53 protein-coding genes (2 of these 53 cut by a window edge) are annotated in these 57,253 nt (G+C 60.1%); 19 read left to right on the top strand and 34 right to left on the bottom strand.

Features of this window, described 5'->3' with window-relative positions:
* From rnhB to rpsB, 15 genes are all read right to left on the bottom strand, one after another.
* On the bottom strand, positions 1–332 hold the 5' portion of the coding sequence (gene rnhB, locus AB4N53_RS25310; RefSeq protein ID WP_016771466.1) for a ribonuclease HII. It extends 295 nt beyond the left edge of the window; the window shows 332 of its 627 coding nt (coding positions 1–332); its start codon is at positions 330–332; the stop codon falls past the left edge of the window.
* An 11-nt stretch (positions 333–343) separates the two neighbouring features.
* A complete protein-coding gene (lpxB, locus tag AB4N53_RS25305; protein ID WP_460124473.1) occupies positions 344–1,474 on the bottom strand; it encodes a lipid-A-disaccharide synthase in 1,131 nt (376 codons plus the stop codon).
* 2 nt (positions 1,475–1,476) lie between these two features.
* On the bottom strand, positions 1,477–2,253 hold the full coding sequence (gene lpxA / locus AB4N53_RS25300; protein WP_016771468.1) for an acyl-ACP--UDP-N-acetylglucosamine O-acyltransferase: 777 nt from the start codon (positions 2,251–2,253) through the stop codon (positions 1,477–1,479).
* Complete coding sequence (gene fabZ / locus AB4N53_RS25295) at positions 2,250–2,690, bottom strand: 3-hydroxyacyl-ACP dehydratase FabZ (protein WP_016771469.1); 441 nt, start codon at positions 2,688–2,690, stop codon at positions 2,250–2,252. The genes lpxA and fabZ overlap by 4 nt, the downstream gene beginning before the upstream one ends.
* A 105-nt stretch (positions 2,691–2,795) precedes the next feature.
* Complete coding sequence (lpxD, locus tag AB4N53_RS25290) at positions 2,796–3,851, bottom strand: UDP-3-O-(3-hydroxymyristoyl)glucosamine N-acyltransferase (RefSeq protein ID WP_460124470.1); 1,056 nt, start codon at positions 3,849–3,851, stop codon at positions 2,796–2,798.
* A gap of 3 nt (positions 3,852–3,854) precedes the next feature.
* Positions 3,855–4,358 carry an OmpH/Skp family outer membrane protein gene (locus tag AB4N53_RS25285; RefSeq protein WP_003222140.1) on the bottom strand — a complete coding sequence of 168 codons (504 nt, stop codon included), beginning with the start codon at positions 4,356–4,358 and terminating at the stop codon, positions 3,855–3,857.
* A 45-nt stretch (positions 4,359–4,403) separates the two neighbouring features.
* On the bottom strand, positions 4,404–6,794 hold the full coding sequence (gene bamA, locus AB4N53_RS25280; RefSeq protein WP_460124467.1) for an outer membrane protein assembly factor BamA: 2,391 nt from the start codon (positions 6,792–6,794) through the stop codon (positions 4,404–4,406).
* Between the two features lie 74 nt (positions 6,795–6,868).
* Positions 6,869–8,221, bottom strand: coding sequence for a sigma E protease regulator RseP (gene rseP, locus AB4N53_RS25275; protein WP_434767867.1), 1,353 nt, complete (start codon positions 8,219–8,221; stop codon positions 6,869–6,871).
* Positions 8,222–8,276: 55 nt separating this feature from the next.
* A complete protein-coding gene (ispC, locus tag AB4N53_RS25270; protein ID WP_460124464.1) occupies positions 8,277–9,467 on the bottom strand; it encodes a 1-deoxy-D-xylulose-5-phosphate reductoisomerase in 1,191 nt (396 codons plus the stop codon).
* The gene (locus tag AB4N53_RS25265; RefSeq protein WP_460124461.1) at positions 9,464–10,270 is read right to left on the bottom strand and encodes a phosphatidate cytidylyltransferase; all 807 of its coding nucleotides are present in this window, start codon (positions 10,268–10,270) and stop codon (positions 9,464–9,466) included. The genes ispC and AB4N53_RS25265 overlap by 4 nt, the downstream gene beginning before the upstream one ends.
* Entirely contained in the window at positions 10,270–11,025 is a 756-nt protein-coding gene (gene uppS / locus AB4N53_RS25260; RefSeq protein ID WP_016771475.1) for a polyprenyl diphosphate synthase, read from the bottom strand. Before uppS ends, AB4N53_RS25265 begins: the two co-directional genes overlap by 1 nt.
* Before the next feature lie 14 nt (positions 11,026–11,039).
* Complete coding sequence (gene frr / locus AB4N53_RS25255; RefSeq protein WP_007954771.1) at positions 11,040–11,597, bottom strand: ribosome recycling factor; 558 nt, start codon at positions 11,595–11,597, stop codon at positions 11,040–11,042.
* Positions 11,594–12,337: a UMP kinase gene (gene pyrH / locus AB4N53_RS25250; protein WP_003222124.1), complete on the bottom strand. Its 744-nt coding sequence runs from the start codon at positions 12,335–12,337 to the stop codon at positions 11,594–11,596. The genes frr and pyrH overlap by 4 nt, the downstream gene beginning before the upstream one ends.
* 209 nt (positions 12,338–12,546) lie before the next feature.
* Positions 12,547–13,410 (bottom strand): translation elongation factor Ts, encoded by an 864-nt coding sequence (gene tsf / locus AB4N53_RS25245; RefSeq protein ID WP_460124458.1) that lies wholly within the window; start codon positions 13,408–13,410, stop codon positions 12,547–12,549.
* A 191-nt stretch (positions 13,411–13,601) separates the two neighbouring features.
* Complete coding sequence (rpsB, locus tag AB4N53_RS25240; RefSeq protein ID WP_003222119.1) at positions 13,602–14,339, bottom strand: 30S ribosomal protein S2; 738 nt, start codon at positions 14,337–14,339, stop codon at positions 13,602–13,604.
* 373 nt (positions 14,340–14,712) lie between these two features.
* Between rpsB and map the strand changes: the two genes are divergently transcribed.
* The 3 genes from map to dapC all read left to right on the top strand — a co-directional run bounded on the left by map (position 14,713) and on the right by dapC (position 19,641).
* Positions 14,713–15,495, top strand: coding sequence for a type I methionyl aminopeptidase (gene map, locus AB4N53_RS25235; protein ID WP_056783207.1), 783 nt, complete (start codon positions 14,713–14,715; stop codon positions 15,493–15,495).
* 40 nt (positions 15,496–15,535) lie between these two features.
* Entirely contained in the window at positions 15,536–18,238 is a 2,703-nt protein-coding gene (locus AB4N53_RS25230; RefSeq protein WP_460124455.1) for a [protein-PII] uridylyltransferase, read from the top strand.
* A 203-nt stretch (positions 18,239–18,441) separates the two neighbouring features.
* A complete protein-coding gene (dapC, locus tag AB4N53_RS25225; protein WP_460124452.1) occupies positions 18,442–19,641 on the top strand; it encodes a succinyldiaminopimelate transaminase in 1,200 nt (399 codons plus the stop codon).
* A 46-nt stretch (positions 19,642–19,687) separates the two neighbouring features.
* Here dapC and AB4N53_RS25220 read toward each other — a convergent pair whose 3' ends face one another.
* Positions 19,688–21,319, bottom strand: coding sequence for a Na+/H+ antiporter (locus tag AB4N53_RS25220; protein WP_460124449.1), 1,632 nt, complete (start codon positions 21,317–21,319; stop codon positions 19,688–19,690).
* A gap of 338 nt (positions 21,320–21,657) precedes the next feature.
* Between AB4N53_RS25220 and AB4N53_RS25215 the strand changes: the two genes are divergently transcribed.
* The 4 genes from AB4N53_RS25215 to AB4N53_RS25200 all read left to right on the top strand — a co-directional run bounded on the left by AB4N53_RS25215 (position 21,658) and on the right by AB4N53_RS25200 (position 24,764).
* Entirely contained in the window at positions 21,658–21,966 is a 309-nt protein-coding gene (locus AB4N53_RS25215) for an arsenate reductase (protein WP_460145142.1), read from the top strand.
* Between the two features lie 31 nt (positions 21,967–21,997).
* Complete coding sequence (gene dapD / locus AB4N53_RS25210) at positions 21,998–23,032, top strand: 2,3,4,5-tetrahydropyridine-2,6-dicarboxylate N-succinyltransferase (protein WP_460124443.1); 1,035 nt, start codon at positions 21,998–22,000, stop codon at positions 23,030–23,032.
* 125 nt (positions 23,033–23,157) lie between these two features.
* On the top strand, positions 23,158–24,363 hold the full coding sequence (locus tag AB4N53_RS25205) for an aminotransferase class V-fold PLP-dependent enzyme (RefSeq protein WP_460124440.1): 1,206 nt from the start codon (positions 23,158–23,160) through the stop codon (positions 24,361–24,363).
* Entirely contained in the window at positions 24,360–24,764 is a 405-nt protein-coding gene (locus AB4N53_RS25200; RefSeq protein WP_460124437.1) for a SufE family protein, read from the top strand. Before AB4N53_RS25205 ends, AB4N53_RS25200 begins: the two co-directional genes overlap by 4 nt.
* 89 nt (positions 24,765–24,853) lie before the next feature.
* Here AB4N53_RS25200 and tcdA read toward each other — a convergent pair whose 3' ends face one another.
* Entirely contained in the window at positions 24,854–25,672 is an 819-nt protein-coding gene (gene tcdA, locus AB4N53_RS25195) for a tRNA cyclic N6-threonylcarbamoyladenosine(37) synthase TcdA (protein ID WP_460124434.1), read from the bottom strand.
* 213 nt (positions 25,673–25,885) lie between these two features.
* Between tcdA and AB4N53_RS25190 the strand changes: the two genes are divergently transcribed.
* The 4 genes from AB4N53_RS25190 (at position 25,886) to AB4N53_RS25175 (ending at position 31,092) form a co-directional block, all read left to right on the top strand.
* On the top strand, positions 25,886–28,474 hold the full coding sequence (locus AB4N53_RS25190) for a glycosyltransferase (RefSeq protein ID WP_400557060.1): 2,589 nt from the start codon (positions 25,886–25,888) through the stop codon (positions 28,472–28,474).
* A 204-nt stretch (positions 28,475–28,678) separates the two neighbouring features.
* Positions 28,679–29,830 (top strand): succinyl-diaminopimelate desuccinylase, encoded by a 1,152-nt coding sequence (gene dapE, locus AB4N53_RS25185; RefSeq protein ID WP_258707662.1) that lies wholly within the window; start codon positions 28,679–28,681, stop codon positions 29,828–29,830.
* Positions 29,830–30,639 (top strand): putative RNA methyltransferase, encoded by an 810-nt coding sequence (locus AB4N53_RS25180; RefSeq protein WP_460124429.1) that lies wholly within the window; start codon positions 29,830–29,832, stop codon positions 30,637–30,639. Before dapE ends, AB4N53_RS25180 begins: the two co-directional genes overlap by 1 nt.
* 75 nt (positions 30,640–30,714) lie before the next feature.
* Positions 30,715–31,092, top strand: a complete 378-nt coding sequence (locus AB4N53_RS25175) for a hypothetical protein (RefSeq protein WP_115146380.1) — start codon at positions 30,715–30,717, stop codon at positions 31,090–31,092.
* A gap of 139 nt (positions 31,093–31,231) precedes the next feature.
* On the opposite strand, the gene AB4N53_RS25170 is transcribed toward AB4N53_RS25175, so the two are convergent.
* Entirely contained in the window at positions 31,232–31,441 is a 210-nt protein-coding gene (locus tag AB4N53_RS25170) for a cold-shock protein (protein WP_007908870.1), read from the bottom strand.
* A gap of 238 nt (positions 31,442–31,679) precedes the next feature.
* Between AB4N53_RS25170 and plsB the strand changes: the two genes are divergently transcribed.
* The 3 genes from plsB to AB4N53_RS25155 all read left to right on the top strand — a co-directional run bounded on the left by plsB (position 31,680) and on the right by AB4N53_RS25155 (position 35,416).
* Entirely contained in the window at positions 31,680–34,181 is a 2,502-nt protein-coding gene (gene plsB / locus AB4N53_RS25165) for a glycerol-3-phosphate 1-O-acyltransferase PlsB (RefSeq protein WP_460124424.1), read from the top strand.
* 119 nt (positions 34,182–34,300) lie between these two features.
* Entirely contained in the window at positions 34,301–34,699 is a 399-nt protein-coding gene (locus tag AB4N53_RS25160) for a YbaY family lipoprotein (RefSeq protein ID WP_460124421.1), read from the top strand.
* Between the two features lie 27 nt (positions 34,700–34,726).
* On the top strand, positions 34,727–35,416 hold the full coding sequence (locus tag AB4N53_RS25155) for a DUF4197 domain-containing protein (RefSeq protein ID WP_460124418.1): 690 nt from the start codon (positions 34,727–34,729) through the stop codon (positions 35,414–35,416).
* On the opposite strand, the gene AB4N53_RS25150 is transcribed toward AB4N53_RS25155, so the two are convergent.
* From AB4N53_RS25150 to AB4N53_RS25140, 3 genes are all read right to left on the bottom strand, one after another.
* Positions 35,413–36,804 (bottom strand): Fic family protein, encoded by a 1,392-nt coding sequence (locus AB4N53_RS25150; RefSeq protein WP_460124415.1) that lies wholly within the window; start codon positions 36,802–36,804, stop codon positions 35,413–35,415. The genes AB4N53_RS25155 and AB4N53_RS25150 overlap by 4 nt on opposite strands.
* Positions 36,805–37,369: 565 nt before the next feature.
* Complete coding sequence (locus AB4N53_RS25145) at positions 37,370–40,438, bottom strand: efflux RND transporter permease subunit (RefSeq protein ID WP_460124412.1); 3,069 nt, start codon at positions 40,436–40,438, stop codon at positions 37,370–37,372.
* Between the two features lie 6 nt (positions 40,439–40,444).
* The gene (locus AB4N53_RS25140) at positions 40,445–41,545 is read right to left on the bottom strand and encodes an efflux RND transporter periplasmic adaptor subunit (RefSeq protein ID WP_460124409.1); all 1,101 of its coding nucleotides are present in this window, start codon (positions 41,543–41,545) and stop codon (positions 40,445–40,447) included.
* 94 nt (positions 41,546–41,639) lie between these two features.
* Between AB4N53_RS25140 and AB4N53_RS25135 the strand changes: the two genes are divergently transcribed.
* Positions 41,640–42,275 carry a TetR/AcrR family transcriptional regulator gene (locus tag AB4N53_RS25135; RefSeq protein ID WP_024011757.1) on the top strand — a complete coding sequence of 212 codons (636 nt, stop codon included), beginning with the start codon at positions 41,640–41,642 and terminating at the stop codon, positions 42,273–42,275.
* Between the two features lie 107 nt (positions 42,276–42,382).
* On the opposite strand, the gene AB4N53_RS25130 is transcribed toward AB4N53_RS25135, so the two are convergent.
* Positions 42,383–43,165 (bottom strand): class I SAM-dependent methyltransferase, encoded by a 783-nt coding sequence (locus AB4N53_RS25130; RefSeq protein WP_064364290.1) that lies wholly within the window; start codon positions 43,163–43,165, stop codon positions 42,383–42,385.
* A gap of 92 nt (positions 43,166–43,257) precedes the next feature.
* Between AB4N53_RS25130 and AB4N53_RS25125 the strand changes: the two genes are divergently transcribed.
* The gene (locus tag AB4N53_RS25125; RefSeq protein WP_016770666.1) at positions 43,258–43,878 is read left to right on the top strand and encodes a hypothetical protein; all 621 of its coding nucleotides are present in this window, start codon (positions 43,258–43,260) and stop codon (positions 43,876–43,878) included.
* A gap of 3 nt (positions 43,879–43,881) precedes the next feature.
* Here the strand turns inward: AB4N53_RS25125 and AB4N53_RS25120 are convergent, their stop codons facing one another.
* The 7 genes from AB4N53_RS25120 to ppc all read right to left on the bottom strand — a co-directional run bounded on the left by AB4N53_RS25120 (position 43,882) and on the right by ppc (position 51,223).
* Positions 43,882–44,574, bottom strand: coding sequence for an extensin-like domain-containing protein (locus tag AB4N53_RS25120; protein WP_460124404.1), 693 nt, complete (start codon positions 44,572–44,574; stop codon positions 43,882–43,884).
* Positions 44,575–44,576: 2 nt separating this feature from the next.
* Positions 44,577–45,413 (bottom strand): isocitrate lyase/PEP mutase family protein, encoded by an 837-nt coding sequence (locus AB4N53_RS25115; RefSeq protein WP_460124401.1) that lies wholly within the window; start codon positions 45,411–45,413, stop codon positions 44,577–44,579.
* A 30-nt stretch (positions 45,414–45,443) separates the two neighbouring features.
* Positions 45,444–46,304, bottom strand: coding sequence for a DUF72 domain-containing protein (locus AB4N53_RS25110; RefSeq protein WP_460124398.1), 861 nt, complete (start codon positions 46,302–46,304; stop codon positions 45,444–45,446).
* The gene (locus tag AB4N53_RS25105) at positions 46,304–46,612 is read right to left on the bottom strand and encodes a hypothetical protein (RefSeq protein ID WP_042606956.1); all 309 of its coding nucleotides are present in this window, start codon (positions 46,610–46,612) and stop codon (positions 46,304–46,306) included. The genes AB4N53_RS25110 and AB4N53_RS25105 overlap by 1 nt, the downstream gene beginning before the upstream one ends.
* 258 nt (positions 46,613–46,870) lie before the next feature.
* On the bottom strand, positions 46,871–47,545 hold the full coding sequence (gene tsaB, locus AB4N53_RS25100) for a tRNA (adenosine(37)-N6)-threonylcarbamoyltransferase complex dimerization subunit type 1 TsaB (protein ID WP_460124393.1): 675 nt from the start codon (positions 47,543–47,545) through the stop codon (positions 46,871–46,873).
* 95 nt (positions 47,546–47,640) lie between these two features.
* Positions 47,641–48,291, bottom strand: a complete 651-nt coding sequence (gene adk, locus AB4N53_RS25095; protein ID WP_217864255.1) for an adenylate kinase — start codon at positions 48,289–48,291, stop codon at positions 47,641–47,643.
* A 301-nt stretch (positions 48,292–48,592) separates the two neighbouring features.
* Positions 48,593–51,223, bottom strand: a complete 2,631-nt coding sequence (ppc, locus tag AB4N53_RS25090; RefSeq protein ID WP_460124390.1) for a phosphoenolpyruvate carboxylase — start codon at positions 51,221–51,223, stop codon at positions 48,593–48,595.
* A gap of 212 nt (positions 51,224–51,435) precedes the next feature.
* Here ppc and AB4N53_RS25085 point away from each other — a divergent pair, with 212 nt between their 5' ends.
* The 3 genes from AB4N53_RS25085 (at position 51,436) to AB4N53_RS25075 (ending at position 53,408) form a co-directional block, all read left to right on the top strand.
* Positions 51,436–51,780 carry a hypothetical protein gene (locus AB4N53_RS25085; RefSeq protein WP_016771500.1) on the top strand — a complete coding sequence of 115 codons (345 nt, stop codon included), beginning with the start codon at positions 51,436–51,438 and terminating at the stop codon, positions 51,778–51,780.
* A gap of 379 nt (positions 51,781–52,159) precedes the next feature.
* Entirely contained in the window at positions 52,160–52,564 is a 405-nt protein-coding gene (locus AB4N53_RS25080; RefSeq protein WP_024011747.1) for a DUF4398 domain-containing protein, read from the top strand.
* A 55-nt stretch (positions 52,565–52,619) separates the two neighbouring features.
* On the top strand, positions 52,620–53,408 hold the full coding sequence (locus AB4N53_RS25075; protein WP_024011746.1) for an OmpA family protein: 789 nt from the start codon (positions 52,620–52,622) through the stop codon (positions 53,406–53,408).
* Positions 53,409–53,581: 173 nt separating this feature from the next.
* Here the strand turns inward: AB4N53_RS25075 and AB4N53_RS25070 are convergent, their stop codons facing one another.
* From AB4N53_RS25070 to lysS, 5 genes are all read right to left on the bottom strand, one after another.
* Positions 53,582–53,911, bottom strand: coding sequence for a hypothetical protein (locus AB4N53_RS25070; RefSeq protein WP_460124387.1), 330 nt, complete (start codon positions 53,909–53,911; stop codon positions 53,582–53,584).
* A complete protein-coding gene (locus tag AB4N53_RS25065) occupies positions 53,908–54,813 on the bottom strand; it encodes an alpha/beta hydrolase (protein ID WP_460124384.1) in 906 nt (301 codons plus the stop codon). The genes AB4N53_RS25070 and AB4N53_RS25065 overlap by 4 nt, the downstream gene beginning before the upstream one ends.
* 152 nt (positions 54,814–54,965) lie before the next feature.
* Positions 54,966–56,216: a flavohemoglobin expression-modulating QEGLA motif protein gene (locus AB4N53_RS25060; RefSeq protein ID WP_166554750.1), complete on the bottom strand. Its 1,251-nt coding sequence runs from the start codon at positions 56,214–56,216 to the stop codon at positions 54,966–54,968.
* A gap of 195 nt (positions 56,217–56,411) precedes the next feature.
* Entirely contained in the window at positions 56,412–57,125 is a 714-nt protein-coding gene (locus tag AB4N53_RS25055; RefSeq protein ID WP_016771505.1) for a TetR/AcrR family transcriptional regulator, read from the bottom strand.
* A gap of 105 nt (positions 57,126–57,230) precedes the next feature.
* Positions 57,231–57,253 carry the final stretch of a lysine--tRNA ligase gene (gene lysS / locus AB4N53_RS25050; protein WP_076566067.1) on the bottom strand. Its footprint extends 1,480 nt past the window's final position, so 23 of the gene's 1,503 nt are visible here — the last part of the coding sequence; its start codon lies beyond the right edge, outside the window; the stop codon is at positions 57,231–57,233.

The raw sequence follows: 57,253 nt of genomic DNA, 5'->3' as shown, positions 1-57,253 counted from the left end.
ATCGCCAGTTTCGGCTGGATGTGCAGACCGGCGACCGCGCGCTGCATGGCCAGCATGGTCGCGTGGAGGATATTCAGATCGTCGATTTCTTCGACTTCGGCGCGGGCGATGCACCAGCTCAGGGCCTTTTCGCAGATCTCGTCATAGAGCTTTTCGCGCTTGGCTTCGGTGAGCTTTTTCGAATCGTCGAGGCCGAGGATCGGCCGGTTCGGATCGAGAATTACCGCAGCTGTCACCACCGCACCGCACAACGGGCCACGACCGACTTCATCGACACCGGCAACCAGTTCTTCGACTTCGGCAACCAGAGTGAAATCCAGGCCCATTTGCATGCTTGTCTTGCTCATTGTGGTTTGCCGATCAGGTCAAGGACGGCTTGCGCCGCCTGATTGGAAGCATCGCGCCGCAGCGTGCGGTGGATCTCGTCGAAGCCGCGGGTCTGTTCCTCGCCGCCATCGATCAATGGCGACAGTGTCTGCGCCAAGGCCTCGACAGTCGCATCATCCTGCAACAACTCCGGCACCAGCAAGCGCTGGGCGAGCAAGTTGGGCAGCGACACGTACGGGCTCTTGACCATGCGTTTGAGAATCCAGAACGTCAGCGGCGCCAACCGATACGCTACCACCATCGGTCGTTTGTACAGCAGCGCTTCCAGGGTTGCAGTGCCGGAGGCGATCAACACGGCATCGCACGCGGCGAGGGCCAGATGCGATTTACCATCGAGTAGTGTCACCGGCAAATCCCGGCCGACCAGCAGCGCTTCGAGTTGCACGCGGCGTTCAGGATTGGCACAGGGAATGACAAAGCGCACGCCCGGACGCATGTCGCGCAGACGTTCGGCAGTGTCGAGGAACAGCGCGCCGAGGCGACTGACTTCACCGCCACGACTGCCCGGCATCAACGCCACCAGCGGACCGTCGGGCAAACCCAGCTCGGCGCGGGCGGCGGCGCGATCAGCTTGCAGCGGAATGGTATCGGCCAAGGTGTGGCCGACGAAACGCACCGGAACGCCTTTCTCTTCGTAGAATTTCGCTTCGAACGGCAGCAGGGTCAGCATCAGATCGCAGCCTTCGCGGATCTTCAACACCCGTTTCTGACGCCACGCCCATACCGACGGGCTGACGTAATGCACGGTCTTGATCCCGGCCTGACGCAGCTGGAGTTCGATATTGAGGTTGAAATCCGGCGCATCGATACCGATGAACACGTCCGGTCTGGCGGCGATCAGCGTGGCAATCAAGTCTTTGCGGCGCTTGAGCAACTCACGCAGACGACCAAGAACTTCGACCAGGCCCATGACTGACAAGCGCTCCATGGGAAAGTACGAAGTCAGGCCTTCGGCCTGCATCAACGGACCGCCGACGCCAATGAACTCGACTGCCGGGTTCTGAGCCTTGAGCGCACGCATGAGGCCAGCGCCGAGAATGTCACCGGAAGCCTCACCCGCCACCAGCGCAATACGCAGACTGGCCATGATCAGCGGGTGATGCCGCGAGTCGACGCTTGGATCGAATCGCGGAACACGGCGACTTCAGGGAACTGCGCAGACGGCTCGGCCAGTTCGGCCAGCGCCTGCTCGACCGTCAGGCCCTGGCGGTAGACAGTTTTGTAGGCGCGGCGCAGCGCATGAATCGCGTCTTCGCTGAAACCGCGACGGCGCATGCCTTCGAAGTTCATGCTGCGCGCTTCGGCCGGGTTGCCGAATACGGTGACGAACGCCGGAACATCCTTGCCGATCGCCGTGCCCATGCCCGAAAAGCTGTGGGCGCCGATGTGGCAGTACTGATGCACCAGGGTGAAACCGGAGAGGATCGCCCAGTCGTCAACGTGTACATGCCCGGCCAACGCAGTGTTGTTGACCAGAATGCAGTGGTTGCCGATGACACTGTCATGGCCGATGTGGGCATAGGCCATGATCAGGTTGTGATCACCCAGAGTGGTTTCCGAACGGTCCTGAACGGTGCCACGGTGGATGGTCACGCCTTCCCGGATGACGTTATGGTCGCCGATCACCAGGCGGGTTTCCTCGCCCTTGTACTTCAGATCCGGGGTGTCTTCGCCTACCGAAGAAAACTGGTAGATGCGATTGTGCTTACCAATGCGGGTCGGCCCCTTGAGGATCACGTGCGGCCCGATCACGGTACCCTCGCCGATTTCCACACCTGCGCCGATGATCGACCACGGGCCGACCTCGACGCCGTCAGCCAGAACGGCGGACGGATCGATGATTGCGCGAGGGTCAATCAAACTCATACTTTCTGTTCCGCACAGATGATTTCTGCCGAGCAGACCGGCTTGCCGTCTACCGAAGCCTGGCACTCGAACTTCCAGATCTTGCGCTTGCAGCTGATGAAGGTCGCTTCAAGGATCAACTGATCGCCCGGCTTGACTGGCTGGCGGAAGCGCAGCTTGTCGGAACCGACGAAGTAATACAGGGTGCCGTCGGCCGGTTTGACGTCGAGCATCTTGAAACCGAGGATCCCGGCAGCCTGAGCCATCGCTTCGATGATCAGCACGCCCGGCATGATCGGATGCGCTGGGAAGTGACCATTGAAGAACGGTTCATTGATGCTGACATTCTTGTAGGCGCGAATTCGCTTGCCTTCAGTGTCCAGTTCCACCACCCGGTCCACCAGCAGGAACGGGTAACGGTGAGGCAGGTATTCGCGAATCTCGTTGATGTCCATCATTCAGGGGAAAGCCTATGTAAAGATTGGGAGCGCGACTGACGCGCACTCCTCTAGCAAATCAAGGAGGCAGTCTAGAGGCTGTGCACACTTGATATGGAAATGGTATCAGCCATCAGATGAAGCATTGCCGTCAGGGGTCACTTCCCCTACGCGCTTTTCCAGCTGTTTCAACCGCCGCGCGATGTCATCGAGCTGACGGATACGGGCCGCGCTTTTGCGCCATTCGGCCGCCGGTTGCATGGCTGTACCGGAAGAATAGGCGCCCGGCTCGGTAATCGAGTGGGTCACCATGGTCATTCCGGTCAGGAAAACGTTGTCGCAGATATCAATGTGGCCGACCAGACCGACACCACCGGCGAGCATGCAGTGCTTGCCGATTTTGGTGCTGCCGGAAATGCCGACGCACGCGGCCATGGCGGTGTGGTCACCGACCTGGACGTTGTGTGCGATCTGAATCTGGTTGTCGAGCTTGACGCCATTGCCAATCACGGTATCGGCCAGAGCGCCGCGGTCGATGGCGGTGTTCACGCCGATCTCGACATCATCGCCGATGGTCACACCACCGATCTGGGCGATTTTCTGCCATACGCCTTTTTCGTTGGCGAAGCCGAAGCCCTCACCGCCGATCACTGCGCCGGACTGAATAACCACACGCTTGCCGATGCGCACATCGTGATACAGCGTCACGCGCGGAGCCAGCCAGCCGCCTTCACCGATTTCGCTGCGCGCGCCGACCACGCAATGCGCGCCCAGCGTGACCTGTGCAGCGATGCGTGCACCGGCTTCGATCACCACGAACGGACCGATGCTGGCACTCGGGTCAACCACCGCGTCCGCCGCGATCACCGCTGTCGGATGAATCCCGCCAGCCGCTTTTGGCTTTGGATCGAACAGATGCGAGATGCGCGCATAGGCCAGGTAAGGGTCCGGCACCACCAAGGCATTACCTGCGAAACCTTCGGCGTCGGCTTCCTTGAGCAGCAGTGCAGTTGCTTGAGAACCGGCCAGGTATTTGCGGTATTGGGGATTTGCCAGAAAGCTCAACTGAGCTGGGCCAGCCTCTTGCAAAGTGGCTAGCCCAGTAATTTGCGTCTCGGGGTCGCCACGCAGGGTGGCGCCGAGGTGCTCGGCCAACTGGCCGAGCCTGATAGTCACGGTCATGGGTTACTTCAGCTGATTCATGCGCTCGATAACCTGGCGCGTGATGTCGTACTGAGGTTTGACATCGATGACTGCGCCACGCTCGAATACCAAGTCAAAACCACCTTTCTTGATGACTTCTTCCACGGCGCTGTCCAGCTTCGGCTTCAGCTGCTTGAGCATCTCGCGGTCAGCCACGGCTTTGGCTTCGTTCAGTTCCTTGGACTGGAACTGGAAGTCACGGGCCTTTTGCTTGAATTCCAGCTCCAGACGCTCACGCTCGCCCTGCTGCATCTTGTCGCCACCGGCCATCAGACGATCCTGAATGCCTTTGGCGCTGCTTTCCAGGGTTTTCAGCTTGGTCAGCTGCGGGCCGAACTTCTTCTCGGCATCCACGGCGTACTTCTTCGCCGCGTCGGATTCCAGCAGTGCCATCTGATAGTTCAGCACGGCAATTTTCATGTCGGCGAACGCCGGGCCTGCCACCAGTACGGAGGCCAGGAGAACCAATTGAGTCAACTTACGCACGATGCACTCCTACAAAATCCATTGTCGTTATCTTGGGTCAGACGCTTAGAACGTCTGGCCGAGGGAGAATTGGAACACTTGAGTTTCAGCGTCATCCGGTTTCTTGACCGGCATCGCCAGGGCGAAGCTCAAAGGCCCCAGTGCGGTGACCCAGGTCACGCCGACACCTACGGAACTGGCCATGTTGCTCAGGCTGATGTCGTTGCACTGAGTGCTGGACGTCGAACCCGCGCTCGCGTTGGTCGTCTTGTCGCACTTGGAATCAAATACGTTACCCACGTCCCAGAACACCGAGGTCCGCAGAGAACGCTGATCTTTCACGAACGGCAGCGGGAACAACACTTCAACGCCACCTTGAATCAACACGTTACCACCGAATGGCAGCGGATCCTGATCCGGATCGGCAAGTGTACCCGAGTTACCCGTTACAGCTGCACCGCGGCTCGGTGTACTGCGTGGACCCAGCGTGCTGTCCTTGAAGCCACGTACGGAGTTAAAGCCACCCGCATAGTAGTTTTCATAGAACGGCAAGCCGTCGGTCGAACCGTAACCGTCGCCATAACCCAGTTCGGTGTGCAGGCGCATGGTGTAGTTTTCAGTGATCGGCTGGAACAGCTGGCCACGGTAATCAAGCTTGAAGAAGGACAGGTCGCTACCCGGGATGGTGGTTTCCAGAGTCAGGCTCTGGGACCGGCCACGGGTCGGCAGCACGCCTTTGTTCAAGGTGGATTCGGACCAGCCGGCAGACGCCTTGAAGTTCAGGTATTTGTCGCCTTCCTTGTTAACGAAGTCGAAAATCTCGTCGACGGTGTAGCTACCGGTACTGATTTCGTCCTGCTGAACGGAAGCACCGAAGGTCAGACGCGAAGTCTCACTGATCGGGTAGCCGACGTTGACACCGGCGCCCAGGCTGTCTACCGCGTAGCTCGAAAGATCGGTGTCGAGTTCGTCGTAGTCAGTGGTGCGATAGAACGCGTTGTAACCCAGGCTCACGCCATCGGCGGTCCAGTACGGGTCCACGTAGCCGAAGTTGTAGCGGCTCTGGTATTCGCTGCGCGTCAGGCCGATGCTGACGCGGTTACCGGTGCCGAGGAAGTTGTTTTGGGTGATCGAACCACCGAGGATCAGACCGGCACTCTGCGCGAAACCAACGCTGGCGGTAATCGAACCGGAAGCCTGTTCTTCAACGGCGTAGTTGACGTCAACCTGGTCATCGACACCTGGCACGGCCGGCGTTTCAACGTTGACTTCCTTGAAGAAGCCCAGACGCTCCAGACGGGTCTTGGACTGGTCGATCAGGTAGGTCGAAGCCCAGCCGCCTTCCATCTGACGCATTTCCCGACGCAGCACTTCGTCCTCGGACTTGGTGTTGCCACGGAAGTTGATGCGGTTGACGTAGGCACGCTTGCCCGGATCGACAGCGAAGAGGATGTCCACAGTGTGGTCATCATCGTGCGGCTGAGGCACGCCGTTGACGTTGGCGAAGGTATAGCCCTCGTTGCCCAGACGACGGGTGATCAATTCAGAGGTGGTGGTCATCAGCTTGCGCGAGAACACCTGGCCTTTCTGCACGAGCAACAGCGACTTGACCTGATCTTCAGGGACTTTCAGGTCACCGCTGAGCTTGACATCACGAACGGTGTACTTCTCGCCTTCGGTGACGTTGACGGTGATATAGACGTGCTTTTTGTCCGGGGTAATCGATACCTGGGTCGAAGCGATGTCCATGTTGATATAGCCGCGGTCCAGATAGTAGGAACGCAGACGCTCCAGGTCACCGGAGAGTTTTTCGCGGGCATATTTGTCATCGTTCTTGAAGAACGACAGCCAGTTGGTGGTTTTCAGCTCGAACAGGTCGGTCAGGTCTTCCTCAGGAAAAACCGTGTTGCCTACCACGTTGATGTGCTGGATGGCGGCGACGGTACCTTCGTTGATCTTCACCTTCAGACCCACGCGGTTACGCGGCTGCGAAACCACTTCGGTGTCGACAGTAGCCGAATAGCGCCCCTGGGCGACGTACTGACGTTGCAGTTCGTTACGCACACCCTCGAGGGTGGCGCGCTGGAAGATCTCGCCTTCGGCCAGACCGGATTGCTTGAGGCCCTTCATCAGGTCTTCAGTAGAGATGGCCTTGTTGCCTTCGATCTCGATACTGGCGACCGATGGACGCTCGACCACGGTGATGACCAGAACGTTGCCTTCGCGGCCCAGCTGGATATCTTGAAAGAAACCGGTTTTGAACAACGCACGAGTGGATTCCACCAGGCGACGATCATCCGCCTGCTCGCCGACGTTCAACGGCAAGGCACCAAAGACGCTACCCGCGGAGACCCGCTGGAGGCCATTGACGCGAATATCAGAGATAGTGAAGGACTCGGCGTGAACTTCGGCGATCATCAATACGGTGAGAACCGCAGTTAGCAGCAGACGTTTCATGAAGTCCTTTCTTATTCCAACTGGCAATAAACAAACTGCCGCAAAATGCGGCAGATTCGCAATTCAGCGAAGCGTTACAGTCGACCCAGATCGTTGACCAGAGCAAGCAACATCACCCCGACCACCAAACTGATACCGATCTGTATCCCCCAACCTTGCACCCGATCCGACAAGGGGCGACCACGCACCCACTCGATCAGATAAAACAACAAATGCCCCCCATCCAGTACAGGAATGGGCAGCAAATTCAGAACGCCCAGGCTAATACTCAGATAAGCAAGGAAATTCAGGAAATCAGCGACGCCCGACTGGGCAGAAGCGCCCGCCACTTTAGCAATGGTTATCGGTCCACTCAAGTTTTTTACCGAGAGCTCGCCGAACAGCATTTTCTTCAGTGAATCCAGCGTCAGAATGCTCATGGTCCAAGTGCGACGGGCGCCCTCGCCAATCGCGGCCAGCGGGCCATAACTGACCTCGCGGATCATTTCCGGCGGCCAATCGATAGCTTTCACGCCAGCGCCCAGATAACCGCTTGGCGCTTTGCTTTCACCGCGCGCCGCCAGCGTCACAGGGACGTCGATTTGAGCACTGTCGCGCTCGACGCGCAGCATGATTTTGGTATCAGGACGCGTACGAACGGTATCGACCACTTGTTGCCAGTCATCCAGCGGCTGACCATCAAGCGCCAGCAAGCGATCGCCGGTTTTCAGCCCCGCCGCCTGAGCCGGGCCTTTCGGGTCGAGCTCGGCAAGCACCGGCGGCAAGGCCGGACGCCAGGGACGGATACCCAGCGAGCGAATCGGATCCGGCTCGTCGGCACCTTTGAGCCAGTTATCCAGTGCCAGCGTGCGCGGCGATTCTGCCGTCGAACCCTGCTCGCGCACCAGCAATTGAATTGCACCGCTCTCACCGAGACGACGCACCAGTTGCAGATTGACCGCAGCCCAACCCGAGGTCGGCTCGCCATCGATCGAGACAATCTCCTGGCCAGCGTTCAGACCCGCCTTGGCGGCAATGCTGCCAGACTCGACCGCGCCGATGACCGGACGCACCTGCTCGCTGCCGAGCATCGCCAAGACCCAGAAGAACACTAACGCCAGCAGAAAGTTGGCAATCGGACCGGCAGCGACAATGGCAATACGCTGACGTACCGATTTGCGATTGAACGACTGATCGAGTTGATCAACCGGCACTTCGCCTTCGCGCTCGTCGAGCATCTTGACGTAGCCGCCCAGCGGAATCGCGGCGACCACGAACTCGGTGCCTTGCTTGTCGTGCCAGCGCAGCAGGGGCATGCCGAATCCCACAGAGAACCGCAGAACCTTGACGCCACAGCGACGCGCGACCCAGAAGTGGCCGAATTCATGGAAGGTGACCAGCACACCCAAGGCGATCAGGGTGCCGGCAATCATATAGAGCGCGCTCATCTACTTTCTCCGCAATCCTGTTCAGTGTCGCGTGTCGCCGTTGCGTTACAAAAAACTATCGGCTGTGCCGACTCAACCACTGCTCAGCCAGCACTCGCGCTTTGGCATCCGCCGTAAACACGGTATCGAGGTCGCTCAGCGCCACCACCGGCTCCAGATTCAAAACTTCCTCGATGATACTCGCGATTTCCAGGTAGCGAACCCGTCCGTCGAGAAACGCCGCCACGGCCACTTCATTGGCTGCATTGAGCATCGCCGGCGCGCTGTCACCAGCTTCGGCCGCCTGCCGAGCCAAACGGAGGCAGGGGAAGCGGCTTTCATCGGGCGCCTCGAAATCCAGTCGCGCGATGGCGAACAGATCCAGTGGCGAAACGCCTGAATCGATCCGCTCTGGCCAGGCCAGGGCGTTGGCGATCGGTGTGCGCATGTCCGGGTTACCCAACTGCGCCAGCACCGAGCCATCGACATAATCGACCAGGGAGTGGATCACGCTTTGCGGATGAATCACCACTTCGACCTGAGCCGGTTTGGCATCGAACAACCAGCAGGCTTCGATCAACTCAAGGCCCTTGTTCATCATGCTCGCCGAATCCACGGAGATCTTGCGCCCCATGGACCAGTTCGGATGCGCACAAGCCTGTTCAGGCGAAACGTCTGCCAGCTCGGCCATCGGCGTCTGCCGGAAAGGACCGCCAGAGGCTGTGAGCAATATCCGCCGCACACCCACCGAGCTCAAGCCGCGCGCGAAATCCGCGGGCATGCACTGAAAAATCGCGTTGTGCTCACTGTCGATCGGCAGCAGTACCGAACCGCTCTTGCGCACGGCCTGCATGAACAGAGCGCCGGACATCACCAGCGCTTCTTTGTTGGCCAGCAGAATTTTCTTGCCCGCCTCCACCGCAGCCAGCGTCGGACGCAAACCCGCCGCACCGACAATGGCCGCCATGACCGCGTCGACTTCAGGCGCGGAGGCAACCTGACAAAGGCCCTCCTCGCCCACCAGGACGCGAGTCGGCAAGCCGGCTGCACGCAAGTCATCCTGCAACCCACGCGCGGCGGGGCCTTCGGGCACCACCGCAAACTGCGGCACATGACGAACGCACAGCGCGAGCAATTCGCCAAGACGGGTGAAACCACTCAATGCAAAAACCTGATAACGCTCTGGATGACGGGCAATCACATCCAGAGTGCTCAGACCGATCGAACCGGTCGCACCCAACACGGTAATCTGCTGGGGACGACTCACGGCGCAGCCATCCAGAGCAATACGGCGAACACCGGAATGGCTGCGGTCAGACTGTCGATGCGATCCAGCACGCCGCCATGACCGGGCAGCAGATTACTGCTGTCCTTGATGCCGGATTGACGCTTGAACATGCTCTCGGTGAGGTCACCGACCACGGAAATGAAGACAATCACCGCAGCGCCGATCAAGCCTTTGAGCAGCTCGGCCACGGTCCAGTCGCGCACCAGCCCGACAATCGCAGTAATCACCAGACTCAGCGCCAGACCACCGTAGACGCCTTCCCAGCTTTTGCCCGGGCTGACGTGCGGCGCGAGCTTGCGCTTGCCGAACTTGCGCCCGGAGAAGTAAGCACCGATGTCCGCACCCCAGACCAGCACCATCACGGCCATGATCAACCAGTTGCCCAACGGATATTGCTTGATCTGCACCAGGCCCTGCCACGCAGGCAGCAGGATCAGCAGGCCGATCAGCAGCTTGGTCGCCGCCGTGGACCAATGCGCGCTGGAGCGTGGATACGTCAGCACCAGATACGTAGCAACCGCCCACCAGATCACCGATGCACCGAGCACCCAGGGAGCAAGCCCCGGCAGCACATACATGACGAACAGCATCAGAGCGACCACGGCAGCAAAACCGACGCGGAACGACTGCGCGGTAAAGCCCGCCAGACGTGCCCATTCCCAGGCACCTAGGCTGACTACCAGACCGATGAACAGCGCGAAGCCGGCACCTTTGAGCAGGAAAAACCCGCACAAGGCAATCGGCAGCAGGATCAGTGCAGTGATGATTCGTTGTTTAAGCATTAAACCCGGGCTCCAGCTTCGACCTGTTCGCTCGTTTTACCGAAGCGACGCTGGCGCGAAGCGAAATCGGCCAGCGCGGTGCGCATGGCGTCGTGTTTGAAGTCCGGCCAGAACAGGTCGGAGAAGTACAACTCGGCGTAGGCCAGCTGCCACAGCAGGAAGTTGCTGATGCGGTGCTCGCCACCGGTACGGATGCAAAGGTCAGGCAACGGCAGATCGCCGGTAGCCAGGCAGGTCTGCAACAGATCCGGAGTGATGTCTTCCGGGCGCAAGTGCCCGGCCTGGACTTCACGTGCTAGACGCTGCGCGGCCTGCGCGATGTCCCACTGGCCGCCGTAATTGGCAGCAATCTGCAGAACAAAGCGGTTGGCACCGACGGTCATGGCCTCGGCTTCGCGCATTGCCGCCTGAAGCTCAGGGTGGAAACGCGAGCGATCACCAATGATGCGCAGGCTGATGTTGTTGTCGTTAAGGCGCTTGGCCTCACGACGCAGCGCCTTGAAGAACAGGTCCATCAAGGCGCTGACTTCATCGGCCGGGCGCTGCCAGTTTTCACTGGAGAAGGCGAACAGGGTCAGGACTTCGACCTTGGCCTCAGCGCACACCTCGATCACCGCCCGCACAGCATCCACGCCCGCTTTATGCCCGGCGACACCCGGCATAAAGCGTTTTTTCGCCCAGCGATTATTGCCATCCATGATGATCGCGACATGGCGCGGCACCGCGGACGGCGCAGTCTGCTTGGTCTTGTCCATTTAAAGCTCGACCCTTATACGGCCATCAGGTCTTTTTCTTTCTCGTCCGTGGCCTTGGTGATCTGGGCCTCGGATTCCTTGGTCAGCTTATCGATATCAGCGATGGCACGACGTTCTTCGTCTTCGCTGATTTCCTTGTCCTTGACCAGTTTCTTCAGCTCGCCCAAGGCATCACGACGGATGTTGCGCACAGCAACGCGCGCGTCTTCCGCTGCGCTGCGCGCCTGCTTGGTGAAACCTTTGCGCGTTTCCTCGGTGAGGGCCGGCATCGGGATCAGCAGCAACTCGCCCAGGTTGGTCGGGTTGAGGTTCAGCCCGGCGCTCTGGATCGCCTTGTCGACGGCAGCGAGCATGTTGCGCTCGAAGGCCACGACCTGCAGGGTGCGCGAATCTTTCACGGTGACGTTGGCAACGCCGCTCAGCGGAGTGTCAGTGCCGTAGTAAGGCACCATGACGCTGCCGAGGATGCTCGGGTGAGCCTTGCCGGTACGAATCTGGCCGAACGCGTGGTTCAGAGATTCCAGGGATTTCTGCATACGCGCTTGGGCGTCTTTCTTGATTTCGTTGATCATTGTTGGCCTTCCTCGATCAAAGTCCCTTCAGCGCCGCCGTGCACAATGTTCAGCAGGGCGCCGGGCTTGTTCATGTTGAATACGCGCAGCGGCATCTTGTGATCGCGGCACAGGCAGATAGCAGTCAGATCCATTACGCCCAGCTTGCGATCCAGTACTTCATCATAAGTCAGATGATCGAACTTCTCGGCATGCGGGTCTTTGAACGGGTCTGCGGTGTACACGCCATCAACCTTGGTGGCCTTGAGCACAACGTCGGCGTCGATTTCGATTGCACGCAGGCAGGCTGCCGAATCCGTGGTGAAGAACGGATTGCCGGTACCGGCCGCGAAGATCACGACGTCTTTGGAGTTCAGGTGGCGCATGGCTTTGCGGCGATCGTAGTGATCGGTCACACCGACCATGGAAATGGCCGACATGACGATGGCCGAGATATTGGCACGTTCCAGCGCATCGCGCATGGCCAGGGCGTTCATCACAGTGGCCAGCATGCCCATGTGGTCGCCTGTTACCCGATCCATACCGGCTTTGCTCAGGGCTTCGCCACGGAACAGGTTGCCACCACCGATCACCAGACCGACCTGCACGCCAATGCCGACCAGTTGGCCGACTTCCAGCGCCATGCGATCCAGCACCTTAGGATCGATCCCGAACTCTTCCGAGCCCATCAGGGCCTCGCCGCTAAGCTTGAGTAGAATGCGTTTATAGCGAGCCTGATAACCACTGCCCTGCTGAGCCATTGCGAATCTCTCCTGCGGCGTATTTAAAATTCTTTGCGAGCTGTTTACAGCTGGCGTTCACTCTAGCTTGGCGCTGCTGCAGCGCCATCGGAACATGGCTTTGTAAGTCAGTTCCGGGTGGAAACCAAATAAAAAATTGGCACCCCATCTGAAAAGAGGCTGCGCGCGTGAGCGGGCAGCCTCTTTCGGGCGACAGTTGAAAAACCGTCTTATTGCTTGGCGGCAGCCAGCTGGGCAGCAACTTCTTCAGCGAAGTTGTCGACCGGCTTCTCGATGCCTTCGCCTACTTTGAAGTAAGTGAAGGAAACGATTTCTGCGCCGGCTTTCTTGGCCAGCTCGCCAACCTTGACTTCAGGGTTCTTGACGAACGCCTGCTCGACCAGGCTCGCTTCTGCCAGGAACTTGCTGATACGGCCCTTGACCATGTTCTCAACAATGTTTTCTGGCTTGCCTTTGATCTTTTCTTCGTTCAGCTGCAGGAACACAGCTTTCTCACGCTCGATCGCTTCGTCGGAGACTTGCGAAGGCAGCAGGAACTCAGGGTTGCTTGCAGCAACGTGCATAGCGATGTCTTTGGCCAGCTCGACGTCACCGCCTTTCAGGACAACAGCAACACCGATCTTGTTACCGTGCAGGTAAGTGCCGACAACGTCACCTTCTACGCGTACCAGACGACGGATGTTGACGTTCTCGCCGACTTTGGCAACCAGAGCTTCACGAGCCGATTCCTGAGCGGCGATCAGCGGAGCTGCGTCGGTCAGTTTGTCGTCGAAAGCTTTTTCTACGCTGGCAGCAACGAAGTTCTTGAAGTCGTCTTGCAGGGCCAGGAAGTCGGTCTGCGAGTTGACTTCCAGCAGCACGGCTGCCTTGTCATTCGATTTGATGGCGATTGCGCCTTCAGCGGCAACGTTGCCGGCTTTTTTCGCAGCCTTGATCGCGCCCGAAGCACGCATGTCATCAATGGCTTTTTCGATGTCGCCGTCAGCCTTTTCCAGGGCTTTCTTGCAATCCATCATGCCTTCGCCGGTACGCTCGCGCAGTTCTTTGACCAACGCTGCAGTAATTGCTGCCATTTTCAAATTCCTCTTGGATAGGTTTTCAACCATTCCACCCGATCGAACGGGCGTTCAATTCTTCCCGAACCACCCATGTTGGCTGCCGCACATGACAAATACAGACGTGGGCGCCGACAAATGGTTTTCGAGGTGGCAAAAAGGGGGCCAAGCCCCCTTTTTGCTTACTGAGTCAACGCCAGGGGCGTCGATTACTCAGCTGCAGCCTGAGTTTCTTCAGCTGCGAATTCAACAGTACCGCCAGCAACATTGTTGCGACCGCGGATAACTGCGTCAGCCATCGAACCCATGTACAGCTGGATAGCGCGGATGGCGTCATCGTTGCCTGGGATGATGTAGTCAACGCCTTCCGGGCTGCTGTTGGTATCGACAACGCCGATGACCGGGATGCCCAGCTTGTTGGCTTCGGTGATCGCGATGCGCTCGTGGTCAACGTCGATCACGAACAGTGCGTCTGGCAGACCACCCATGTCCTTGATGCCGCCCAGCGAACGATCCAGCTTCTCAAGATCACGGGAGCGCATCAGCGCTTCTTTCTTGGTCAGCTTGGCGAAAGTACCGTCTTCGGCTTGAACTTCAAGGTCACGCAGACGCTTGATGGAAGCACGAATGGTCTTGAAGTTGGTCAGCATGCCGCCCAACCAGCGGTGATCGACGTACGGCGAACCGCAACGTGCTGCTTCTTCAGCAACGATCTTGCCAGCGGAACGCTTGGTGCCGACGAACAGAATCTTGTTTTTGCCCTGGGCCAGACGCTCTACGAAAGTCAGAGCTTCGTTGAACATTGGCAGGGTTTTTTCAAGGTTGATGATGTGAATCTTGTTACGCGCGCCGAAAATGTACTTACCCATTTTCGGATTCCAGTAACGGGTTTGGTGACCGAAGTGCACACCGGCCTTCAGCATATCGCGCATGTTGACTTGGGACATGATAGTTCCTTGATAAGTCGGGTTTGGCCTCCACGTATCCCAATGACCAACCAGAGGCATAAAGCCCAAGGCACCCAGGTCATCGTGTCGACACGTGTGTGGATTTAAGCTTTTCGGGGCATACCCGGAAAGCGGCGCATTTTATACCACAGGGTGCGCAGAAACGGAACCCGGAATCTGTATTCGCACCAGTGACATGGGCGCAGCCCCCTTGGAATCGGCTCGATGGGCACCATTGTATAGGCACAAGCCAGACATGCAGACGCGGATTTGCGCCTCCCGTCTGGTAGAATCGCGTTTTTCAGGGTCGCAAAATGTACGCTTGCCACCCAATTCGTATCCGTAAGCGCCGCCGAGCGCAGAGAGAGCCTGTATGACCGTCAACCTCAAAACCCCCGAGGACATCGCTGGCATGCGTGTCGCCGGCAAACTGGCCGCCGATGTGCTGGAAATGATTGCCGAACATGTCAAACCGGGCGTGACCACCGATCAGCTCAACCAGATCTGCCACGACTACATCGTCAATGTGCAGCAGGCCATCCCCGCCCCGCTCAACTACAAGGGCTACCCGAAGTCGATCTGCACATCGATCAACCATGTGGTCTGCCACGGCATCCCGAACGACAAACCACTGAAGAATGGCGACACCCTGAACATCGACGTCACGGTGATCAAGGACGGCTACCACGGCGACACCAGCCGCATGTTTCACGTCGGCGAAGTGCCGGTCTGGGCCGAGCGCCTGTCGCAAGTCACCCAGGAATGCATGTACAAGGCGATCGAGATCGTCAAACCCGGCTGCCGCCTTGGCGACATCGGTGAAGTGATCCAGAAGCACGCGGAAAAGAACGGTTTCTCGGTCGTGCGCGAGTTCTGCGGCCACGGTATCGGCAAGGTCTTCCACGAAGAACCGCAGATCCTTCACTACGGTCGCGCCGGCACCGGCATGGAACTGAAGGCTGGCATGACCTTCACCATCGAACCGATGATCAACCAGGGCAAGGCCGACACTAAGGTGCTGGGCGACGGCTGGACCGCGATCACCAAGGACCGCAAGCTCTCGGCCCAGTGGGAACACACCCTGCTGGTCACCGACACCGGCTACGAGATCTTCACCTTGCGCAGCGATGACACCATCGCGCGCATCTCGGCCTGACACCCAGAACGTTCCCAGCCTATAGAAGGAAAGCCAATCGATGCCGCAGGTGGATCCCGAACTCTTCGACCGCGGTCAGTTCCAGGCTGAACTGGCCCTCAAAGCGAGTCCCATCGCGGCGTTCAAGAAGGCGATCCGCCAGGCCCGCGAGGTCCTCGACACACGTTTTCGCAATGGCCGCGATATCCGCCGCCTGATCGAGGACCGCGCCTGGTTTGTCGACAACATCCTGCAAAAGGCCTGGGAGCAGTTCAACTGGAGCGAAGATGCCGATATCGCTCTGGTGGCAGTGGGCGGCTACGGTCGCGGCGAGTTGCACCCGTATTCCGACATTGATCTGCTGATCCTGCTCGACAGTGCCGACCACGAAGTTTTCCGCGATTCCATTGAGCGCTTTCTGACGCTGCTGTGGGACATCGGTCTGGAAGTCGGCCAGAGCGTGCGCTCGGTCGACGAATGCGCCGAAGAGGCCCGCGCCGACCTGACGGTGGTCACCAACCTGATGGAAAGCCGCACCATCTGCGGCCCCGAGCGTCTGCGCCAGCGCATGATCGAAGTGACCAGCACCTCGCACATGTGGCCGGCCAAGGAATTCTTCCTGGCCAAGCGTGCCGAACAGAAGGCTCGCCACCACAAATACAACGACACCGAGTACAACCTCGAACCCAACGTCAAAGGTTCGCCCGGCGGCCTGCGCGACATTCAGACGATCCTCTGGGTGGCCCGCCGTCAGTACGGCACCCTGAACCTGCGCGCCCTCGCCGGCGAAGGGTTTCTGGTCGAAAGCGAAAACGCCCTGCTCGCCTCCTCCCAGGAATTCCTCTGGAAAGTGCGCTACGCCCTGCACATGCTCGCCGGCCGCTCCGAAGACCGCTTGCTGTTCGATCATCAGCGCACCATTGCCGGCCTGCTCGGTTTTGAAGGAGACGACGCCAAACAGGCGGTCGAAAACTTCATGCAGCAGTATTTCCGCACGGTGATGAGCATTGCCCAGTTGAGCGATCTGATCATCCAGCACTTCGAGGAAGTCATCCTCGCCCCGGAAGACGAAGCGCCGCCGCAACCGATCAATTCACGCTTCCAGCTGCATGACGGCTACATCGAAGCGCGCAATGACAATGTGTTCCGCCGCACGCCGTTCGCCATGCTGGAAATTTTCGTGCTGATGGCCCAGCAGCCGGAAATCAAAGGCGTGCGCGCCGACACCATTCGTCTGCTGCGCGAGCACCGGCACCTGATCGACGACAACTTCCGCAACGATATTCGCAACACCAGCCTGTTCATCGAATTGTTCAAGTGCAAGATCGGCATCCACCGCAATCTGCGGCGGATGAACCGCTACGGCATTCTCGGGCGCTATCTGCCGGAGTTCGGCTTTATCGTCGGGCAGATGCAGCACGACCTGTTCCACATCTATACGGTCGATGCGCACACGCTGAATCTGATCAAGCACCTGCGCAAACTGCAGTACACCCAGGTTTCGGAGAAATTTCCGCTGGCGGCCAAGCTCATGGCCAAGCTGCCCAAGCCTGAGCTGATCTACATGGCAGGCCTGTACCACGACATCGGCAAGGGCCGGCACGGCGATCACTCGGAGATCGGCGCGGTCGATGCCGAGGCGTTCTGCCAGCGCCATCAGTTGCCGGTGTGGGACAGCCGCCTGATCGTCTGGCTGGTGCAGAACCATCTGGTGATGTCCACCACTGCGCAGCGCAAGGATCTGTCCGACCCACAGGTGATCCACGACTTTGCTCAGGCGGTCGGCGATGAAACGCGCCTCGACTACCTCTATGTGCTGACCGTGGCCGATATCAACGCGACCAACCCGACGCTGTGGAATTCATGGCGCGCCAGCCTGTTGCGCCAGCTCTACACCGAAACCAAACGGGCCCTGCGCCGGGGCCTGGAAAATCCGGTGGACCGCGAAGAACAGATTCGCCAGACGCAAAGTGCGGCGCTGGACATCCTGGTGCGCGGCGGCACCGACCCGGACGACGTCGAGCAACTGTGGGCGCAATTGGGCGATGACTATTTCCTGCGCCACACCGCCGGCGATGTAGCCTGGCACAGCGATGCGATCCTGCAGCAACCGGTCGATGGCGGGCCGTTGGTGCTGATCAAGGAAACCACCCAACGCGAGTTCGAGGGCGGCACGCAGATCTTCATTTATGCACCGGACCAGCACGATTTCTTCGCCGTGACCGTGGCAGCGATGGATCAGCTCAACCTGAACATTCACGACGCCCGGGTCATCACCTCGAGCAGCCAGTTCACCCTCGACACCTACATCGTGCTCGACAACGAAGGCGAGTCGATCGGCGACAACCCGACGCGGATCAAGCAGATCCGCGAAGGCCTGACCGAAGCCCTGCGCAACCCGGACGACTACCCGACGATCATTCAGCGCCGGGTGCCGCGTCAGCTCAAGCATTTTGCCTTTGCCCCGCAGGTCACCATTCACAACGACGCCCAGCGTCCGGTGACCGTGCTGGAACTGACCGCGCCTGACCGGCCGGGCCTGCTGGCGCGGGTCGGAGGGATTTTCCTCGAGTTCGACCTGTCGCTGCAGAACGCCAAGATTGCGACCCTGGGCGAGCGCGTGGAAGACGTGTTCTTCATTACCGACGCACACAACCAGCCGCTGTCCGATCCGCTGCTGTGCAGCCGCTTGCAGGACGCGATCGTCGAACAGCTGAGCGTCAATCAGGAACCGGATATCAAGCTTTCGCGGATCAGTATCTGAATCAATGAATTTTCCCTGTCGGACCGACCAGCGCCAATGACAGCCTGACAATGAAATCCTGTGGGAGCGAGCCTGCTCGCGAAGCGGTCATTCAGCACACACCAATGTTGAATGAGCCACCCTCTTCGCGAGCAGGCTCGCTCTCACAGAGCTCGTTCCAGCCTGATATTGCGCCGGGCCCTCCGACATCGACCGAGGCCCCCATGAACAACGCTCTGAACCAGCTCCAGCCGTACCCGTTCGAAAAGCTCCGCGCCCTGCTCGGCAGCGTTACGCCTAACCCGGACAAACGCCCGATCGCGCTGTCGATTGGCGAGCCGAAACACCGTTCACCGAGCTTTGTCGCCGAAGCGTTGGCGAACAATCTGGATCAGATGGCGGTGTACCCGACCACCCTCGGCATTCCGGCCCTGCGCGAAGCCATCGCCGGCTGGTGCGAGCGGCGCTTCGGTGTGCCGAACGGCTGGATCGATCCGGCGCGCAACGTGCTGCCGGTCAACGGCACCCGTGAAGCGCTGTTCGCCTTCACCCAGACCGTGGTCAATCGTGGTGATGATGCGCTGGTGGTCAGCCCCAACCCGTTCTATCAGATTTACGAAGGTGCGGCGTTCCTCGCCGGGGCCAAGCCGCATTACCTGCCGTGCCTCGATGCAAACGGCTTCAATCCGGACTTCGACGCGGTAGCGCCGCAGATCTGGCAGCGTTGCCAGATCCTGTTCCTGTGCTCGCCGGGCAATCCGACCGGCGCGCTGATTCCGGTCGAGACCCTGAAGAAACTGATCGCCCTCGCGGACCAGTACGACTTCGTGATCGCCGCCGACGAGTGCTACAGCGAACTGTACTTCGACGAACAGACCCCGCCGCCCGGCCTGCTGAGTGCTTGCGTCGAACTCGGCCGGAATGACTTCAAGCGCTGCGTGGTGTTCCACAGTCTGTCCAAGCGCTCCAACCTGCCGGGCTTGCGTTCGGGCTTCGTTGCCGGCGATGCCGACATCCTCAAAGGCTTCCTGCTCTACCGCACTTACCACGGCTGCGCGATGCCGGTGCAGACTCAAATGGCCAGCGTCGCTGCGTGGAATGACGAAGTGCACGTGCGCGCCAACCGTGCGCTGTATCGCGAGAAGTTTGATGCAGTGCTTAACATTCTCAGCCCGGTGCTGGACGTGCAGCGCCCGGATGGCAGCTTCTATCTGTGGCCGAACGTAAAAGGCGATGACGCGGCGTTCTGCCGTGATCTGTTCGAACAGGAGCATGTGACCGTGGTGCCGGGCTCGTACCTGTCTCGCGATGTCGATGGTGTCAATCCGGGGGCAGGCCGGGTGCGCATGGCGCTGGTTGCGCCGCTGGCAGAATGCGTCGAAGCCGCCGAACGGATTCGTGATTTCATCACCCGCCAGAAGTGAGCCCGGAGCGCTTGCGGCAGAACTCCTGCTGCAAGCGCTCAAGCGGTTATTTGACCTGTCCCAGATTGGCCTCGCTCAAATCCAGTTCCCCGAGCACTTCTCGCAACACATCATCACCAATCTGGTGCTGACGACTGAGGCTGTACAGTTCCAGGCGTTGCGCGCGCAGCGCTTTCAACCGCAGTCGCCGTTCAAGCAGATCCATCTGGAATGCCAGCGCCTGGGCTTCGGCAGAATCGTTGAAAACGTCGAGTTGATGGCGATATTCGGACATGATCCGCGCCTTGAGCTCCGCCGCCAGCGCCGCTTGCGCAGCATCCTGCGGCACGACTTCTTCGGTCTCCAGCGAATGGATCGCTGCTTCGGCAGTCTTGCGCCAGGCATCGCGCACTTCCTGACGACGCTTGTCGTCGGGACTTTTGTCGATCCCGCGCAGCAGCAAGGGCAGCGCGATACAAGCCGAGACCAGCGACAGCAGAATCACTCCGGCGGCAATGAAGATCAGCAAATCACGCTCGGGAAACGCATCGGCGCCGATCAGCATCGGCACCGACATCACACCCGCCAGCGTGACCGCCCCGCGCACACCGCCCACCGTCAGCAACCAGCATGAACGCGCCGTCGGCACTTGCGTGAGCTCGCCCTTGCCGCGCCATCGGCGAAACAACACCGACAGGCGCCAGATGCTTTGCACCCAGATGAACCGCAGCAGCACCAGTGCCACAAAGATCGCCAACACATCGAGACAGCGATAGAACAGCGTCGGCCACAAGGTTGGTTCGTGGCTGACCACGGCTTTGATGATGTCTGGCAATTGCAGGCCGAGCAGCAGGAAGATCAAGCCATTGAACGCAAATTCGAGCAGCGCCCAGACACTGCGATTGAGCAAGCGCGTGCTGGTCTGGCGTGGCAACAGATCGAGCCAGCTCTGCATCATCCCCGCCGCTACCGCCGACAGAATCCCTGAAGCACCCAAACGTTCGGCCAATACATACGCAGCGAACGGCAGCAGCAACATGAACACCACATGAGTGGCCGGATCGTCCCAGCCCCGGGCGATCATCCACGCGCGCAGGCGCCCGACCAGCCAGCTCAACGCTACGCCGACCGCCAGGCCTCCCAGTGCCACCGCGACGAATGTCAGGCTGGCATTGGTCAGCGAGAACACGCCCGTGACCGCCGCAGCGAGGGCGAACTTGAAAGTCACCAGGCCCGAGGCGTCGTTCATCAGCGCCTCGCCTTGCAGCATGTGCATCAGCGGCGTCGGCAAGCGGTTCTGCGAAATCGCTGAAACTGCGACGGCGTCGGTCGGCGACAAAACCGCTGCCAGGGCAAAGGCCACCGGCAACGGAATCGTCGGCAACAGCCAATGAATGAAATAACCGGCACCGACCACGGTGAACAGAACAAGGCCGACGGCCAGGGTCAGGATCGGTCCGCGCAATTGCCAGAAGGCGCGTTTGGGCATGCGCCAGCCATCGGAAAACAGCAGTGGCGGCAGGAACAGAAACAGGAACAACTCGGGATCGAGGGCGACGTGCAGGCCCAACGTCGGCCAGGCGAGCAAGGCACCGGCGGCGATTTGCACCAGCGGCAACGGCAGCGGGATGACCCGCCCGACCAGGCGCGAGACGCTGACCAGCATCAGCAGGATGAGGACGGTGTAAGCAGTTTGCATAAAACCAAAATCTCAGGCGATCGACAGCGTTGAACTGCCATATTAGCGCCTTAGGCTGTGGCTGACCGTTGCACCTATGTCGCAGCCCTCGCTTTTGTAGGAGCTGCGGAACGCTGCGATCTTTTGATCTTTGAAAACAAGATCAAAAGATCGCAGCCTCGTTTCACTCGTCAGCTCCTACAGGGGTTTTGCATTGCCAAATCGACCTGAGGCGCCGCGAAACCGTCCGGTCATGGCATAATCCGTCACCATTTTTTTCCAGCACCTGTAAAGGGGGCGATTCCTTGGCCGTTTCAAGTAAAACGTTGCACCTTTTCGGCATCAAAGCCTGCGACACCATGAAAAAGGCGCGCACCTGGCTCGATGAACACGCTGTCAGCTATGACTTTCACGATTACAAGACTGCCGGCATTGACCGTGAGCACCTGACCCAATGGTGCGACGAGCACGGCTGGCAAACCGTGTTGAACCGCGCCGGCACGACCTTTCGCAAGCTCGACGACGAACGCAAAGCCGATCTCGACCAGTCGAAAGCTATCGATCTGATGCTCGCACAACCCTCGATGATCAAGCGCCCGGTGCTCGATCTCGGTGACCGAACCCTGATTGGCTTCAAGCCAGATATCTACGCGGCCGCTCTGAAGTAAGCAGCCCGTCACTCTTTGTAGAGGTATTCACATGTCCCATTCCCTGTTCAGCATCGCCTTTGGTGTCGGCACCCAGAACCGTCAAGGCGCATGGCTGGAAGTGTTCTACGCACAGCCACTGCTCAATCCTTCGGCTGAACTGGTCGCAGCCGTCGCGCCGATCCTCGGTTACAGCGAAGGCAACCAGGCCATCACCTTCACCACCGCCCAGGCAGCGCAACTGGCTGAAGCCGTGAAAGGCATTGACGCTGTGCAAGGCAAGCTGCTGACCCGCCTGGCCGAAAGCCACAAGCCGCTGGTCGCCACTTTGCTGGCAGAAGATGCACAACTGACCTCGACACCTGAGGCGTACCTCAAGCTGCATCTGTTGTCGCACCGTCTGGTCAAACCGCACGGCGTGAGCCTGGCTGGCATTTTCCCGCTGCTGCCGAACGTAGCGTGGACCAGCCAGGGCGCGATCGACCTCAGTGAACTGGCGGAAATGCAACTCGAAGCGCGTCTGCGCGGCGAGCTGCTGGAAGTGTTCTCGGTGGACAAGTTCCCGAAAATGACCGACTACGTCGTACCGGCCGGCGTGCGTATCGCTGATGCCGCTCGTCTGCGTCTGGGTGCCTATGTTGGCGAAGGCACCACCGTCATGCACGAAGGTTTCATCAACTTCAACGCTGGTACCGAGGGCCCGGGCATGATCGAAGGCCGCGTTTCCGCTGGCGTCTTCGTCGGCAAGGGTTCGGACCTGGGCGGCGGTTGCTCGACCATGGGCACTCTGTCGGGCGGCGGCAACATCGTGATCAAGGTCGGCGAAGGCTGCCTGATCGGCGCCAACGCCGGTATCGGTATTCCGTTGGGCGACCGCAACACTGTCGAGTCGGGTCTGTACGTGACCGCCGGCACCAAGGTTGCGCTGCTCGACGAGCACAACAATCTGGTCAAGGTTGTGAAGGCGCGCGAGCTGGCTGGTCAGACTGATCTGCTGTTCCGTCGCAATTCGGAAACCGGTGCGGTGGAATGCAAGACCCACAAATCGGCGATCGAACTGAACGAAGCGCTGCACGCTCACAACTAAGCGCTTCACACCTGTTGGAGCGATCTGCTCGCGAAGCTTTTGGCGTCCTCAAGAACGCTTTCGTGAGCAGGCTCGCTCCCACAAGGTCTGGCGTACACCCCGCCCAATTTCACAGGGCTGAACACATGATGATCCCCTCCCCCTGGCGCGCCGATTTCCCGGCCATCGCCGCGCTGCAACGGCAAGACCAGACCTATCTGGACAGCGCCGCCACCACGCAAAAACCACAAGCCCTGCTCGACGCACTAACGCATTACTACGCCAACGGCGCGGCTAATGTGCACCGTGCGCAACACTTGCCCGGCGCTCACGCGACGCAAGCGTTCGAAGACAGTCGGCGCAAGGTTGGCCAATGGCTGAATGCCGGTGACAGCGGTCAGATCGTCTTCACGCACGGTGCCACCAGTGCGCTGAATCTCCTCGCCTACGGTCTTGAACATCTTTTCAATCCGGGCGATGAGATCGTCATCAGCGCTCTGGAGCATCACGCCAACCTGCTGCCGTGGCAGCAACTGGCAAAACGGCGCAATCTGAAACTGGTGATCCTGCCGCTGGATGCCGAAGGCCTGATCGATCTCGCCGCTGCCGTGCATCTGATCGGCCCGCGCACACGTTTATTGGCCGTCAGCCAATTATCCAACGTGCTTGGTGCCTGGCAGCCACTGACCGCTTTGCTCGGCATGGCCAAGGCGCAGAACGCGCTGACTGTAATCGATGGCGCCCAAGGCGTGGTGCATGGTCGGCATGACGTGCAGGCGCTGGGTTGCGACTTCTATGTGTTTTCCAGCCACAAGCTCTACGGCCCCGATGGCCTCGGCGTGCTGTTCGGGCGCAATACTGCGCTGGAGCAGTTGCAGCCATGCCAGTTCGGCGGCGAGATGGTGCTCGACGCCAACTATCAGGATTCGCGCTTCCGTCCGGCGCCGTTGGGGTTCGAGGCCGGCACACCGCCGATCGCCAGTGTCATCGGCCTCGGAGCCACCCTGGACTACTTGGCCGGTTTGGATCAGGACGCCGTATCTGCCCATGAAGCGGCACTGCACGACTATCTGCTGCGCGGCCTCGCCGCCCGCAATGGCATTCGCTTGCTGGGCAAGCCGCAATTGGCGCTGGCCAGTTTTGTCGTCGAAGGCGTGCACAACGCTGATCTGGCGCACCTGCTCACCGAACAAGGCATTGCCGTGCGCGCCGGGCATCACTGCGCCATGCCGCTGATGAAAAGCTTCGAACTGGCTGGCGCGATTCGCGTGTCGCTGGCGCTGTATAACGACTCGGAAGATCTGGAGCGCTTTTTCGAGGCGCTGGATCAGGCCCTGGAGATGTTGCGATGAGCCTGCCGGTGGAAGCGGCCGAAGCGCTGCAGACGTTTCAGACTGCGGCGGGCTGGGAACAGCGGGCGCGGCTGCTGATGCAGTTTGGTGATCGTCTGCCGGCGCTGGATGACACGCAAAAGTGCGAGGCCAACCGGGTGCATGGCTGTGAGAGTCAGGTGTGGCTGGTCGGTGAGTTGCGCGACGGACACTGGCAGTTCAAGGCAAGCAGCGATGCGCGGATGATTCGGGGATTGGTGGCGTTGCTGCTGTTGCGGGTCAACGGGTTGTCGGTGGCGGAGTTACAGCAGGTGGATTTGCCGGAGTGGTTCAATCAGTTGGGCTTGTCGCGGCAGTTGTCGCCTTCGCGCAGCAATGGCCTGAATGCGGTGCTTCAGCGGATGAATGAGTTGGCGCGCTAATCGCCTTCGCGAGCAGGCCCGCTCCCACAATTGGAATACGTTTCCCTGTGGGAGCGAGCCTGCTTGCGAAGAAGCCAGCAGCCCCAACATCAAGCCTGAGCTTTTACTCGGTCTGAAGGGCGCCGCACACCCGCCACAATCTTGTCCACAGCCTTGGTCGCCGCGACCATACCAAACGTCGCCGTGACCATCATCACCGCGCCAAACCCGCCGGCGCAGTCGAGCTTCACGCCGTCGCCGACAAAACTCTTCTGCAGACAAATGCTGCCATCCGGTTTCGGGTAGCGCAGCTGTTCGGTAGAAAACACACACGGCACGCTGTAGTGACGGGTCACGGTGCGGGAAAAGCCGTAGTCCCGGCGCAACGTCGAACGGACTTTCGAAGCCAGGGGATCGTTGAAGGTGCGGTTCAGATCGCAGACCTGAATCAGCGTCGGATCGATCTGCCCGCCCGCGCCGCCGGTGGTGATGATCTGGATCTTGCGCCGTTTGCACCAGGCGATCAGCGCCGCTTTGGCATTGACCGCATCGATGCAGTCGATCACGCAGTCGATGTTCGGCGTGATGTATTCGGCCATGGTATCGCGGGTGACGAAATCGGCCACGGCGTGCACCGTGCAATCAGGATTGATCCCGCGCAGACGCTCGGCCATCACCTCGACCTTGGGTTTGCCGACAGTGCTGTCCAAGGCGTGCAACTGGCGGTTGGCATTGCTGACGCAGACGTCGTCGAGGTCGAACAGCGAAATCTCGCCCACCCCGCAACGGGCCATGGCTTCCGCCGCCCAGGAACCGACGCCACCGACGCCGACGATCGCCACATGGGCGGCGCGCAAGCGTTCCAGGCCCTCGATGCCATACAAACGGGCGATGCCTGCAAACCGCGGATCTTCTGTACTCATGACCATTACCCCAAAACCGGCGCGCATTATAGGGCTACGCAGCGACAAGTTTTAAGCTGCAAGCGACAAGTGTAAGAACTTAAGTCAGAGACGGCTGCCCAATGTCACGCATTTTCCCGTCAGTTGTACGACTGGTTAACCGCCGGTGTAGGATGCGCGCCCCTCGGGCGTCTATCCGACCGATCCTTCGTTCCACAGCCTTTGGAACCCGAAACAGCTATGTCATCGCGTAAATTTGGACTCAACCTGGTGGTGGTGCTGGCCATCGCTGCCTTGTTCACCGGTTTCTGGGCGCTGGTCAATCGCCCGGTCACGGCGCCGAACTGGCCGCAGCAAATCTCCGGCTTCTCGTATTCGCCATTCCAGCAAGGCCAATTCCCACAGAAGGATCAGTATCCGTCTGACGATGAAATGCGCCGTGATCTGGAAATCATGAGCAAGCTGACCGACAACATCCGGATCTATTCGGTCGACGGTTCGCTGGGAGACATCCCGAAACTGGCTGAAGAATTCGGCCTGCGGGTCACCCTCGGCATCTGGATCAGCCCGGATCAGGAACGCAACGAGCGGGAAATCACCAAAGCCATCGAACTGGCCAACACCTCGCGCAGCGTCGTACGAGTGGTAGTCGGCAACGAGGCGCTGTTTCGTGAAGAAATCACTCCTGAGGCCTTGATCGTTCTGCTGGATCGGGTGCGCGCTGCCGTCAAAGTACCGGTGACCACTTCCGAGCAATGGCACATCTGGGAGAAATACCCGCAACTGGCCAAACATGTCGATTTGATCGCCGCCCACGTCCTGCCCTACTGGGAATTCATTCCGGTGGACAAGGCCGGCCAGTTCGTCTTCGACCGCGCCCGCGATCTGAAAAAACTCTTTCCGAAAAAACCGCTGCTGCTGTCCGAGGTCGGCTGGCCGAGCAACGGTCGCATGCGCGGTGGCGCTGACGCGTCGCCGGCGGATCAGGCGATTTACCTGCGCACGCTGGTCAACAAGCTCAATCGCCAAGGCTTCAACTACTTCGTGATCGAAGCGTTCGATCAGCCGTGGAAGGCCAGCGACGAAGGTTCGGTCGGCGCCTACTGGGGCGTGTTCAACGCCGCGCGTCAGCAGAAATTCAATTTCGAAGGCCCGGTGGTGGCGATTCCGCAATGGCGCGTACTAGCGATCGGCTCGGTGGTACTGGCGCTGCTCTCGCTGACCCTGCTGATGATCGACGGCTCAGCCCTGCGCCAGCGCGGTCGCACGTTCCTGACGTTTATCGCGTTCCTCTGCGGTTCAGTGCTGGTGTACATCGGTTACGACTACAGCCAGCAATACAGCACGTGGTTCAGCCTCACGGTCGGATTCCTGCTCGCGCTCGGTGCACTTGGGGTATTCATCGTCCTGCTCACCGAGGCCCATGAACTGGCCGAAGCGGTGTGGATTCACAAGCGCCGCCGGGAATTCCTGCCAGTGCTGGGCGATTCCGATTACCGGCCGAAAGTGTCGATCCATGTGCCCTGCTATAACGAGCCGCCAGAGATGGTCAAACAGACCCTCGACGCCCTCGCCGCCCTGGATTATCCGGACTTCGAAGTCCTGATCATCGACAACAACACCAAGGACCCGGCGGTGTGGGAACCGGTGCGCGATTACTGCGCAACCCTCGGCCCGCGCTTCAAGTTCTTCCACGTTTCGCCGCTGGCCGGTTTCAAGGGCGGCGCGCTGAATTACCTGATTCCGCACACCGCCAAGGATGCCGAGGTCATTGCGGTGATCGATTCGGATTACTGCGTGCACCCGAACTGGCTCAAGCACATGGTGCCGCACTTCGCCGACCCGAAAATCGCCGTGGTGCAGTCGCCGCAGGATTATCGCGACCAGAACGAAAGCACCTTCAAGAAGCTCTGCTACGCCGAATACAAAGGCTTCTTCCATATCGGCATGGTCACCCGCAACGACCGTGACGCGATCATTCAGCACGGCACCATGACCATGACCCGCCGTTCCGTGCTGGAAGAATTGGGCTGGGCTGACTGGTGCATCTGTGAAGACGCCGAACTCGGTTTGCGCGTGTTCGAGAAAGGCCTGTCGGCGGCGTATTACCACGACAGCTACGGCAAGGGCCTGATGCCGGATACCTTCATCGACTTCAAGAAGCAGCGTTTCCGTTGGGCCTACGGCGCAATTCAGATCATCAAGCGCCACACCCGCAGCCTGCTGCGCGGCAAGGACACCGAACTGACTCGCGGTCAGCGTTATCACTTCCTCGCTGGCTGGCTGCCGTGGGTCGCCGATGGCATGAACATCTTCTTCACCGTCGGCGCGTTGCTGTGGTCGGCGGCGATGATCATCGTGCCGCAACGGGTCGATCCGCCGTTGCTGATTTTCGCGATCCCGCCACTGGCGCTGTTCGTGTTCAAGGTCGGCAAGATCATCTTCCTTTATCGCCGCGCCGTCGGTGTGAATCTGAAGGATGCGTTCTGCGCGGCACTGGCCGGGCTGGCGTTGTCGCACACCATCGCAAAAGCGGTGCTGTACGGTTTCTTCACCAGCAGCATTCCGTTCTTCCGCACGCCGAAAAACGCCGACAACCACGGTTTCTGGGTGGCGATCAGCGAAGCGCGCGAAGAGCTGTTCATCATGCTGTTGCTGTGGGGCGCGGCGCTGGGGATTTTCCTGGTGCAGGGCATTCCGAGCAATGACATGCGTTTCTGGGTGACCATGCTGCTGGTGCAGTCGCTGCCGTATCTGGCGGCGCTGATCATGGCGTTCCTGTCGTCGCTGCCCAAACCGGCGGCCAAGGCTGAGCCGGCAGCAGCATAATCGGTCACGGATAACGTCAAACGGCGGCCTTTGGGCCGCCGTTTTGCTTTAGAATGATCGCCTTTTTCAATGCCAACAAACTCGGTAGGAGCTGCCGAAGGCTGCGATCTTTTGATCTTGCTGTTGATTTTGAAAAACAAAAATCAAAAGATCGCAGCCTTCGGCAGCTCCTACAGGTTTACCGTGCGCACCCGGAGTTATTACATGACGGCCCACGCCGACCTATCGCCGACCCTTCAACTGGCCATCGACCTGATCCGCCGTCCTTCCGTGACCCCGGTCGATGCCGACTGCCAGAAGCAGATGATGCAGCGCCTGGGCGATGCCGGTTTCACCCTGGAGCCGATGCGCATCGAAGATGTGGATAACTTCTGGGCCACTCACGGCAACAATGACGGCCCGGTGCTGTGCTTCGCCGGCCACACCGACGTGGTGCCGACCGGTCCGGTTACTGCATGGCAGATCGATCCGTTCAATGCCGTGATCGACGAACATGGCATGCTCTGCGGTCGTGGCGCGGCAGACATGAAAGGCAGCCTGGCATCGATGACAGTCGCCGCTGAACGCTTCGTCGCCGACTATCCGAACCACAAGGGCAAGGTCGCTTTCCTGATCACCAGCGATGAAGAAGGCCCGGCGCATCACGGCACCAAGGCTGTGGTCGAACGTCTGGTCGCGCGCAAGGAGCGTCTGGACTGGTGCATCGTTGGCGAGCCATCGAGCACCACGCTGGTCGGCGATGTGGTGAAAAACGGCCGTCGCGGCTCCCTCGGCGCCAAGCTCACGGTCAAAGGCGTGCAAGGTCACGTGGCCTACCCGCATCTGGCGAAGAACCCGATCCACCTCGCCGCTCCGGCGCTGGCCGAGCTGGCCGCCGAGCACTGGGACCACGGCAACGATTTCTTCCCGCCGACCAGTTTCCAGATTTCCAACCTCAACTCCGGCACCGGCGCGACCAACGTGATTCCCGGTGATCTGGTGGCGGTGTTCAACTTCCGCTTCTCCACCGAGTCGACCGTCGAAGGCCTGCAGAAACGCGTTGCCGATATCCTCGACAAGCATGGTCTGGACTGGCACATCGACTGGGCGCTGTCCGGCCTGCCATTCCTCACCGAACCGGGCGCGCTGCTCGATGCGGTGTCGTCGAGCATCAAGGACATCACCGGTCGCGAAACCAAGGCGTCGACCAGCGGCGGCACCTCCGATGGCCGTTTCATCGCGACCATGGGCACGCAAGTGGTTGAACTGGGCCCGGTCAACGCGACCATCCACCAGGTCAACGAACGCGTGCTGGCAGCCGATCTCGATGTGCTGACCGAAATCTATTACCAGACCCTGATCAAGTTGCTCGCCTGATGCTCGCATGCCCGATCTGCAGTGAACCGCTCAATGCGGTGGACAACGGCGTGGTCTGCCCCGCCGGGCATCGGTTCGACCGTGCGCGTCAGGGTTACCTGAACCTGCTGCCAGTGCAGCACAAGAACAGCCGCGACCCGGGCGACAATCAGGCCATGGTCGAGGCGCGTCGCGATTTCTTGAACGCCGGACATTACGCGCCAGTGGCCAAACGTCTGGCGGAATTGGCGGCCAGTTTTGCGCCGGAGCGCTGGGTCGACATCGGTTGTGGCGAGGGTTACTACACCGCGCAAATCGCCGAGGCTTTGCCCAATGCTGACGGCTACGCGCTGGACATTTCCCGCGAAGCCGTCAAACGCGCCTGCAAGCGCAACCCGGCGATTACCTGGTTGATCGCGAGCATGGCCCGCGTGCCATTGGCGTCAGGCAGTTGCCAGTTTCTCGCCAGCGTCTTCAGTCCGTTGGATTGGGAGGAAGCCAAGCGTCTGCTCAGCGTCGGCGGCGGCCTGATGAAGGTCGGCCCGACTCGCGGCCATCTGATGGAATTGCGCGAACGCCTGTACGACGAAGTGCGCGAGTACACCGACGACAAGCATCTGGCGCTGGTGCCGGCAGGCATGGCGCTGGCACACAGCGAAACGCTGGAATTCAAACTGACCCTGGACAAGCCCGAGGACCGCGCCAACCTGTTGGCGATGACGCCCCACGGCTGGCGTGCCAGTGCCGAGCGTCGTGCGACGGTGATCGAACAGGCCGAGCCGTTCGAGACCACCGTGTCGATGCGCTACGATTATTTCGTTCTTCAATAACTTTGGGTCTCGGGCACAGGCCCGGGGCCGGCTAAATCCGCGAATGGATTTTTCAGACCCGCAGCGAGGACATCCATGCGCCAACCGGACATCGAGATTTACCTGAAAGACGCCGACGTCGACCACAAGGCCATTTCCGCCTGGCTCGGCGCAGCGCTGGGCCCGTGCAGCGACTGGGTGCAGAAAGGCCAGACGTACAAGTGCAAGGCCGGCAATGTGCCGGTGACCTGGCTGCCGAAAGCCGTGGGCAAGTGGAACAGCCTGTACCTGGAAAGCGACCAGACTCCCTGGGACGACGACATTGCCTGCGCCCGCGCAGCCTTTGCCGCACTGAACGTCGAAGTGCGCTGTGCACCGGGGACTTGGGTCGAAGAAGAAGGTGAAGAAACCGCCGATCGCTGGATTCGCATCAGCGAAGACGGAGAAGAAGAGATCACCTGGAAGACCGCCTAACCACGGGCAACGTAGGGCCCATGTGGGAGCGAGCCTGCTCGCGAATGCGCAGTGTCAGCCGATATGAATGGTGACTGATACACCGCATTCGCGAGCAGGCTCGCTCCCACAGTGGTTTTTAGCGTTCTGGAGGTTTGTGTTACAGGCCTACAACGTCTTCCGCCTGCAACCCCTTCTCGCCGGTGATCACCGCGTACTCGACCTGTTGACCTTCAGTCAGCGAGCGGTGCCCTTCGCCGCGAATCGCGCGGTAGTGCACGAACACGTCCACCCCGTCTTCGCGCTGGATAAAGCCGTAGCCTTTGGCGTCGTTGAACCACTTCACGTTGCCGGTTTCGCGTGTTGCCATCTGTTCATACTCCTTTTTTATTATTGAACGGGCTTTTCGCAGGAAAGCCTTTGAGGAACGTCAGCCTGCGTCCGACGTCCATGACAGGGCACCGGCAACAGACCGCCGAGTATATGACAGGTGAAGAAACTCTCAACAGGAGATTACTTCGGCGCTTTTTTGCCGATTTTCAGCGAATCCGTCACACTATCGACCGCCCGAGCGCCTGCTCGGTTTTATTCACTCACGCAGAAGCCGTATGACCCGTTCCCCGTTCCGCCGTCTTGTGTTTGGCACCCTGCGCCGCCTGTTGTATCTCTGGGTTCGCTCCGAGACCATCAATCAGTCGTCGTTCACTCTTAACCTCGACCGCAGTCGTCCGGTGTTCTACGTCCTGCAAAACCCTTCGCTGACCGATCTGGCGGTGGTTGACACCGAGTGCACCAAGGCCGGTCTGCCACGCCCGGTGCTGGCGGTATCGGTGGGTTCACTCATCGAACCAGCGGCGTTTTTCTACCTGACGCCGGATCCGGACTGGCTCGGCCGCCAGGACAAACGTGGTGCGCCGCCGACCCTGACCCGCCTTGTCAGCGCACTGACGCAGAACGCTGCCGAAGACGCGCAGATCATTCCAGTCAGTGTGTTCTGGGGCCAGTCGCCGGACAGCGAAAACAGTCCGTGGAAACTGTTGTTCGCCGACAGCTGGGCCGTTACCGGACGCCTGCGCCGGCTACTGAGCATCATCGTCCTCGGGCGTAAAACCCGCGTGCAGTTTTCCGCGCCTATCCACCTGCGCGAACTGATCGATCACAACAAGGGCCACGAGCGCACCGTGCGCATGGCCCAGCGCATCCTGCGCGTGCACTTCCGCAACCTGAAAGCTGCGGTGATCGGCCCGGACATTTCTCACCGGCGCAATCTGGTCAAAGGCCTGCTCAACCAGCCGCTGGTCAAACAGGCGATCCTCGACGAAGCCGAGCGCGAAAAAATCTCACCGGAAAAAGCCAAGGCCCAGGCCCTGCGCTATGGCAACGAGATCGCTTCGGACTACACCTACACCGCGATCCGTTTTCTCGAAGTGGTGCTGAGCTGGTTCTGGAACAAAATCTACGACGGCATCAAGGTCAACCACATCGAGGGCGTGCAGAACGTCGCGCAGGGCCACGAAGTGATCTACGTGCCGTGCCACCGCAGCCATATCGACTACCTGCTGCTTTCCTATTTGCTGTTCCGCAACGGCCTGACCCCACCGCACATCGCCGCCGGGATCAACCTGAACATGCCAGTGATCGGCAGCCTGCTGCGTCGCGGCGGTGCGTTCTTCATGCGCCGCACCTTCAAGGGCAATCCGCTGTACACCTCGGTGTTCAACGAATACCTGCACACCCTGTTCACCAAAGGCTTCCCGGTCGAGTATTTCGTCGAGGGCGGCCGCTCGCGCACCGGGCGCATGCTGCAACCGAAGACCGGCATGCTCGCAATCACCCTGCGCAGCTTCCTGCGTTCGTCGCGGATGCCGATCGTCTTCGTGCCGGTGTACATCGGTTACGAACGCGTACTCGAAGGCCGCACCTACCTCGGCGAACTGCGCGGGGCGAGCAAGAAAAAAGAATCGATCTTCGACATTTTCAAAGTGATCGGCGCGCTCAAGCAGCGCTTTGGCCAGGTCGCGGTGAACTTCGGCGAGCCGATCAAACTGGCGGAATTCCTTGACGCCGAGCAACCGGACTGGCGCCGGCAGGAGCTCGGCCCGCAGTTCAAACCGGCGTGGCTCAACGAAACCACCAACCGCCTCGGCGAGAAAGTCGCCCGGCACCTCAACGAAGCGGCGGCGATCAACCCGGTCAATCTGGTAGCGCTGGCCCTGCTCTCGACCACGCGTCTGGCCCTGGATGATCGAGCCATGGCGCGGGTGCTGGATCTGTATCTGGCATTGCTGCGTAAAGTCCCGTATTCGCCACACACAACCTTGCCGGAAGGCGATGGCCGGGCGCTGATCGAGCATGTGAAAGACATGGATCTGCTCGCTGAGCAGAACGATGCGCTGGGCAAGATTCTTTATCTGGACGAGCAGAACGCGGTCCTGATGACTTACTACCGCAACAACGTCCTGCACATTTTCGCTCTGCCCTCGTTGCTGGCGAGTTTCTTCCAGAGCACCTCGCGCATGAGCCGCGAGCAGATCCTGCGCTACACCCGCGCGCTGTATCCGTACCTGCAATCGGAGCTGTTTATCCGCTGGAGCCTGGACGAACTTGATGCAGTGATCGACCAGTGGCTGGAAGCGTTCGTCGAGCAGGGTTTGTTGCGTTTCGAGAAAGACCTGTACCTGCGTCCGGCGCCGAGTTCGCGGCATTTCGTGCTGCTGACGCTGCTGTCGAAAAGCATCGCGCAGACCCTGCAGCGCTTCTACATGACCGTGTCCCTGCTGCTCAACAGCGGCCAGAACAGCATCAGCGCCGAAGAGCTGGAAGACCTGTGCACGGTCATGGCCCAGCGCCTGTCGATCCTCCACGGTTTGAACGCACCAGAGTTTTTTGACAAGAGCCTGTTCCGCCACTTCATCCAGACTCTGCTCGACCTCGACGTGCTGCGCCGCGACGAAGCCGGCAAGCTCAGCTACCACGAGCTGCTTGGCGAGCTGGCCGAAGGCGCGGCCAAGCGCGTGTTGCCGGCGGAGATTCGCCTGTCGATCCGCCAGGTCGCGTTGCATCGCAGTGAAGATGCAGCGGATCAGGTCACGCCACAGCCTGAGGCTTGATGTCTTACCCCTGTGGGAGTGAGCCTGTTCGCGAAGGCGGAGTGTCAGTCGACATTTATTTTGACTGAACCAGCGCTTTCGCGAGCAGGCTCGCTCCCACATTGAAAGGAGCTCCACCCATGAAAAAACTGCTGACCTTCGCTGCCGCCACCCTGCTCAGCGCCTGCCAATCGACCACCCCTGCCGGCAAGGCCAGCCTCGACGGCGAGGTCTTTTACCTGCAACGCATCGCCCTGCCCCCGAGCGCGACCCTGAGCGTGAGCCTGCAAGATGTGTCGCTGGCCGATGCGCCGGCCGTCGTCCTCGACCAACAGAACGGCCCGATCAAAGGCCAGGTGCCGCTGCCATTCCATTTGAGCTACGATCCGGCGCAGGTCAAACCCGGCCATCGTTATTCGATCAGCGCACGCATTGAAGTCAACGGCGAGCTGATGTTCATCACCACCGAAAACCACGCCGTGCAACTCGACGGCAACGACCCGCAGCCGCTGAAAATTCGCGTCGACGCCGTTCGTTAATCCATTTTTCGCCACAAGGAAGCCGCCATGCGCCGCCCTACCCTTCGCTTCGCCGCCGCCTGCGCCGGCTTGCTGATCTCCGCCAACGCCCTGGCCCTGTCGCTCAACGACCTGTCCCAGCAAGACGCCACCGGCGGCCTCAAGGACGCCCTGACCCAAGGCGCCCAGATCGCCGTGAAACAACTCGGCACCCCGGGCGGCTTCAGCAACAACCCTGAGGTGAAAATCGAACTGCCGGGCAAACTCGGCAAAGCCGCGAGCAAGATGAAAGCCTTCGGCATGGGCGCCCAGGTCGAAGAACTGGAAACCGCGATGAACAAAGCCGCCGAATCCGCCGTGACCCAGGCCCAGCCAATCCTCGTCGACGCGGTGAAAAAAATGAGCGTCGCCGACGCCAAAGGCATCCTCAGCGGCGGCAACGATTCGGCGACCCAATACCTGAACAAATCCAGCCGCGAACAGATCCGCGCGAAATTCCTGCCCATCGTTAAGCAAGCCACCGACAAGGTCGGCGTCGCGCAGAAGTACAACGCCTTTGCAGGTCAAGCTGCTGCGTTTGGCGTGGTGGACGCGAAGAGCGCCAATGTCGAGAACTACGTCACCGAGCAAGCGCTGAATGGCTTGTTCGAAATGATCGGAAAACAGGAAGAAACCATCCGCCAGAACCCGGCCGCTGCGGCGACGAGTCTGGCGAAGAAAGTGTTTGGTACGCTTTAAGTCGTTACAACATGGGGGCGATTCAATTCGCTCCCATGCTGGCCTCCACATAAAGAACTACGTAAAAAAAACACCCACTCCCGCCCCATCTTCCTTCTCTCAAAAAGCTGCAATTGGTCCAGCCCTTCCAGAATCGACGCCGCCTCGCTACCCGAGCAGGAAAAATTTTCCGCGACATTGCTCGCCGTAAACTCCTTCGCCTCCCCGCTTTTAGCCACCTGATACACCGCGCGCTGCCGTTCCGTCAGTTGAGCAATTACGCCAGAGCTCGTCAGCCAGCGCTGAAAGTCCTGAGTGTCTGCCAGACTCTTGCGGTACACAGTTGTAAAACCGACCACGGCTCGCAAAACAACCGCGCATTGAAACTCGATGAAATAAGTCAGATCCAGCTCATCCGCCTCGGTGTGCAGGTAGGAGCGTCCGTATTTCACCGGTGCATTGCGCAGCAGCAGACTGATCGCAATGTAGCGAAACGCCGCGAACTCATGTTTGAACATGAACCAGTAAAACAAGGCTCTCGCGACCCGCCCGTTACCGTCGCGAAATGGATGTTCATAACCCATGGCGAAATGCAGCGTCACGGCCTTGATCAGTGGATGCAGATAATTTTTGTCCAGAATCGAGGCAGCGGGCCGGTTGATCCAGGCGGACAGCCTCGCCAACCGCGCAACCAATCCTGCAGCAGGAGGTGGTCGGTGCACGGTGTTGCCTGAACCATCCTGAACAACCACCTCATCATTGGTCCGGAACAATCCTGGGGAATACTGCTCGTCATCGATCCCCTCCACACCCACTCGATGGATCTCTGCAATCAGCTCAATGCTCAGAGGTTCATAACGCTTTTCCCAAGCGAAATTCATCATTCGATAATTACCCATGACCATGCGCTCATCCGGCGTCCGCGGCTGGCGCTGATGCTTGAGCATGTCCTTGGCTACGCGCGTGGTAGTCGCCGCGCCCTCCAACTGGCTACTGGCGATGGCTTCGTCTTCGATCAGGTCATTGAGCAGACAGGAGAAATGCGCCCCCTCGCCGATCTGACTGGTCATGTAATCCAGCGCGGCCGTACTGGCGTAACGATCCACCACAGCCAAGGTTTTCTGCGCCAACGGCGTTGGCACGTATTTGCCCCACTGCACCGGCTCGCCCAACGGCAACAAATGAATGTACTGGGCCGCCCGCGCCTTCTTCACCAACGCCCAACAAAGATTCGCATCCAACCCAGCCGCCCAGCGATAGCGCAACGCCTCGAATGGCAGATAGCGCCCCTGATCATCGAGCGGCTTGAGCAGCGCCAGATAATCCGCAAGTCGTTGCTTGTGGGGCGAGCGGGCCAACAGGTCGAAAACAGGATCCGTTCTGCCAGCTAATGTCGGTGGTTTCTTCATCAGACAGACTCAAGGACTCGGAAAAGCAGAACCCGGAGTACAGCATTGGACGGCCAGCGCCTCAAGATCGGAGGACTCTGAAAAAGCTGTAGGAAGGCAGCGTGAATTGGCGATTCGAAATGAATTGGCTGTCAGACCGCCTTCGCGAGCAGGCTCGCTCCCACAAAAGCAAAGCAGCGCAGCTGCCCGCGGCAAAGCCGCCCCACTCAACAATGAGCACAAGCTCGAGTGCTCTTGATCTTGATCCACCGGCGACGTCGGAAGGCTGAGTGGAGGGATTGATCCGGGCGTGGGAGCGCAGTGACCGTCTGGCGCAGCCAGACACAGCGGAAGGAGGTGCAGCGAAGCAAACCGTCGCCGCTGCGCCCGGATCAGTCCCGCAGCGAAGGAACCCGAGCCCGCGAGGGCCGAACGTAGGAGCAAGCGTTTTGGGTTACCTTTTTGGCGTTTGAAAAAGGTGACCCGCCGTAAGGGCGGAACCGTAATCAGCAACACCCACAGCAAGGGATATACACCCAAAACCCCCAAGTCATGGTCGGCCCGAAGGCCGCCCCGACAAAGAAACTCAAGCCTCCTTACGCACCCGAAACCACGCCGCATACAACGCCGGCAAAAACAACAGCGTCAGCGCCGTAGCCACAATCAACCCGCCCATGATCGCCACCGCCATCGGCCCGAAAAACACACTGCGCGACAGCGGAATCATCGCCAGCACCGCTGCCAGCGCCGTCAACACAATCGGCCGAAAACGCCGCACCGTCGCCTCGATGATCGCCTGCCAGGGCCTGAGCCCCGAGGCGATATCCTGCTCGATCTGATCGACCAGAATCACCGAATTGCGCATGATCATCCCGGACAACGCGATCGTCCCGAGCATCGCCACGAACCCGAACGGCTGCCGGAACACCATCAGAAACAGCGTCACCCCGATCAAGCCCAACGGTGCGGTGAGAAACACCATCGCCGTGCGCGAGAAACTGCGCAACTGCACCATCAGCAAGGTCAGCACCACGACAATGAACATCGGCACCCCGGCATTCACGGACTTCTGCCCGCGCTCGGAATCTTCCACCGTGCCGCCGACATCCAGCAGATAACCATCGGGCAACTCAGCGCGAATCGGGTCCAGCGTCGGCATGATCTGTTTGACCAGCGTCGCCGGTTGCTCCTTGCCATAGATGTCAGCGCGCACGGTCACGTTCGGCAGCCGATTACGGTGCCAGATGATGCCTTCCTCAAACCCGTATTCCAACGTGGCAATCTGCGACAACGCCACACTGCGGCCGTTATCGGTCGGCACCGCGAGGCTCGGCAACAACGACAACTCAGTGCGTTCATGCACGGTGCCGCGCAGCAGAATCTCGATCAATTCGTTGTCTTCGCGGTACTGGCTGACCGTCGAGCCGACCAGCGAACTCTGCAGGAATTTCGCCAGATTGGCCGTGCTTACACCCAGCGCACGGGCGCGATCCTGATCGATGTTCAGGTAGACAACTTTGCTTGGCTCCTCCCAGTCCAGATGCACGTTGACCACATGCGGATTCTCGCGAACCTTTGCCGCCACTTTGCGCGCCAACGCACGGACTTCTTCGATGTGTTCACCAGTAACGCGGAATTGCACCGGATAGCCAACCGGTGGACCGTTTTCCAGACGAGTAACCCGCGAACGCAGGGCCGGGAACTGTTCGTTGAGAGTTTCGATCAACCAGCTGCGCAGCGCTTCACGCTCTTCGATGGTTTTTGCCAACACCACAAACTGGGCAAAACTCGCCGCCGGCAGTTGCTGATCCAGCGGCAGGTAGAAGCGTGGCGAACCGGTGCCGACATAGGCCACGTAATTGTCGATGCCTGCGTGCTCCTTGAGCAGCGCTTCGAGGCGTTTGACTTCGCTGGTGGTATTGGCCAGCGAAACACCTTCGGCGAGTTTCAGATCGACCATCAACTCCAGCCGATTCGAGGCCGGGAAGAACTGCTGCGGGACGAAGCGGAACAGCATCACCGAGGCGATAAACAGGCCCACGGTGAGCACAATTACCGTCTTTCGGTGCGCCACACACCACTCCACCAAACGCCGGACGCGCTGATAAAACGGCGTCGCATACGGGTCCGGCTGACCATCGCCAGAGCCATGTTTCGCCGCATGAATTTTCGCCAGATCCGGCAGGAGTTTTTCCCCCAGATACGGCACGAACATCACCGCCGCCACCCACGAGGCGAGCAAGGCAATAGTCACCACCTGGAAAATCGAGCGGGTATATTCGCCGGTGCCGGACTGCGCAGTGGCAATCGGCAGGAAGCCGGCGGCGGTGATCAACGTGCCGGTAAGCATTGGGAATGCAGTGCTGGTCCAGGCATAACTCGCCGCGCGAATGCGGTCGAAGCCCTGCTCCATTTTGATCGCCATCATTTCCACGGCAATGATCGCGTCGTCCACCAGAAGCCCCAGCGCCAGCACCAGCGCACCGAGGGAAATCTTGTGCAGGCCGATGCCGAGGTAATACATGCAGGCGAAGGTCATTGCCAGCACCAGCGGAATGGTCAGCGCGACGACCATGCCGGTGCGCACGCCGAGGGAGAAGAAGCTCACCAGCAAGACGATCGCCAACGCCTCGACCAACACCTGGACGAACTCACCGACGCCGGTTTTTACCGCTGCCGGCTGATCGGACACCTTACGCAGCTGCATGCCGGCCGGAAGGTTTTTCTGGATCCGCGAGAACTCACCTTCCAGCGCCTTGCCCAGCACCAGAATGTCGCCGCCGTCCTTCATTGCCACGGCCAGACCGATCGCGTCGTCGCCCATGAAACGCATGCGCGGCGCCGGTGGGTCGCTGAAACCGCGACGCACATCGGCGATATCGGAGATACGGAACGTACGATCGGCGACGCGGATCGGAAAGTTCTTTATCTCATCGACTGTCTGAAAATTTCCCGAGACGCGTAGCTGCAAGCGCTCGCTGCCGGTTTCGAAGAACCCCGCCGTGGACACCGCGTTCTGTTCTTCCAGCGCCTGCTGCACCGCCGCCAGCGGCAAGCCGAGAGTGGCGAGTTTGACGTTGGACAGCTCGACCCAGATTTTCTCGTCCTGCAGGCCGAGCAGTTCGACCTTGCCGACGTCCTTGACCCGCTGCAGCTGGATCTGGATGCGGTCGGCGTAATCCTTGAGCACGGCATAGTCGAAACCGTCGCCGGTCAACGCGTAGATATTGCCGAAGGTGGTGCCGAACTCATCGTTGAAGAACGGCCCCTGGATTCCCGGCGGCAGGGTCTGGCGGATGTCACCGACCTTCTTGCGCAACTGATACCAGAGGTCGGGAATGTCCTTGGAGTGCATCGAATCGCGGGCGATGAAGGTGACCTGGGACTCACCGGGGCGAGAGAACGACATGATGCGTTCGTACTCGCCGGTTTCCATCAGCTTCTTTTCGATGCGTTCGGTGACCTGGCGCGAGACCTCCTGCGCGGTCGCACCGGGCCAGCGGGTCTGGATGACCATCGCCTTGAAGGTGAACGGCGGGTCTTCGCTCTGGCCGAGTTTGGTGTAGGACAACGCGCCGACAACGGCGAGCAAAAGCATCAGGAACAGTACGATCTGGCGATTACGCAACGCCCATTCGGAGAGGTTGAAGCGCATCGGGGCTTACTCCTTGTTCGCCAGATTGACCACACGGTTGGAGCGATCCACTGGTCGCACCTGCTGGCCGTCGAGGAGCACATGAACGCCGGCAGCCACCACCCAGTCGCTGGCATTCAGGCCTTCGAGCACCGCCACGTTTTTCTCGCCGAACGGACCGACCCGCACCGGGGTTTTCTTCAACGTGTTGTTGCCGTTGACCACCCAGACGTAAGTCGCGCCGTTTTCAGCGGTCAGCGCGGAAAGCGGTATGGACAGCGAGACACTGTCAGCCGATTGCACGAACACCCGGGCGCTCTGCCCCAGTTCAGCCGGGACTTTGCCGCTGGTGAACGAAATACGCGCGGCGAAGGTGCGCGAGCGCGGGTCAGCGGACGGCGACAGCTCGCGGATCTGCCCGGCAAAACGTTGATTCTGCTGCGCCCACAATTCCACGGTAACCGGCTGACCGACCTTGAAGCGGCCGAAGCTTTGCTCCGGCAGGCTGATCAACACTTCGCGCTCACCATCGGTGGCGAGGGTGAACACGGTTTGCCCGGCAGCGACCACCTGACCGACTTCCACCGAACGCTTGGCCACCACACCATCCTGCGGCGCACGCAGCACCGCGTAACTGGCCTGGTTGGTCGAAACGTTGAATTCGGCTTTGATTTGTTTAAGGCGGGCTTCGCCGGAGCGGTATAGATTTTCGGCATTGTCGTAGGCCGAGCGGCTGACCATCTGCCGATCCATCAGGGTTTTATAGCGATCGCGCTCGGCGCGGACCAGATTCAGATTGGCCTCGGCGGCGGCGACCTGCGCGCGGGTGGCTTCCAGTTGCAGGCGCACATCCTGCGGATCAAGTTCGGCCAGTGGCTGATCGGCCTTGACGCGCTGGCCTTCGTCGACCAGTCGTCGGCTGACTTTGCCGCCGATGCGGAACGCCAGATCAGGCTCATAGCGGGCACGCACCTCGCCCGGATAACTCTCCATCGCCTGCGCCGAAGGCTCGGGCTGCACCACCATGGCCGGGCGTACGGCGACTTTGGTCACCTCTTCCTGACCGCACGCCGATAACAGGAACGCCAGACTGACTGGCACGGCAAAGGACAACGCATGGCGGAACATGGTGACGGACCTTTCGCGAATGAGGCTTGGAATATTTATACTGGCGGGTATGGTATTAATAGCAAACTCACCAGTCCAGTATTAAAAGCGAAGAATGTCGAACAATCTTTCAGCTCCAAACGGCCCGGGCCGCCCCAAGGATCTGGCCAAGCGCCAGGCGATCCTAGATGCGGCGAAAACCCTGTTTCTCTGCCATGGCTACGCCAACACCAGTATGGACGCGGTTGCCAGCGAGGCCGGCGTGTCGAAGCTGACGGTCTACAGCCATTTCAACGACAAGGAGACGCTGTTCTCCGCTGCCGTCGTCGCGAAATGCGAGGAACAATTGCCACCGCTGTTCTTCGAATTGCCGGACGGCATCGCGGTGGAGAATGTGTTGCTGAACATTGCCCGGGGCTTTCACCAACTGATCAACAGCGATGAATCGGTGAACCTGCACCGTCTGATCATGGCGCTGGGCAGTCAGGACCCGAAGCTGTCGCTGATCTTCTTCGAGGCCGGCCCCGAGCGCGTGGTCAACGGCATGGAAGGTCTGCTGGCGAAAATCCATGCGACCGGCGCGCTGAGCATCGACCAGCCACGCAACGCCGCCGAGCACTTCTTCTGCTTGATCAAAGGGGCGGGGAATTTCCGTTTGTTGTATGGCTGCGGCGAGCCGCTGACTGGAGAGGCAGCGGAGCGGCATGTGCGCGAGGTGGTGGGGTTGTTTATGCGGGCGTACAAACCCTGAAAGTTTTGCGGTGCTTGTGCAGACCGCTTCGCGAGCAGGCTCGCTCCCACACTGGAATGCATTTCAACTGTGGGAGCGAGCCTGCTCGCGAATGAGGCGACACGGTCTCAGGGTTTGAGCGCTTTCTTCGGATAAATGTCATAACGGCTCGATTTGCCATCCAGCGCATGGCTCGGTTTCGGCCCTTCGATGCACGGTGCCTTGCGCGGACGCTTGACCACCACCCGGTGCGTGGCCAGCGCCAGCGCAGCTTCAAGCAGGGCCGGGGCATCCGGATCATCACCGACCAGCGGGCGGAACAGGCGCATTTCCTTTTTCACCAGCGCGGTTTTCTCGCGATGCGGGAACATCGGGTCGAGATAGATCACCTGCGGCGGCTCCCCTTCCCAACTGCGCATCACTTCGATGGAGTTGCCCTTGAGCAATTTCATCCGCGCCACGATCGGCGCCACGTCGAAATCTTCCGCCGCCCGCGCCAAGCCGTCCTCAAGCAATGCGCCGATCAACGGCTGGCGCTCGATCAGGCTCATTTCACAACCGAGACTGGCCAGCACGAACGCATCCTTGCCTAGCCCCGCCGTGGCATCTAGCACGCGCGGGCGCACGCCTTGGGCGATGCCGACAGCCTTGGCGATCATCTGCCCGCTGCCGCCGCCATACAATCGACGATGCGCCGCACCGCCCTCAACGAAGTCGACCCGCACCGGTCCCGGCGCGTCCGGGCCGAGCTGCTGCAACTGCAAACCCTGCTCGCCGACCTGCAAGGCGAACTCACCGTCCGCCTCGCCGAGCGGCAGGCCGAGACGTTCGGCCCAGTGTTCGGCTTGCGCTTGAAACGTCGGGGCGAGGGCCTGGACATGGATGCGGCAGGCCGCGGGTGACTCGATCATGAAAAAACGCTCAAAAAAGTTAAGGATCGACAAAAACCGCCGATAAACCATTCAACGCGCATTTTGCCAGAGCTGAGCGTCAACCGAAAAAAATGTCAGGCATTCTTCCCACATCGATTGGCTACGTTTCGCCCCATGGCGACTTCAGCCGTCATAACACTCAAGCACTGAGCGGCGTCAGTCACCTGTGGCAGGATTTCTTTGCCCAGGCCCTGGCCGAACAGACGAGTGAAGTGGTGCCTGCCTGTGGCACGTTTCCACCGGTTGACCTGAACAGCCCGGAAGAACCAACCGTTGGCAGCGAGCTGCACGCCCACATCGTCAGCCAGCGTGAGTGCGACGTGGTAGAAACCCAGGTTCGCCCGCCAGAGCCGCTGTTCCTGCCGATCGCCGAGTTTGAAATGGAGCTGCTGGACAAGCCTTTCCCACCGTTCCCGCCAGAAGAACTCAAGGCTCAGCAAGAGCAACAGGATTTCGACAGCAGCTGGGTCCGCCCGATCGTGATCAACAATGGCCAGCCACTGCCGGAGCCTGGCCCTGCTCCGCAGAAACGTCCGCTGTACCTGCCGATCGCCGAGTTCGACCTGGACTTGCTGCAAAAGCCTTACCCGCCGTTCCCGCCGGAAGAAATCGTCGAGCAACAGAAAGCTCTGGACTTCGATAATGGCTGGGCTCGCCCGATCGTTCTGCAGAACCTGCGCCTCGCCGCCTGATTCTCAGCGACACACGCTCCAGCGCCCGACATCGAGATGAAAGTGATTGCGATGAGCGGCGTTGTAGTCCGGACTCAACACCACACTGAATGACTCACAGGCGCCATCACGCAGCTGTCGCAGAAACTCTGCGTCCTGATTTTGCTTGGGCCAATCCTTGAGCACGCTGATCGTGCGTCCGTCAGCCAGGCGGAAACCGGCGATGTCCAGCGCGTCGGCACTGGCATGTCGGCTAAGGGCACCGCTCTCACGGTTATAGACATTGCGACAGGCAAAGCTGCCAAGGTGATCGACCCGCGCGATCCTCTGGCGGTAAACCGATTGCGCGGCCGGTTGCAGGGTGTGGTGTTCAAACATTGCGTAGGCCACCGCCAGCGGGCAACTGGCGATCAAACTGCTGCTTAGCGCCACTTCACCGCCCTGCACACGCAGAGCGCCGATCAGCGGACACTTGGCCCCGGGACTGTCGGCTTGACGGCTGTAGCGCAAATCCGAGCTGCTCAATGCCTGTGCGCACAATTCAGGATCACTGCGCAGGCGCATGAGTTTGTAACCGGTCAGCCAGTTGGGCGCGGCTTTTATGTCCAATGGCGCCCATGGGTTCCACTGCGGCGGCACCTCCAGCCAGCCGCGCCAGACACTTACCGCAGCACCACCCATCGCGAGCAACAGCACCCCGAACAGCCAACGTCCCATGCTCAGTCCTTGAAGAATTGATTGGCCTTGGCGTACGGCATCGACTGTGACGTGAAGCCAAAGGTGCCGGATTGCTGGATTTCTTCAGCCGCGCGAAAGAACTCGCCGAACGCCGCCAGCGCCAGTGCCGAGCCGGTGCTGATGCGGCGTACACCCATTTCCTCGAGTTGTTGCACGGTCAGTTTCAAACCGCCAGACATCAACACATTGACCGGCTTCGGCGCCACCGCTTGCACCACAGCGCGCACTTCTTCGGCGCTGCGCAAACCCGGCGCATAGAGCACGTCGGCACCCGCTTCGGCAAATGCCTGCAAACGGCGAATGGTGTCGTCGAGATCAGGGTTGCCGTGCAGGTAATTTTCCGCGCGAGCAGTGAGGATGAAGGGAAACGGCAGCGTGCGCACCGCCGCGACAGCGGCTTCAATGCGCGCCACGGCGTGTTCGAAGCAATAGATCGGCGCGTCCGGACGGCCCGTGGCATCTTCGATCGACCCGCCCACCGCGCCCGCTTCGGCGGCGCACAAAAGACTCTGCGCAGACTCGACCGGATCATCGGCAAAGCCGTTTTCCAGATCCACCGCCACCGGCAGATCCGTCGCCGCGACAATCGCTCGAACATTGGCCAGGGTCTCGTCGAGACTTAGCGCGCCATCAGCCTTGCCCTGAGAAAACGCGAAACCTGCACTGGTGGTGGCCAAGGCCTGATAGCCGAGACTGGCGAGCATCCTCGCCGAGCCGGCATCCCACGGATTGGGAATCACGAAGCTTTTCTGGCGATCATGCAGGGCCTTGAAGGCTTGGGCTTTGAGGAGTTGCTGTTGACTGACTTGGACGTTCATCGACGGGCTCCCGGGCAGAAAAAACCCGCCTCAGAGCAAGCCAAGCTGCTCGGCTGCGGGCTCTCTGTATAGCTCAGGCAGCGCGGGCAAGCCAGGCAAACGTTGCATCAGTTTTGCGTGAAAACGTTGCGCCAGTTTCGCTGCCAACAGGTTATCGGCCGTATGCAGAAAGACGTAGGGCGTGCGGCCCTCTTCGATCCATTCAGCGACTTTCGCCACCCACGGCACAAGAAACGCATCGTTGGCCTCAAGCTCGGGATGGCCGATGAAGCGCACCTGCGGAAACTGGGTGAACGCCGCCGGACGCGTCGGTACACGCGGTTTTTTCGACTGCGCGTGGATCACCGAGGACTCGGTCGACAAGCAACTGAACAGCGCACGCGGGTCGAGACAGATGCGCTCGACACCACGATCCAGCAGCAAACGATTGAGCAGGCGCTCACTCTCGCCCTTGGCGAAGAACTGTTCATTGCGCACCTCGACCGCGAGCGGGCAATCCAGTGCATCGATAAACGCCGCGAGCTCCGGCAGACGCTGCGGCGTGAAGCTTTTCGACAGTTGCAGCCACAGCGGCGAAACACGTTCGCCTAACGGCTTGAGTAATTGCAGGAAGGTTTGGGCAGCGGTCAGTTGCTCGCGCAGGTCGCCGCTGTGGCTGATGTCGCCGGGGAATTTTGCGGTGAAACGAAAGTGCGCCGGCATGATCTCGGCCCAGCGCTGCACGGTGGCTGGCGATGGGCTGGCGTAGAAGGTGGTGTTGCCTTCGACGGCGTTGAACACCTGGCAGTAGAGAGCGAGAAAGTCGGAGGTTTTTGCGTCTACCGGATACAGATACTCGCGCCAGGCATTTTCGCTCCAGGACGGGCAACCGAGGTAGTAAGGCAAATCCATCAGATATACAGATCGAGGCCCAGCACGTCCGCATCCCAGTCGACAAAACCGGCGGTGCTCAGGTAGCTGGCCAGGGCCATGGCTACGCTTTTCTTCATCGCGCGGTGGTAGATCATGTCTTGTTGACGGGCAGGCAGATTGCTCAGGCGTTGCGCGGTGGCTTGAGCAGCACGGGCGGCCATCTGCTCTTCGCTCGGGAATTCCAGCTCGCCGTCGATGATGTCGACGGATTCATCCAGCGCCGCATTGCCTTTACGCGGCTTGCGCTTGATGGGGTAGGACTGAGTGGAAACGCCGTCTATACGCATAATGTCATGCTCGGTATCAATGATGGCAATTTAGCGGCACTTGACCGACTTAGCAAACCGCCGAGTGATAACTAGAACACATAAAGCGCAAAAGGTTTTAAGGGCGGGGGCAGAAACTGACGATTGGCGATATTTATATGTGACCAGCGAACCTGTGGGAGCGAGCCTGCTCGCGAAGGGTCCAGCACATTCAACACATGCATTGACTGACCAGAAGCCTTCGCGAGCAGGCTCGCTCCCACAGGAGAAAGTGTCGTATCAGCGGGCTTTCGGGGTGGCGACTTTATCGCGCAGGTAAACCGGCTGGGCGTCATCTGCCGGGATCGCCTCGCCGCGCTCCCAGGCGAAACGCGCGAGCGTTAGCAGGTCTTCGGCGTGGGGCAGCATGCCCGCGTCGGAGCCGCTCAGATTGACCGCGATGCGTTCGCCGTAGCCCCAGCCGGTACCGGCACCGAACCAGTTGCCGCTGGCATCGGCCGGCAGCGCCGCGACTTCCGGCGGCAACACCGCTTCGGCGCCAATCAGACGCATCTCCCCCGCCGTCTCGCGGTAGCAGCCCCAATACACTTCATCCATCCGCGCATCGATGGCGGCCGCGACCTGGCTTACGCCATGCTCGCGAAAGGCACGCTGCGCCAGTACGGCAAGGTTGGACACCGGCAACACTGGTCGATCCAGCGCAAACGCCAAACCCTGCACTACGCCAATGGCAATACGCACACCGGTAAACGCGCCCGGGCCACGGCCGAAGGCAATCGCGTCGACCGCTTGCAGCGTGGTACCCGCATCGGCGAGCAATTGCTGGATCATCGGCAGCAACTTCTGCGCGTGCAAACGCGGGATCACCTCGTAATGGCTCGTGACCTTGCCGTCATGCAGCAAGGCAACGGAGCAAGCTTCAGTCGCGGTGTCCAGGGCCAGCAAGGTGCTCATCGATGTTTCCAAAACAGGGGTGGGGAAAAAGTGCGTCAGTATAAACAACTACGGCCCGCAAGCGGGCCGTGGATTGATGCTGCGGTTCAGACTTTTCAGCTCAGCGCAGCCAACACCTTGGCGGTGATCGCATCGACCGAACCCACGCCCGGAATGTGGCTGTACTTCGGCTTGCCACCATTGGCGGCCGACAGCTTCTGGTAGAACTCCACCAGCGGCTTGGTCTGCGAATGGTAGACCGACAGGCGATGACGCACGGTTTCCTCGGTATCATCCTTGCGCTGCACCAGCTCTTCGCCGGTGATGTCGTCCTTGCCAGCCAGTTTCGGCGGGTTGTAGACGATGTGGTAAACGCGGCCGCTGGCTTCGTGAACACGGCGACCGGCAATACGCTGCACGATTTCTTCGTCTTCTACAGCGATCTCGACCACGGCATCCAGCTCGACACCGGCAGTGACCAGCGCTTCAGCCTGCGGAATGGTGCGCGGGAAGCCGTCGAACAGGAAACCGTTGGCGCAATCAGGTTGAGCGATGCGGTCCTTGACCAGCGCGATGATCAGGTCATCCGACACCAGGCCGCCGGCATCCATGATGCTCTTGGCTTGCACGCCCAGTGGAGTGCCAGCCTTGACCGCAGCACGCAGCATGTCGCCGGTGGAGATTTGCGGAATGCCGAATTTCTCGGTGATGAACTTTGCCTGAGTACCTTTACCGGCCCCGGGAGCTCCCAGCAGAATGACGCGCATCGATGTGCTCCTCAATTTTTTATATAAAAGCTTTACAAAACAAAGGATTCGCTCGTAACCGGCGGATCCTGAAAAATACGGGTCGTGGCCGCACAAACGGCCAAAGGCTGATCAAGATACACAGCAGGCTGCGCCCACACAAGACGCCAAAAGTCGGAGAAACCGACGCCCGCCGTGACCTCGCGACGCGGTAACCCAAGTCGCAACCCCTACATTAACTGTCGCCTGGCGGCACTTTCCTACAGCGGGAGAAGCGGCATCCGACCCTCATCGCGAATGCCGCCAGAGGTGCTCAGCAACCTTAGCCGGTATTGCGCAATCCGGCGGCGATTCCCGCCACAGACACCAGCAGCGCCTGTTCCACCGGGCTGCCCTGCTCGACTTCCTGCTGCCGCGAACGCGCCAGCAACTCCGCCTGCAATAGATGCAGCGGGTCGAGGTAAGTGTTGCGCAAGCGGATGAATTCGAGGGTGTCCGGGCTGTGCGCCAGCAGCTGCGACTGCCCGGTCAGACCAAGCACCACCGCGCACGCCTGCGACAATAGGTCGCGTAACTGCGCGCCCAATGGCAGCAGATCAGCCTCGACCAAACGTTCATCGTAAGACTGCGCGATATCCGCGTCGGCTTTGGCCAAGACCATTTCCAGCATATCGATACGGGTGCGGAAGAACGGCCACTGCTCGCGCATCTGCCCGAGCAATTCGCCCTCGCCGCGCTCGAGCGCCTTGCTCAGTGCGGTCTCCCAGCCCAGCCAGGCCGGAAGCATCAGTCGGGTCTGGGTCCAGCCGAAAATCCACGGGATCGCCCGCAGGCTTTCGATACCGCCGGCACGGCGTTTGGCCGGGCGACTGCCGAGCGGCAAACGTCCCAGCTCCTGCTCTGGGGTCGACTGCCGGAAATACTCGACGAATTGCGGATTTTCCCGCACCACCTGGCGGTAAGCGCTGACACCGTCCGCCGCCAATTCGTCCATCAGATGGCGCCATTCAGGCGTCGGCGGCGGCGGTGGCAACAAGGTCGCCTCGAGCACGGCGGCCAGATACAGATTGAGGTTTTGCTCGGCGATGTCCGGCAGGCCGAATTTGAAACGAATCATTTCGCCCTGCTCGGTGGTGCGGAAACGCCCGGCCACCGAGCCCGGCGGCTGCGACAGAATCGCCGCGTGCGCCGGACCGCCGCCACGGCCCACGGTGCCGCCGCGACCGTGGAACAGCAGCAGTTCGACTTGCTGCTCGCGGCAGATTTCCACCAGTCGTTCCTGCGCCCGATATTGCGCCCACGCCGCAGCGGTGGTGCCGGCATCCTTGGCCGAGTCGGAATAACCGATCATCACTTCCTGCGGGCCATGCAGGCGCGCGCGATAGCCCGGCAACAACAGCAGACGTTCCATCACCGGCCCGGCGTTGTCGAGGTCGGCGAGGGTTTCGAACAGCGGCACCACGCGCATCGGCCGCAGTACGCCGGATTCCTTGAGCAGCAGTTGCACAGCAAGCACATCGGAAGCGGCGCCGGCCATGGAGATCACGTAGGAGCCCAGCGACGCAGCGGGCGCGGCGGCGATTTCCTTGCAGGTGTTGAGCACTTCGGCGGTGTCGGCCGATGGTTTGAAATGCGCGGGCAGCAACGGACGACGGTTGCTCAGCTCCTCGGTGAGGAAGTTGATGCGCTGCTCTTCGTCCCATTCCTCATAGCGGCCGAGGCCGAGGTAATCGGTGATTTCCGTCATTGCCGAGCTGTGCCGCGTCGAATCCTGACGCACATCGAGGCGCACCAGGAACAGGCCGAACGTCACCGCCCGACGCAGGCAATCGAGCAACGGCCCGTCGGCGATGACGCCCATGCCGCATTCGTGCAGCGAGTTGAAACACAGCTGCAACGGTTCGAGCAGATCACGATTGTCGTGCAGCACATCGGCGGTAGCCGGGGTCGGCGCGGTCAATGCAGCGTGCGCCCAATTGCGCGTCGCACGCAGACGTTCGCGCAATTGTTTGAGCACCGCGCGATAGGGTTCGGCACTGTCGCCGGCCTTGGCCTTCAGCGCGTCGCTGGCCTGCTGCATCGACAGTTCGGCAGCGAGATGATCGACATCGCGCAGATACAAATCAGCGGCCATCCAGCGCGCCAGCAACAAGACTTCGCGAGTGACGGCGGCGGTGACATTGGGGTTGCCGTCACGGTCGCCGCCCATCCATGAGGCGAAGCGGATCGGCGCGGCTTCCAGCGGCAAGCGCAGGCCCGTCGCGGCGAACAGCGCCTGATCGGCCTTGCGCATATGGTTGGGGATCGCCTGCCACAACGAATGCTCGATCACCGCAAAGCCCCATTTGGCTTCATCGACCGGCGTCGGGCGGGTTCGGCGGATTTCTTCGGTGTGCCAGGCTTCGGCGATCAGCCGTTGCAGTTTGCTCTGGATCTGCTCGCGTTCGGCGCTGGTCAGGTCGCGATGATCCTGCGCGGCCAGTTGCGCGGCGATCGCGTCGTACTTCTGGATAAGTGTGCGTCGCGCCACTTCGGTGGGGTGCGCGGTCAGTACCAATTCGATTTCCAGCCGCGCCAGTTGCCGGGCCAGGGACTCGGCGCTGTGGCCTTCGCTGCGCAGGCGCGCGAGCAGTTCCGGCAACACCCGCGACTCGAACGGCGCCGGTTGTGACTCCTCGCGGCGATGAATCAATTGATACTGCTCGGCGATGTTGGCCAGATTGAGGAACTGGTTGAAGGCCCGCGCGACCGGGAGCAATTCGTCTTCGCTCAATTGATTGAGGCTGGCGCTCAGTTCAGCGTCCATCGAGCCACGCCGGTCGGCCTTGGCGCCCTTGCGAATCTGCTCGATCTTGTCGAGGAACGCCTCGCCGTACTGGTCTCGAATGGTGTTGCCCAACAGCTCTCCGAGCAGGTGAACGTCTTCGCGCAAGCGTGCATCAATATCGGTCATCAGCAGTTCTCCAGCGGTAATCGGGGACAGCGCAGAAATGAATGCTTTGCCAGAGAGTGCCGCTCTGCGCCGCTTCTTACAAGCAGGCGACGAATCGACTTAAACCTTGCGCGCGAAAGCCAGTCTCAACAGTAAGCCGTACGACGGCCCGCCGCCGGCGCTGCCGGACACTCACCCAGGCCTGCCATCAGCAGGCGCTAAATGAGGTCATCATGAAAATTCGTGAACTCGCCCAGCATTGGGAAGAAAACGCCAAAGGTCGCCTGACCGACACCGGCTACACGATTCATCTGGATGTTGAAGCCGCCGCACGACTGGCGGCGATTGCCGAGATGTACCCCAAACGTCATCCCGAGGAGCTGCTCGGTGAACTGATCGGCGCCGCGCTTGAAGAGTTCGAAGCAAGCCTGCCGTATGTGAAAGGTTCGACGGTGGTGGCGACGGATGAGGAAGGTGATCCGTTGTATGAGGATGTCGGCCCGACGCCGCGTTTTCTGGCGTTGTCGCGGCGGCATTTGCATGATTTGTCCTCGGCTGAGAACAAGCAGAAGCACTGATTCGATACAGGTCAAAACCGTGGGAGCGAGCCTGCTCGCGAATGCGGATTTTCATTCAGCATTTGCGCTGACTGACACATCACATTCGCGAGCAGGCTCGCTCCCACATGGGCTGTATTGCAGTGCGAAAATTGATTTATCAATGGACAAATCTACACCCGCGCGTACCGCTTGAAACCGCCAAAGTTCCCGTCCCAGAGCCTTGTCCAAACGGTCAATTTAATTTTTGGCGATAGGCCATCTTTTCTGAACTTTTCAAAAATGCCGCCGGTCGGAACAGGTAACCACGCCTGGAACGAGCGTTTCAATTCGCGTCTACAAGCGATGCTTTCGCCTCCTCTGCCAGGATGGATTCAGTTGTATTTTCAGGAGATGCCTAATGGAGTTGAAGACCATGAAAACCCAAACCTCGTTTTCCCACCTGCGCGGTCTGAAATTGGCCGCTCTGGCCATCGGCACCAGCTTCGTACTGGCCGGTTGCGCCGGCAACCCACCGACCGAGCAGTACGCCGTGACCCAATCGGCCGTCAACAGCGCCGTCAGCGCTGGCGGTACCGAGTTCGCTGCGGTGGAAATGAAGCAGGCTCAGGACAAACTGAAACAAGCTGAAATCGCCATGCACGACAAGAAGTATGACGAGGCCCGTCGCCTGTCCGAACAGGCTGAATGGGACGCTCGCGTCGCTGAACGCAAGGCTCAGGCCGCCAAGGCCGAACAGGCTGTGAAGGATTCCCAGAAAGGTGTTCAGGAACTGCGTCAGGAAAGCCAGCGCACTGTGCAGTAAGCGCGCATCCCGACCGCAAAGCTGAAACTCTTACCGATAGAAAGGACGAAAAATTATGCGTAAGCAACTGATGATTCCCGCTCTTCTGGCCGCAAGCGTTGCACTGGCTGCCTGCTCTACTCCGCCTAACCCGAACCTGGAACAGGCGCGCACCAACTACGCCGGCCTGCAGGCCAACCCACAGGCGAGCAAAGTCGCGGCGCTGGAAACCAAAGACGCCAGCGATTACCTGGACAAGGCCGACAAGGCTTATCTGGACAAGGAAGACGCGGCCAAGGTTGACCAATTGGCTTACCTGACCAACCAGCGCGTCGAAGTGGCCAAGCAGACCATCGCTCTGCGCACCGCTGAAAACAACCTGAAAAACGCCGCTGCGCAACGCGCCCAGGCTCGTCTGGACGCGCGTGACCAACAGATCAAACAGCTGCAGGACAGCCTCAACGCCAAGCAGACCGATCGCGGTACGCTGGTGACTTTCGGTGATGTGCTGTTCGCCACCAACAAGGCTGATCTGAAATCCAGCGGCCTGGTGAACATCAACAAACTGGCGCAATTCCTTCAGGAAAACCCGGATCGCAAAGTGATTGTCGAGGGTTACACCGACAGCACCGGCACCGCGAGCTACAACCAGTCGCTGTCCGAGCGCCGCGCGACTTCCGTGCAGATGGCCCTGATCAAGATGGGTGTCGATCCTTCGCGCATCGTCGCTCAGGGTTATGGCAAGGAATACCCGGTAGCGGATAACGGCAGCGTCTCGGGCCGTGCGATGAACCGTCGCGTGGAAGTGACCATTTCCAACGACAACCAGCCAGTAGCACCGCGTTCTTCGGTGAGCTCGAACTAAGCTTCACCCGGTAACGCAAAAGCCCCGCCTGACTTGATCAGGCGGGGCTTTTTCATGCGCGACCAGAAATTCCTTGTGGGAGCGAGCCTGCTCGCGAAAGCGGAGTGTCATTCACATCAATGTTGAAGGTGAATCCGTATTCGCGAGCAAGCTCGCTCCCACATTAGATGCGGTTACTGCTGGAGTTTTTGTGGGGTTTCCTCACCCATGCAACGCACCGCTTTCTTCTGCGCGTTGACCAGCACCCCGGTCAGGCCTTTCTGTTCGGTATCAAACAGCACCAGCACGCCATCAATGCACTGCGCCACTTGCGGCGCGGGGCTCAGCGAGACTTTGTAGTCCTCGCCCGGCACGGTCTTGAGCATGGTGAATTCGCTGAGCAGCAACGCATCCTCCGGCTTGGCAAAATGCAGGTAGCCGTAGTACCAGAGCGCCCCGACGGTGCCGAGGATACTGCAGATACCGGTGATGATCAGCGGGATGGCATTACGTTCTTCAGTCATTGCGGGGTCTCATCTTCGGAATTCGGGGGCGGCGGATAGTTGGGGATTTCGCCGAGGCGGCGCAGGCCGTCGAAGTGTTCGGGATCATCGAGATAGCGCAGCATGACCTGACGCCACACCGGGTCGCCGAAGGTTTGCACATGACCGCCACGGGTCAGCTGCAACACGCGCGGCGGCGGCGCTGCCTGATACAGACGAATGCCGTTGACCATTGGCACCAGCGGATCGTCGATGCTGTGGAAGATCAGCTTGGGCACGCCCGTCAGTTGCGCCATCGAGTTGATCGCGCTGTCGCCATCCGGCACCAGCCACGACAGCGGCACCTGTAACGGCCAGGTCAGCCACGAAGTGCTGAGGGCGAATTGGCCGACACTGCGATAACTGGCCGGCACGCCATCCAGCACCAGCGCCTTGAGTTGTTTTTGCCGCTCCGGGTGCTGCGCCAGCCAATGCACCGACATCGCGCCGCCCAGACTTTGCCCGAGCAGCACCAGCGGTTTGCCTTTGACCTCGGGTGCATTGTCGAGCCAGGCGAACGCCGCGTCGATGTCCTGATAGATCGCCGGCAGGCTCGGCTTGCCTTCGGACAAACCGTAGCCGCGATAGTCGACCAGCAGCACCTGATAGCCGTTCTTCGGCAACCACCAGCTCCCGCCCAGATGCATCGGCAAATTGCCGCCGTTGCCGTGCAGATGCAGGACCGTGCCTTTGACCTCGACGCCAGGTTTGGCCGGCAGCCACCAGGCGTTGAGTTTCAAGCCATCAGCGGTGAGCAGAGTGACGGTGCGGTATTCGAGTTTGGCTTTGTCCGGGGTGAAGATCTGGCCCGGTTCAGGGTAGAACAGCAGCGAACTGCAACCGCCGAGGGTCAAGAGCAGGCAAAGAATGCCGAGGATTCTCATCCGGTGAAACCTCGCAAAGAAGAGAACTGAACACAAATCAAACCTGTGGGAGCGAGCCTGCTCGCGAAAGCGGTGTATCAGCCAACATCAATGTTGAAGGTGAAATCGCATTCGCGAGCAGGCTCGCTCCCACAAGGGGGTCGGTGCTGGGTCTAGAGGATATTGGAGTAGTCCGCCTCAATCCGGTCCAGGCTCAAATGGTTGAGGAAGTTGGAGAAACACATCCACGCCGACAACGCATTCAAGTCCCGGAACTGGTCCGGCAGATACTTCGGCGGCACCACCAGCCCTTCATCCACCAGTTGCCGCAAGGTACGCATGTCTTCCAGTGTGGTCTTGCCACAGAACAACAGCGGAATCTGCTCGAGCTTGCCTTTGCGCACGGCCAACTGAATGTAGTTGTAAACCATGATGAAGCCCTTGAGGTAGGACAAGTCTTTGGTGAATGGCAGACCGGTCGGCGTCGAGCCACGGAAAACCCGGCTGGCATTGCCGTAGCTTTCGGCCATCTCGAAACCCTGCTCGCGGAAGAATTCGTAGATCTGCAAGAAGTCCGCGCCCTCTTCGACCATATGAATTGCACGGGTGCGGTTGGTCAGTTTGCGCAGGCGACTCGGGTAGGAGGCGAAAGTAATGATCTCCATCAGGATCGCCAGGCCTTCCTGGGTCACCGTGGACGAGGGTGGGCCTTTCGACAGGAACGTGCAGATCGGCTGATTCAAGCCATTGAGCGTAGTGCCGACGTGCACCAGACCTTCGTGGACTTCCAGTGCCCGCACGTCGCGGTCGTTGAACAGCGCGTCGGTGCGAATCTTGATGTAGTCGGCGCCCGCTGCGGCGTCGGCGACGATGCCGTCGGACTCGAACACGCGAATGGTCTCTTCGGCCTCGCCGAACACTTTGTTCAGTCGGGTTTGCAGCAGGTGCACCGCGTCTTTGGCGGTTAGGATCTTCGGCTCGTCCTTGAGATCGCCGCGTCCGTCGATGTTGTTCAGGTAGTCGGACATCATCAGGCCAAGGTCGGCGAGGGTCGGGTCACCGGCGTGGAAAGCATCGGACGCCGCGCCGTACAGCTCCTGCGAGATCAGGCCGAAGTCCTCGGTGCCGCGCGCCTCGAGCATGCGCACCACCATGCGGTATTCCTTGCACATGCGCCGCATGATCTGCCCGACCGGGTTGAACTGGCCGAGCTGGCGGGTGATGTCGCGCTCGATGTTCTGGAACTCCAGTTTGACCTGGCTCGAATCGAACGACAGCGGGCGGTTGAGGTAGTAGTCGCGATCCACCGCCGGCATTTCCTTGCCTTTGGCCTTGAGGAAGCCCTTGCGCACGTTGTCGTCCCACTTGACCGCATCGAGCACGCGGATCGGCGTCTGCGCCAGCACAATGCGATCGGACAACATGCGTATCGTCTGCTGGTAATCGTCCACCCGAAACTCCTGTAGAAAACGTGACGCTTTGAATGACTGGGCGCGGGCTCCCTGCAGGAGCCGCCGAAGGCTGCGATCTTTTGATCTTGGTCTTCTAAAAGCAGATCAAAAGATCGCAGCCTTCGGCAGCTCCTACAGGGGGATCGGCGTCAGACGGACGGCATTGTGTTACACCGACGCCAATACAAGGTGCATATACCGCGTCAGAATCCCGAGCATGTCCTCTTCGGCCAACGGCTCGGCGTCGTTGAGCAGGCCCTGATATTCCATCCGCCCGATAATCGCCGTCAACACCTTGGCATCCTGCTGTGGTTCGCGCGAGCCCAGTACCTGGAACAACTGGCAGGTGCCCTGCAACAGAATCTGCTGATGCGAACGCACCAGAATGGCCAGACGCGGGTTGAGCAGCGCTTCCTGGCGGAACGCCTGTTCGGCCATCAGATGCTCGCGGCGGTTGATCAGTTGCCGGTGCACGTAATCGGCCATCAGCCGCGCGATGTCATCGGCCAGCTGCGAGCGCGACTCCGGGCTGCCGTCAGCGCTGACCACCATTTCGCGCAACAGGCCTTCGTTGTTGATCCACAACTTGGCCATGTACGCCGCGCTACGTTCAACGTATTGGGCGAAGGTATCGGTGAGCAGGTCATCGATGTCCTTGAAGTAATACGTGGTCGCCGACAGCGGCACACCGGCCTCCGCCGCGACCGCACGATGGCGCACGGCACGCACGCCGTCGCGCACGACAATGCGCATTGCGGCGTCGAGAATGTCCTGGCGACGCTGCTCACTGCCCTGTCGGCTGGCCTTGCGGCCCTGGTACTGAACACTTTCAGCGACCGCAGTGGCGATACCCGCTGCACCTTCTTGAGCTAATGCACCCATCACGACAGCACTTCCTCTACTAATTCCAAATTAACCAATTGATACATTTGTACCAGACAGGCAATAAAAAGCCGCCTGTTTTAGGCGGCTTTTTAACTGAAACGTTTACGCTTGCGGTCGCATGTGCG

Source organism: Pseudomonas sp. H3_E04 (assembly GCF_054668915.1).
Note: the sequence above shows the minus strand (reverse complement) of the source record. Positions and strands in the feature narration are given on the sequence as shown.

Coding starts and splice junctions, on each gene's coding strand:
- lpxB (WP_460124473.1), bottom strand. CDS start 1,474: ATGGCCAGTCTGCGTATTGCGCTGGTGGCGGGTGAGGCTTCCGGTGAC.
- lpxA (WP_016771468.1), bottom strand. CDS start 2,253: ATGAGTTTGATTGACCCTCGCGCAATCATCGATCCGTCCGCCGTTCTG.
- fabZ (WP_016771469.1), bottom strand. CDS start 2,690: ATGATGGACATCAACGAGATTCGCGAATACCTGCCTCACCGTTACCCG.
- lpxD (WP_460124470.1), bottom strand. CDS start 3,851: ATGACCGTGACTATCAGGCTCGGCCAGTTGGCCGAGCACCTCGGCGCC.
- bamA (WP_460124467.1), bottom strand. CDS start 6,794: ATGAAACGTCTGCTGCTAACTGCGGTTCTCACCGTATTGATGATCGCC.
- rseP (WP_434767867.1), bottom strand. CDS start 8,221: ATGAGCGCGCTCTATATGATTGCCGGCACCCTGATCGCCTTGGGTGTG.
- AB4N53_RS25265 (WP_460124461.1), bottom strand. CDS start 10,270: ATGCTTAAACAACGAATCATCACTGCACTGATCCTGCTGCCGATTGCC.
- uppS (WP_016771475.1), bottom strand. CDS start 11,025: ATGGACAAGACCAAGCAGACTGCGCCGTCCGCGGTGCCGCGCCATGTC.
- frr (WP_007954771.1), bottom strand. CDS start 11,597: ATGATCAACGAAATCAAGAAAGACGCCCAAGCGCGTATGCAGAAATCC.
- pyrH (WP_003222124.1), bottom strand. CDS start 12,337: ATGGCTCAGCAGGGCAGTGGTTATCAGGCTCGCTATAAACGCATTCTA.
- tsf (WP_460124458.1), bottom strand. CDS start 13,410: ATGGCAGCAATTACTGCAGCGTTGGTCAAAGAACTGCGCGAGCGTACC.
- rpsB (WP_003222119.1), bottom strand. CDS start 14,339: ATGTCCCAAGTCAACATGCGCGATATGCTGAAGGCCGGTGTGCACTTC.
- map (WP_056783207.1), top strand. CDS start 14,713: ATGACCGTCAACCTCAAAACCCCCGAGGACATCGCTGGCATGCGTGTC.
- AB4N53_RS25230 (WP_460124455.1), top strand. CDS start 15,536: ATGCCGCAGGTGGATCCCGAACTCTTCGACCGCGGTCAGTTCCAGGCT.
- dapC (WP_460124452.1), top strand. CDS start 18,442: ATGAACAACGCTCTGAACCAGCTCCAGCCGTACCCGTTCGAAAAGCTC.
- AB4N53_RS25220 (WP_460124449.1), bottom strand. CDS start 21,319: ATGCAAACTGCTTACACCGTCCTCATCCTGCTGATGCTGGTCAGCGTC.
- AB4N53_RS25215 (WP_460145142.1), top strand. CDS start 21,658: ATGAAAAAGGCGCGCACCTGGCTCGATGAACACGCTGTCAGCTATGAC.
- dapD (WP_460124443.1), top strand. CDS start 21,998: ATGTCCCATTCCCTGTTCAGCATCGCCTTTGGTGTCGGCACCCAGAAC.
- AB4N53_RS25205 (WP_460124440.1), top strand. CDS start 23,158: ATGATGATCCCCTCCCCCTGGCGCGCCGATTTCCCGGCCATCGCCGCG.
- AB4N53_RS25200 (WP_460124437.1), top strand. CDS start 24,360: ATGAGCCTGCCGGTGGAAGCGGCCGAAGCGCTGCAGACGTTTCAGACT.
- tcdA (WP_460124434.1), bottom strand. CDS start 25,672: ATGGTCATGAGTACAGAAGATCCGCGGTTTGCAGGCATCGCCCGTTTG.
- AB4N53_RS25190 (WP_400557060.1), top strand. CDS start 25,886: ATGTCATCGCGTAAATTTGGACTCAACCTGGTGGTGGTGCTGGCCATC.
- dapE (WP_258707662.1), top strand. CDS start 28,679: ATGACGGCCCACGCCGACCTATCGCCGACCCTTCAACTGGCCATCGAC.
- AB4N53_RS25180 (WP_460124429.1), top strand. CDS start 29,830: ATGCTCGCATGCCCGATCTGCAGTGAACCGCTCAATGCGGTGGACAAC.
- AB4N53_RS25175 (WP_115146380.1), top strand. CDS start 30,715: ATGCGCCAACCGGACATCGAGATTTACCTGAAAGACGCCGACGTCGAC.
- AB4N53_RS25170 (WP_007908870.1), bottom strand. CDS start 31,441: ATGGCAACACGCGAAACCGGCAACGTGAAGTGGTTCAACGACGCCAAA.
- plsB (WP_460124424.1), top strand. CDS start 31,680: ATGACCCGTTCCCCGTTCCGCCGTCTTGTGTTTGGCACCCTGCGCCGC.
- AB4N53_RS25160 (WP_460124421.1), top strand. CDS start 34,301: ATGAAAAAACTGCTGACCTTCGCTGCCGCCACCCTGCTCAGCGCCTGC.
- AB4N53_RS25155 (WP_460124418.1), top strand. CDS start 34,727: ATGCGCCGCCCTACCCTTCGCTTCGCCGCCGCCTGCGCCGGCTTGCTG.
- AB4N53_RS25150 (WP_460124415.1), bottom strand. CDS start 36,804: ATGAAGAAACCACCGACATTAGCTGGCAGAACGGATCCTGTTTTCGAC.
- AB4N53_RS25145 (WP_460124412.1), bottom strand. CDS start 40,438: ATGCGCTTCAACCTCTCCGAATGGGCGTTGCGTAATCGCCAGATCGTA.
- AB4N53_RS25140 (WP_460124409.1), bottom strand. CDS start 41,545: ATGTTCCGCCATGCGTTGTCCTTTGCCGTGCCAGTCAGTCTGGCGTTC.
- AB4N53_RS25135 (WP_024011757.1), top strand. CDS start 41,640: ATGTCGAACAATCTTTCAGCTCCAAACGGCCCGGGCCGCCCCAAGGAT.
- AB4N53_RS25130 (WP_064364290.1), bottom strand. CDS start 43,165: ATGATCGAGTCACCCGCGGCCTGCCGCATCCATGTCCAGGCCCTCGCC.
- AB4N53_RS25125 (WP_016770666.1), top strand. CDS start 43,258: ATGTCAGGCATTCTTCCCACATCGATTGGCTACGTTTCGCCCCATGGC.
- AB4N53_RS25120 (WP_460124404.1), bottom strand. CDS start 44,574: ATGGGACGTTGGCTGTTCGGGGTGCTGTTGCTCGCGATGGGTGGTGCT.
- AB4N53_RS25115 (WP_460124401.1), bottom strand. CDS start 45,413: ATGAACGTCCAAGTCAGTCAACAGCAACTCCTCAAAGCCCAAGCCTTC.
- AB4N53_RS25110 (WP_460124398.1), bottom strand. CDS start 46,304: ATGGATTTGCCTTACTACCTCGGTTGCCCGTCCTGGAGCGAAAATGCC.
- AB4N53_RS25105 (WP_042606956.1), bottom strand. CDS start 46,612: ATGCGTATAGACGGCGTTTCCACTCAGTCCTACCCCATCAAGCGCAAG.
- tsaB (WP_460124393.1), bottom strand. CDS start 47,545: ATGAGCACCTTGCTGGCCCTGGACACCGCGACTGAAGCTTGCTCCGTT.
- adk (WP_217864255.1), bottom strand. CDS start 48,291: ATGCGCGTCATTCTGCTGGGAGCTCCCGGGGCCGGTAAAGGTACTCAG.
- ppc (WP_460124390.1), bottom strand. CDS start 51,223: ATGACCGATATTGATGCACGCTTGCGCGAAGACGTTCACCTGCTCGGA.
- AB4N53_RS25085 (WP_016771500.1), top strand. CDS start 51,436: ATGAAAATTCGTGAACTCGCCCAGCATTGGGAAGAAAACGCCAAAGGT.
- AB4N53_RS25080 (WP_024011747.1), top strand. CDS start 52,160: ATGGAGTTGAAGACCATGAAAACCCAAACCTCGTTTTCCCACCTGCGC.
- AB4N53_RS25075 (WP_024011746.1), top strand. CDS start 52,620: ATGCGTAAGCAACTGATGATTCCCGCTCTTCTGGCCGCAAGCGTTGCA.
- AB4N53_RS25070 (WP_460124387.1), bottom strand. CDS start 53,911: ATGACTGAAGAACGTAATGCCATCCCGCTGATCATCACCGGTATCTGC.
- AB4N53_RS25065 (WP_460124384.1), bottom strand. CDS start 54,813: ATGAGAATCCTCGGCATTCTTTGCCTGCTCTTGACCCTCGGCGGTTGC.
- AB4N53_RS25060 (WP_166554750.1), bottom strand. CDS start 56,216: ATGTTGTCCGATCGCATTGTGCTGGCGCAGACGCCGATCCGCGTGCTC.
- AB4N53_RS25055 (WP_016771505.1), bottom strand. CDS start 57,125: ATGGGTGCATTAGCTCAAGAAGGTGCAGCGGGTATCGCCACTGCGGTC.